The 55,675-nt window shown below is 61.0% G+C and carries 57 protein-coding genes and 4 pseudogenes (2 of these 61 only partly in view); 28 read left to right on the top strand and 33 right to left on the bottom strand.

The genetic code is table 11. The annotated features are described in order from the left end of the window. The 4 genes from FHT75_RS18420 to FHT75_RS18405 all read right to left on the bottom strand — a co-directional run. A protein-coding gene (locus FHT75_RS18420) for a sugar phosphate isomerase/epimerase family protein (RefSeq protein ID WP_183845113.1) crosses the window boundary here: on the bottom strand, positions 1-232 show its 5' end (the start). Its footprint begins 674 nt before the window's first position; only the first 232 of its 906 coding nucleotides appear in the window; the start codon lies at positions 230-232; its stop codon lies beyond the left edge, outside the window. Between the two features lie 92 nt (positions 233-324). Further along, positions 325-1,137 (bottom strand): ATP-binding cassette domain-containing protein, encoded by an 813-nt coding sequence (locus tag FHT75_RS18415; RefSeq protein ID WP_028755778.1) that lies wholly within the window; start codon positions 1,135-1,137, stop codon positions 325-327. A 10-nt stretch (positions 1,138-1,147) separates the two neighbouring features. Beyond that, on the bottom strand, positions 1,148-2,134 hold the full coding sequence (locus FHT75_RS18410) for an ABC transporter permease (protein ID WP_183845112.1): 987 nt from the start codon (positions 2,132-2,134) through the stop codon (positions 1,148-1,150). 112 nt (positions 2,135-2,246) lie between these two features. Beyond that, entirely contained in the window at positions 2,247-3,221 is a 975-nt protein-coding gene (locus tag FHT75_RS18405) for a substrate-binding domain-containing protein (protein WP_028755776.1), read from the bottom strand. A 166-nt stretch (positions 3,222-3,387) separates the two neighbouring features. On the opposite strand from FHT75_RS18405, the gene FHT75_RS18400 reads away from it, so the two are divergent. Then, the gene (locus FHT75_RS18400; protein ID WP_210299091.1) at positions 3,388-4,422 is read left to right on the top strand and encodes a LacI family DNA-binding transcriptional regulator; all 1,035 of its coding nucleotides are present in this window, start codon (positions 3,388-3,390) and stop codon (positions 4,420-4,422) included. An 86-nt stretch (positions 4,423-4,508) separates the two neighbouring features. Here the strand turns inward: FHT75_RS18400 and FHT75_RS18395 are convergent, their stop codons facing one another. The 6 genes from FHT75_RS18395 to FHT75_RS18370 form a co-directional block, all read right to left on the bottom strand. Continuing rightward, positions 4,509-5,183: a 4-carboxy-4-hydroxy-2-oxoadipate aldolase/oxaloacetate decarboxylase gene (locus FHT75_RS18395; protein ID WP_183845111.1), complete on the bottom strand. Its 675-nt coding sequence runs from the start codon at positions 5,181-5,183 to the stop codon at positions 4,509-4,511. A gap of 84 nt (positions 5,184-5,267) precedes the next feature. Further along, positions 5,268-6,104: an ABC transporter substrate-binding protein gene (locus tag FHT75_RS18390; RefSeq protein WP_028755773.1), complete on the bottom strand. Its 837-nt coding sequence runs from the start codon at positions 6,102-6,104 to the stop codon at positions 5,268-5,270. Positions 6,105-6,135: 31 nt separating this feature from the next. Continuing rightward, positions 6,136-6,900 carry an amino acid ABC transporter ATP-binding protein gene (locus tag FHT75_RS18385; RefSeq protein ID WP_028755772.1) on the bottom strand — a complete coding sequence of 255 codons (765 nt, stop codon included), beginning with the start codon at positions 6,898-6,900 and terminating at the stop codon, positions 6,136-6,138. Then, a complete protein-coding gene (locus tag FHT75_RS18380) occupies positions 6,897-7,655 on the bottom strand; it encodes an amino acid ABC transporter permease (protein ID WP_028755771.1) in 759 nt (252 codons plus the stop codon). The genes FHT75_RS18385 and FHT75_RS18380 overlap by 4 nt, the downstream gene beginning before the upstream one ends. Beyond that, complete coding sequence (locus tag FHT75_RS18375; RefSeq protein ID WP_097542529.1) at positions 7,652-8,359, bottom strand: amino acid ABC transporter permease; 708 nt, start codon at positions 8,357-8,359, stop codon at positions 7,652-7,654. The genes FHT75_RS18380 and FHT75_RS18375 overlap by 4 nt, the downstream gene beginning before the upstream one ends. Then, positions 8,356-9,135, bottom strand: coding sequence for an SDR family oxidoreductase (locus FHT75_RS18370; protein ID WP_097542528.1), 780 nt, complete (start codon positions 9,133-9,135; stop codon positions 8,356-8,358). Before FHT75_RS18370 ends, FHT75_RS18375 begins: the two co-directional genes overlap by 4 nt. Positions 9,136-9,317: 182 nt before the next feature. On the opposite strand from FHT75_RS18370, the gene nac reads away from it, so the two are divergent. Next, positions 9,318-10,277 (top strand): nitrogen assimilation transcriptional regulator NAC, encoded by a 960-nt coding sequence (nac, locus tag FHT75_RS18365; protein WP_028759096.1) that lies wholly within the window; start codon positions 9,318-9,320, stop codon positions 10,275-10,277. An 11-nt stretch (positions 10,278-10,288) separates the two neighbouring features. Here nac and FHT75_RS18360 read toward each other — a convergent pair whose 3' ends face one another. The 8 genes from FHT75_RS18360 to FHT75_RS18325 form a co-directional block, all read right to left on the bottom strand. Continuing rightward, on the bottom strand, positions 10,289-11,491 hold the full coding sequence (locus FHT75_RS18360) for a pyridoxal phosphate-dependent aminotransferase (protein WP_097542663.1): 1,203 nt from the start codon (positions 11,489-11,491) through the stop codon (positions 10,289-10,291). Positions 11,492-11,552: 61 nt separating this feature from the next. Further along, positions 11,553-12,320 (bottom strand): 5-oxoprolinase subunit PxpA, encoded by a 768-nt coding sequence (locus FHT75_RS18355; protein WP_097542527.1) that lies wholly within the window; start codon positions 12,318-12,320, stop codon positions 11,553-11,555. A gap of 37 nt (positions 12,321-12,357) precedes the next feature. After that, entirely contained in the window at positions 12,358-13,353 is a 996-nt protein-coding gene (locus FHT75_RS18350; protein WP_097542526.1) for a biotin-dependent carboxyltransferase family protein, read from the bottom strand. Next, a complete protein-coding gene (gene pxpB / locus FHT75_RS18345) occupies positions 13,350-14,057 on the bottom strand; it encodes a 5-oxoprolinase subunit PxpB (protein ID WP_097542525.1) in 708 nt (235 codons plus the stop codon). The genes FHT75_RS18350 and pxpB overlap by 4 nt, the downstream gene beginning before the upstream one ends. Next, complete coding sequence (locus tag FHT75_RS18340; protein ID WP_028758234.1) at positions 14,054-14,479, bottom strand: acetyl-CoA carboxylase biotin carboxyl carrier protein; 426 nt, start codon at positions 14,477-14,479, stop codon at positions 14,054-14,056. The genes pxpB and FHT75_RS18340 overlap by 4 nt, the downstream gene beginning before the upstream one ends. Further along, positions 14,476-15,861 (bottom strand): acetyl/propionyl/methylcrotonyl-CoA carboxylase subunit alpha, encoded by a 1,386-nt coding sequence (locus FHT75_RS18335; RefSeq protein ID WP_028758235.1) that lies wholly within the window; start codon positions 15,859-15,861, stop codon positions 14,476-14,478. The genes FHT75_RS18340 and FHT75_RS18335 overlap by 4 nt, the downstream gene beginning before the upstream one ends. Continuing rightward, positions 15,861-16,292 carry an acetyl-CoA carboxylase biotin carboxyl carrier protein gene (locus FHT75_RS18330; protein ID WP_097542524.1) on the bottom strand — a complete coding sequence of 144 codons (432 nt, stop codon included), beginning with the start codon at positions 16,290-16,292 and terminating at the stop codon, positions 15,861-15,863. The genes FHT75_RS18335 and FHT75_RS18330 overlap by 1 nt, the downstream gene beginning before the upstream one ends. Positions 16,293-16,463: 171 nt before the next feature. Continuing rightward, positions 16,464-17,534, bottom strand: a complete 1,071-nt coding sequence (locus FHT75_RS18325) for a LacI family DNA-binding transcriptional regulator (RefSeq protein ID WP_028756037.1) — start codon at positions 17,532-17,534, stop codon at positions 16,464-16,466. Between the two features lie 222 nt (positions 17,535-17,756). On the opposite strand from FHT75_RS18325, the gene FHT75_RS18320 reads away from it, so the two are divergent. From FHT75_RS18320 to ppk2, 7 genes are all read left to right on the top strand, one after another. Beyond that, a complete protein-coding gene (locus FHT75_RS18320) occupies positions 17,757-18,710 on the top strand; it encodes a sugar phosphate isomerase/epimerase family protein (protein ID WP_028756038.1) in 954 nt (317 codons plus the stop codon). Between the two features lie 58 nt (positions 18,711-18,768). Then, positions 18,769-20,001 carry an ABC transporter substrate-binding protein gene (locus FHT75_RS18315; RefSeq protein WP_183845110.1) on the top strand — a complete coding sequence of 411 codons (1,233 nt, stop codon included), beginning with the start codon at positions 18,769-18,771 and terminating at the stop codon, positions 19,999-20,001. Positions 20,002-20,103: 102 nt separating this feature from the next. Next, on the top strand, positions 20,104-20,991 hold the full coding sequence (locus tag FHT75_RS18310; RefSeq protein WP_028756035.1) for a carbohydrate ABC transporter permease: 888 nt from the start codon (positions 20,104-20,106) through the stop codon (positions 20,989-20,991). After that, on the top strand, positions 20,991-21,875 hold the full coding sequence (locus tag FHT75_RS18305; protein ID WP_028756034.1) for a carbohydrate ABC transporter permease: 885 nt from the start codon (positions 20,991-20,993) through the stop codon (positions 21,873-21,875). The genes FHT75_RS18310 and FHT75_RS18305 overlap by 1 nt, the downstream gene beginning before the upstream one ends. A 7-nt stretch (positions 21,876-21,882) precedes the next feature. Then, complete coding sequence (locus FHT75_RS18300) at positions 21,883-22,965, top strand: ABC transporter ATP-binding protein (protein WP_028756033.1); 1,083 nt, start codon at positions 21,883-21,885, stop codon at positions 22,963-22,965. Between the two features lie 84 nt (positions 22,966-23,049). Continuing rightward, the gene (locus tag FHT75_RS18295) at positions 23,050-24,702 is read left to right on the top strand and encodes a GMC oxidoreductase (protein WP_028756032.1); all 1,653 of its coding nucleotides are present in this window, start codon (positions 23,050-23,052) and stop codon (positions 24,700-24,702) included. A 142-nt stretch (positions 24,703-24,844) separates the two neighbouring features. Further along, positions 24,845-25,759 (top strand): polyphosphate kinase 2, encoded by a 915-nt coding sequence (ppk2, locus tag FHT75_RS18290; RefSeq protein ID WP_028756039.1) that lies wholly within the window; start codon positions 24,845-24,847, stop codon positions 25,757-25,759. Positions 25,760-25,854: 95 nt separating this feature from the next. Here ppk2 and FHT75_RS18285 read toward each other — a convergent pair whose 3' ends face one another. Beyond that, complete coding sequence (locus FHT75_RS18285; protein WP_028755954.1) at positions 25,855-26,730, bottom strand: aldo/keto reductase family oxidoreductase; 876 nt, start codon at positions 26,728-26,730, stop codon at positions 25,855-25,857. Positions 26,731-26,826: 96 nt separating this feature from the next. Here FHT75_RS18285 and FHT75_RS18280 point away from each other — a divergent pair, with 96 nt between their 5' ends. Then, positions 26,827-27,738: a LysR family transcriptional regulator gene (locus FHT75_RS18280; protein ID WP_028757537.1), complete on the top strand. Its 912-nt coding sequence runs from the start codon at positions 26,827-26,829 to the stop codon at positions 27,736-27,738. A 30-nt stretch (positions 27,739-27,768) separates the two neighbouring features. Here the strand turns inward: FHT75_RS18280 and FHT75_RS18275 are convergent, their stop codons facing one another. From FHT75_RS18275 to FHT75_RS18260, 4 genes are all read right to left on the bottom strand, one after another. Next, positions 27,769-28,248 (bottom strand): pyridoxamine 5'-phosphate oxidase family protein, encoded by a 480-nt coding sequence (locus FHT75_RS18275; RefSeq protein ID WP_028755952.1) that lies wholly within the window; start codon positions 28,246-28,248, stop codon positions 27,769-27,771. Positions 28,249-28,343: 95 nt separating this feature from the next. After that, a complete protein-coding gene (locus tag FHT75_RS18270) occupies positions 28,344-28,538 on the bottom strand; it encodes a hypothetical protein (RefSeq protein WP_028755951.1) in 195 nt (64 codons plus the stop codon). A 52-nt stretch (positions 28,539-28,590) separates the two neighbouring features. Then, on the bottom strand, positions 28,591-28,827 hold the full coding sequence (gene rpsU / locus FHT75_RS18265; protein WP_028755950.1) for a 30S ribosomal protein S21: 237 nt from the start codon (positions 28,825-28,827) through the stop codon (positions 28,591-28,593). Positions 28,828-28,865: 38 nt separating this feature from the next. Then, entirely contained in the window at positions 28,866-29,018 is a 153-nt protein-coding gene (locus FHT75_RS18260; RefSeq protein ID WP_164735882.1) for a hypothetical protein, read from the bottom strand. 448 nt (positions 29,019-29,466) lie between these two features. On the opposite strand from FHT75_RS18260, the gene FHT75_RS18255 reads away from it, so the two are divergent. The 3 genes and pseudogenes from FHT75_RS18255 to FHT75_RS36505 form a co-directional block, all read left to right on the top strand. After that, entirely contained in the window at positions 29,467-30,183 is a 717-nt protein-coding gene (locus FHT75_RS18255) for an Ig-like domain-containing protein (RefSeq protein ID WP_028755949.1), read from the top strand. Positions 30,184-30,341: 158 nt separating this feature from the next. Then, positions 30,342-30,530 (top strand): hypothetical protein, encoded by a 189-nt coding sequence (locus FHT75_RS18250; protein ID WP_028757536.1) that lies wholly within the window; start codon positions 30,342-30,344, stop codon positions 30,528-30,530. A gap of 80 nt (positions 30,531-30,610) precedes the next feature. Further along, positions 30,611-30,841 (top strand): annotated as a pseudogene (locus FHT75_RS36505) (ATP-binding protein); the annotation flags it as partial. A 72-nt stretch (positions 30,842-30,913) separates the two neighbouring features. Here the strand turns inward: FHT75_RS36505 and FHT75_RS18240 are convergent. The 7 genes from FHT75_RS18240 to otsB form a co-directional block, all read right to left on the bottom strand. Further along, complete coding sequence (locus FHT75_RS18240) at positions 30,914-31,678, bottom strand: SDR family NAD(P)-dependent oxidoreductase (protein ID WP_028755947.1); 765 nt, start codon at positions 31,676-31,678, stop codon at positions 30,914-30,916. A gap of 35 nt (positions 31,679-31,713) precedes the next feature. Next, positions 31,714-32,442, bottom strand: coding sequence for an SDR family oxidoreductase (locus tag FHT75_RS18235; RefSeq protein WP_028755946.1), 729 nt, complete (start codon positions 32,440-32,442; stop codon positions 31,714-31,716). Between the two features lie 128 nt (positions 32,443-32,570). Beyond that, entirely contained in the window at positions 32,571-33,827 is a 1,257-nt protein-coding gene (locus FHT75_RS18230; RefSeq protein WP_049810866.1) for a sugar ABC transporter permease, read from the bottom strand. Then, entirely contained in the window at positions 33,827-34,648 is an 822-nt protein-coding gene (locus tag FHT75_RS18225) for an ATP-binding cassette domain-containing protein (protein WP_028755944.1), read from the bottom strand. The genes FHT75_RS18230 and FHT75_RS18225 overlap by 1 nt, the downstream gene beginning before the upstream one ends. A gap of 68 nt (positions 34,649-34,716) precedes the next feature. After that, a complete protein-coding gene (locus FHT75_RS18220) occupies positions 34,717-35,790 on the bottom strand; it encodes a sugar ABC transporter substrate-binding protein (RefSeq protein ID WP_028757411.1) in 1,074 nt (357 codons plus the stop codon). A gap of 217 nt (positions 35,791-36,007) precedes the next feature. Then, the gene (locus FHT75_RS18215; RefSeq protein ID WP_028755942.1) at positions 36,008-36,892 is read right to left on the bottom strand and encodes a helix-turn-helix domain-containing protein; all 885 of its coding nucleotides are present in this window, start codon (positions 36,890-36,892) and stop codon (positions 36,008-36,010) included. Positions 36,893-37,091: 199 nt separating this feature from the next. Beyond that, positions 37,092-37,871, bottom strand: coding sequence for a trehalose-phosphatase (gene otsB, locus FHT75_RS18210; protein ID WP_028755941.1), 780 nt, complete (start codon positions 37,869-37,871; stop codon positions 37,092-37,094). Positions 37,872-37,995: 124 nt separating this feature from the next. Here otsB and FHT75_RS18205 point away from each other — a divergent pair, with 124 nt between their 5' ends. From FHT75_RS18205 to repC, 5 genes are all read left to right on the top strand, one after another. Then, positions 37,996-39,081, top strand: a complete 1,086-nt coding sequence (locus FHT75_RS18205; protein WP_028755940.1) for an ROK family protein — start codon at positions 37,996-37,998, stop codon at positions 39,079-39,081. Between the two features lie 812 nt (positions 39,082-39,893). Beyond that, on the top strand, positions 39,894-40,070 hold the full coding sequence (locus FHT75_RS18200; protein WP_164735883.1) for a hypothetical protein: 177 nt from the start codon (positions 39,894-39,896) through the stop codon (positions 40,068-40,070). A 293-nt stretch (positions 40,071-40,363) separates the two neighbouring features. After that, positions 40,364-41,581, top strand: a complete 1,218-nt coding sequence (gene repA / locus FHT75_RS18195) for a plasmid partitioning protein RepA (RefSeq protein ID WP_028755939.1) — start codon at positions 40,364-40,366, stop codon at positions 41,579-41,581. Next, on the top strand, positions 41,578-42,567 hold the full coding sequence (gene repB / locus FHT75_RS18190) for a plasmid partitioning protein RepB (protein WP_028755938.1): 990 nt from the start codon (positions 41,578-41,580) through the stop codon (positions 42,565-42,567). The genes repA and repB overlap by 4 nt, the downstream gene beginning before the upstream one ends. 200 nt (positions 42,568-42,767) lie before the next feature. After that, entirely contained in the window at positions 42,768-44,072 is a 1,305-nt protein-coding gene (gene repC / locus FHT75_RS18185; protein ID WP_028755937.1) for a plasmid replication protein RepC, read from the top strand. A gap of 197 nt (positions 44,073-44,269) precedes the next feature. Here the strand turns inward: repC and FHT75_RS36500 are convergent. The 3 pseudogenes from FHT75_RS36500 to FHT75_RS18180 form a co-directional block, all read right to left on the bottom strand. Continuing rightward, positions 44,270-44,422: pseudogene (locus FHT75_RS36500) on the bottom strand (type II toxin-antitoxin system Phd/YefM family antitoxin); the annotation flags it as partial. A 172-nt stretch (positions 44,423-44,594) separates the two neighbouring features. Beyond that, positions 44,595-44,809, bottom strand: a pseudogene (locus tag FHT75_RS35910) (hypothetical protein); the annotation flags it as partial. A gap of 68 nt (positions 44,810-44,877) precedes the next feature. Beyond that, a pseudogene (locus FHT75_RS18180) lies at positions 44,878-45,140 on the bottom strand (type II toxin-antitoxin system Phd/YefM family antitoxin). A gap of 221 nt (positions 45,141-45,361) precedes the next feature. On the opposite strand from FHT75_RS18180, the gene FHT75_RS18175 reads away from it, so the two are divergent. From FHT75_RS18175 to FHT75_RS18130, 10 genes are all read left to right on the top strand, one after another. After that, positions 45,362-46,354, top strand: coding sequence for an LLM class flavin-dependent oxidoreductase (locus tag FHT75_RS18175; protein ID WP_183845109.1), 993 nt, complete (start codon positions 45,362-45,364; stop codon positions 46,352-46,354). A 24-nt stretch (positions 46,355-46,378) separates the two neighbouring features. Continuing rightward, the gene (locus FHT75_RS18170; protein ID WP_183845108.1) at positions 46,379-47,728 is read left to right on the top strand and encodes an LLM class flavin-dependent oxidoreductase; all 1,350 of its coding nucleotides are present in this window, start codon (positions 46,379-46,381) and stop codon (positions 47,726-47,728) included. A 17-nt stretch (positions 47,729-47,745) separates the two neighbouring features. Continuing rightward, on the top strand, positions 47,746-48,945 hold the full coding sequence (locus tag FHT75_RS18165; RefSeq protein ID WP_183845107.1) for a M20 aminoacylase family protein: 1,200 nt from the start codon (positions 47,746-47,748) through the stop codon (positions 48,943-48,945). Then, a complete protein-coding gene (locus FHT75_RS18160) occupies positions 48,942-49,499 on the top strand; it encodes a GNAT family N-acetyltransferase (protein ID WP_028756190.1) in 558 nt (185 codons plus the stop codon). The genes FHT75_RS18165 and FHT75_RS18160 overlap by 4 nt, the downstream gene beginning before the upstream one ends. 37 nt (positions 49,500-49,536) lie before the next feature. Beyond that, positions 49,537-51,309, top strand: coding sequence for an amino acid ABC transporter permease/ATP-binding protein (locus FHT75_RS36275; RefSeq protein ID WP_183845106.1), 1,773 nt, complete (start codon positions 49,537-49,539; stop codon positions 51,307-51,309). A 43-nt stretch (positions 51,310-51,352) separates the two neighbouring features. After that, entirely contained in the window at positions 51,353-52,264 is a 912-nt protein-coding gene (locus FHT75_RS18150) for an ABC transporter substrate-binding protein (protein ID WP_183845174.1), read from the top strand. 80 nt (positions 52,265-52,344) lie between these two features. Beyond that, complete coding sequence (locus FHT75_RS18145; RefSeq protein WP_047613413.1) at positions 52,345-53,283, top strand: ABC transporter substrate-binding protein; 939 nt, start codon at positions 52,345-52,347, stop codon at positions 53,281-53,283. A gap of 4 nt (positions 53,284-53,287) precedes the next feature. Next, positions 53,288-54,325, top strand: coding sequence for an LLM class flavin-dependent oxidoreductase (locus tag FHT75_RS18140; RefSeq protein WP_183845105.1), 1,038 nt, complete (start codon positions 53,288-53,290; stop codon positions 54,323-54,325). A 52-nt stretch (positions 54,326-54,377) separates the two neighbouring features. After that, positions 54,378-54,974, top strand: coding sequence for a 2-hydroxychromene-2-carboxylate isomerase (locus FHT75_RS18135; RefSeq protein ID WP_047612301.1), 597 nt, complete (start codon positions 54,378-54,380; stop codon positions 54,972-54,974). A gap of 100 nt (positions 54,975-55,074) precedes the next feature. Further along, positions 55,075-55,675, top strand: the 5' portion of a protein-coding gene (locus FHT75_RS18130) for a fatty acid desaturase (RefSeq protein WP_183845104.1). Its footprint extends 323 nt past the window's final position; the window shows 601 of its 924 coding nt (coding positions 1-601); the start codon lies at positions 55,075-55,077; its stop codon lies beyond the right edge, outside the window.

The raw sequence follows: 55,675 nt of genomic DNA, 5'->3' as shown, positions 1-55,675 counted from the left end.
TCGAGGCCCACCGGTACATCGGCAAGATCGAGGCAATGCCGACATTGGCGTCGGAAAGTGCTTTCTTGAATGCTTTGGCGCGGGCCGGAAACACGCGCGGAGCCTTGAACCACTCGAGAAAATCGGCCCGCGGGCTGAGTTCTATCCACTCGTATCCGAGTTCGGCCACTTTCAAGGGCAATTCTTCGAGTGAGAGGTGGCGATGCATAAAGGGGTCGATTGCTATCTTCATGGCTGTTACCTGTCCGATGATTGTGCTGGGCCATCCCGCCGGCGTAGGCGAGCTCATTAGAGTTTCTGGAGTTCATCCGTTGCGGCGGTCGCTCAGACCGGCGGGGGATGTCCGCTGTGCGCCGTCGAATACGCTTCGATTTCGGCTTCGAGTTCGGCCATGGCCTCGCCTCCTGCCATCAGGTCGGTGATCTCTTCGCGTGTCTTTTCGCCCTTGCGGAAATCTGCCGCCTTCGCACCCTTGATGAGCACCGCGAAGTGGTCTCCCACCGTCATGGCGTGAATGACGTTGTGGGTGATGAAAATGACGGCGAGGCCGCGACGGCGCGCTTCCAGGACAATGCGCAGCACATGCGCCGCCTCCTTGACGCCGAGAGCCGCGGTCGGCTCGTCGAGGATCAGCACTCGGGCGCCGAAGTGGACGGCTCGGGCGATTGCCAGGGATTGCCGCTCCCCGCCCGACAGACCGCCGATCAGGCGATCGCCATCGTCGATACGGGTGATGCCGAACTCGCGCACGGCCTTGACGGCGATTTCATTTGCGGCTTTGCGGTCGTAGATCTTGAACGGGCCGAAGCCCTTGGTCAGCTCCCGCCCCACGAAGAACGAACGGCCGATGCTCATCAGCGGAAAGGTGCCGCCGAACTGATGCACCGTTGCGATGCCGAGGTCTGCAGCTTCGCGCGGATTCTGGAAGACGATCGGCCGGCCTTCGAACTTCACCGTGCCGCTCGTCGGCTTGTAGACACCGGCAAACGTCTTGATCAGGGTGGACTTTCCCGCGCCGTTGTCACCCAGCAGGCAAAGCACTTCACCGGGATGAACGCTCAATGTGATGTCGTAGAGCACATCGATCGGGCCGAAGGACTTGTTGACGTTTTCAAGTTCAAGAATTGGGCCAGCCATGTCTCAGCTCTCACTTCTTCTTCTTCAGCGCCATCTGGCGGAACGTATTGTTCATCAGGACGGCCACGAGCAGCATCACGCCGATGATCAGGCTCGACCAATTGCGGTCGAAGGTCGTGAAATAGATGCCTTGGTTGACGACGGCAAAGGTGATCGTGCCGAAGAAGATCCCGATCACGGACCCGAAGCCTCCGGTCAGCAGCACACCTCCGACGACGACCGAGATGATCGAGTTGAAGATGAATGTCATCCCGCCCGAAACCTGCGCGGAATTGAACAGGATGGCTTGGCACATGCCGACGAAGGACGCGCTCATCGCCGAGAGGACGAAGAGAACCATCGTCAGGCGGGTCGTCGGAATGCCGGCGTTGCGGGCACTGACCTTGTCGCCGCCCATCGCGAAAATCCAGTTTCCGTAAGGCGAGAAGTGAATGAAGAAGATGAAGATCGCGGTGATGGCCACCCACCACAGAATGATCACCTGAAACGATCCGCCCAGGAATTGCCCGAAAAGGAACTTTGCCCAAGGGTCGGCCGTCAGTGCCACGCTCGTCGTGCCGGTGACGAGAACCGAGGTGCCAAGCATCAGGCCCTGTACCGCAAAGAGGGTGCCGAGCGTAACGATCAGCGAAGGCACGGCCGTGTGCACGACGAGGTAGCCGTTGACCAGCCCGACGATGAGGCCGAAGGCAAGCGCACCGAACATTCCGACCCATATGGGAAGATCGTAGTAGCCCGAGAGGACCGCGACGGTCATGGAGCCGGCGGGGATCATCGCGCCGATCGAAATGTCGAGATCGCCTGCGATCATCAAAAGTCCGATGGGAAGAGCGATAATGCCGAGATTGGCGGCGACGTTGAGCCAACTTGCGGCGCCGGCGGGCTCCAGGAATTTGGTGCTGCCGAACACGACGAAGAACAGGAGGACGCCGACAAGTCCGAGGAATGCACCCGCCTCGGGACGGCGCAACAGGTTGCCGAATGAAAGATTGTTCATATGCCTATCCCAGTTTGGGCGTGAATCTCCAGGCGTGCGGACGCGGTGGTCCGCACGCCCGATAGACTTCGACCCGCGTATTTTTCCGCGGGTCGGAGCCCGTTTCGAACGATCAGCGAGCGCCTTCCTTGACGCCGGCCAGGGTGGCGTCGATGTTCGACGTATCGACGATGCCCGGGCCGGTCAGCACCGGTGCGGTCGGCAGGTTGGTGCCGTAGTCGATATGCGCGGCGAGAAGCGAAACCCCCAGCAGCGACTGCAGGTAAGGCTGCTGGTCGATCGCAAAGGTCTGCGAACCGTCCTTGATGCGGGCAAGGCCCGAGGCATTGAGGTCGAAGGTGCCATGCGCGACCTTGCCGACTTTGTTCGCCTGAGCGATCCCGCTCGCAGCCGCATCAGCGTCGGAAGCCCCAACATTGAGGACGCCGTCGATGGTGTCGTCCTGGAGCAGTGTCGCCTTGACGGCCTCGGCGATCGCCGTCTGATCGCCGAAGCTGGTCGCCGGCAACGGCAGCTGCTTGCCAGTGCCGCCCTTTCCGGTGATGCCGTCGATGACACCCTTGCAACGGGCCTCCTGGTTTGCCGCACCCGGGAGCGTATTGACGCAAATGACATTTTTCGCACCCTTGGACGCGAAATATTCGCCGCCTGCCTTGCCGGCGGTGTATTCATCCGAGCCGACATAGTTGATCGCGCCAAGCTCGCGAGCCTTGTCGATGTTGCCGGCATTCATGAGGATGACTTTGATGCCCGCAGCGACGGCAGCCTTGATGGCCTCGTCTTCCGCCTCGGGCACCCAGTCGGGCACCACGATGCCGGTCACGCCCTGGCTGATGGCCGTGCGGACGAGCTGTGCGGCGTCAGGCCCGAGATTGTCGTAGGTCTGCAGCTGCAGATAGCTGACGGAGCCACCGTTCTTCTCGACGACGAGCCGGGCGTCGTCGACGCCCTTCTTGATGCGGCTCCAGAATTCGTCGTCGGTCTTGCCGCCGACGACGGCAATATTCGCGGCCAGGACAGAAGAAGCGCCAAGAACGAAAACAGCGCCAGCCAGCAGCCCGCGTACGGCGCGCATTGAAAAACTCATGTGATTTCCTCCCAAAAAGGCGGTCGAGAGTAACAATTCCTCAAAGCAAGGCTCCCAACTCGCTGGAATATTTGTATCAACTGACATCTGGAAATGGAATGTCTATTGCGTTTCTGTGAAATTAATATATCATTTCGTTTCATCCAAGAATGGAACAAAATATATCATGAAGAGACCGACCATTGCCGATCTTGCCCAGGCCTCCGGCGTCAGCATCGCCACGGTCAACCGCATCCTCGGAGGTGCCGGCGCAGTGCGTGCGGAAACGATCGAGAGGGTGCAAAATGCCGCGGAAGAGATTGGATTTTATGGCTGCGGCGTGATCGAGGACCGCCGGCAGCGGCTCCTGCCGAATTATCGTTTCGGCTTTCTTCTCCAGCAGTCAAGCCGCGAGCTTTACCGGCTGTTCGGCTCCAAGATCACGGAAGCCGCCGCGAGACGCCAGCACGAGAAAATCGTGGCTGTGGTCGATTTCGTCGATGTCCTCGAGCCACAAAATATTGCAGATCGGCTCGAAGCGCTCGGAAAACGCTGTGATGCAGTTGCTGTCATTGCGGGTGACCACCCGTTAATCGGGCAGACCATCCAATCCCTCAAGGAGAGGGGAAAGCCGGTTGTTGCCTATATAACCGATCAGTCCGCCAGGGATCGCGCCGGCTTCGTCGGCACCGACAATTGGAAACTCGGGCGGACCGCTGCATGGTTTCTGGCTCAGACCACGCCGATGCCCGGCCGGATCGCCGTGTTCATCGGCAATCATCGTTATCAGTGCCAGGATGTCTCCGATGCGAGCTTTCGATCCTATATGCGCGAGCACGCGCCCCATCTTCAGGTCGATGACAGCAGACCGACACATGAGGAGCCGCAGGAAGCCTACCGGATCGTGAGCCAGCTGCTTTCCGAACTCGATGACCTCAGAGGCATTTTCATCGTTGGAGGGGGAATTTCCGGGGTGCTGCGTGCTCTTCGCGAAGCCCCTGCCGAAAAACGGGATCAGGTCAGGGTCGTCTGCCGCGACATCGGCCCGGAAACGCGCAAGGGCCTGACGGAAGGCCTGATCATGGCGGCCTTGTGCCATCCCTTGGATCAGATATCAGACGAATTGATTGGCACGATGATCGCAGCGCTCGAACACCGCGACAGTACAACCATCCTTCAGCGCGTGGTTCCCTTTGAAACGATCACGCCCGAAAGTGTTTGAACCGTTCTAGTTTTGCATAAGGCGGCTGGCCGAAAAGACCAGCCGCCCTATAAGGTGGCAGGGCTGATAGCTATTGCGCTGTCGCGTCAGATGTCGACGACGAGGCCCTTGGCTTTCAGCACCGGTTCGAGATTGCTGACCTCGATAACCGATTTACCCTGCTTATATGCCGCGATATAGCCGGCCTCGGCATCTTCGCGGGCCTGTGACAGCCTGGCGACTTCCTGCGCTTCCTGGCGACGCACGATCACCAGACCGTCGGCATCGCCGGCGATGATGTCGCCGGGATGGATGATTTCGCCGCCGACGATGATCGTGTCGTTCACCGCCGCGATGGTTTCCTTCACTGTTCCCTTGATGCAGACGCTGAGTGAGAACACCGGGAAGCCAAGTTCCCTCAGCTGAAGCGTGTCGCGTACGCCGGTGTCGGTCACGAGACCGCCGATGCCCTTTGCCAGGCAGGCGTTGGCGAGGACATCGCCGAAGGATCCGGCCTCTTCGTATTCGCCCGCCGAGACGACGATGATATCGCCCGGCTTTGCGTAGTTGATGGCAAGCTGCAGCATGATGTTGTCACGCGGCGCGCATTTTGCCGTAAAGGCTGGACCGCAGAGTTTCATGCGGTAGTCGACGGGCTTCAGGCGGGAGGAAAGGGCTCCGCGGCGTCCTTGGGCTTCGTGGATCGTTGCGGGCGAAAATTTGGAAACGGCGTCGATATCGGCTTTGCTTGGCCGTTCGGCAATATCTTTAATATGGATCATGTGTGCCTCCCATCGTTGGCCGACGGCGGGCATGTCCCGCCGTCTGATTTCGTTTGGATATCGTCATCGGACGATGCCGAGGTCTTAAGGGATCGGGTCGAACTTCAGTTCGGAGAGCGATACGACCTTGTCGGTGCGCTTCATCTTGTATTCGGTATCCGGGCCGAGCCATTTGTCCCAGATCTTGTTGATCTCGCCCGATGTGTCGAGCTTGCGGAGGATCTCGTTGATCTTGGCGGTCAGCGCCGGCTGATCCTTGGCCATGCCGATGCCGATCGGCTGGTAGAGCATCGGCTCCTCGATCATCCGCATCGGCTTGCCCTTGCTCTTCGATTCATTGACGAATTTGGTCGTCGTCATGGTGTTGGCCACCATGCCGCGGGCCTTGCCCTGCTGGACGGCGAGATAGGCAGAGGCGGTATCCTGGAAGGTCAGCGGGTCGGATTTGTTGAGCTTGATCGACATTTCCGACGTCGAGCCCTTGGTCGAAGCGATGCGCTGGCCTGCGAAATCGGCCTTCGTCTTGCCGGCGTCGTCCGCCGGCACGATCAGCATTTCCTTGGCGAGATAATAGGGATCGCTGAACTGGATCTGCTCGGCGCGGCTGAGCGTATAGGCAAGGTTGGCAACGGTGATGTCGACGCGGCCGAGCTTGACCTCGGGCACACGCGCCTCGACCGAAACCGGCTTGATTTCAGCCTTGACGCCCAGTTCCTTGGCGATGGCGCCGCAGAGGTCGACGTCGAAACCGGCCATTTCGCGGGTCTTCGGATCGGGCGAGGCGAAGGGAGGAACGTCGGCGAATGTCGCGCAGCGCAGGGTTTTCGCCGAGATGATGTTGTCGAGCTGATCGGCTTTCGCGGGCACGGCGGCCGCCATGCCGGCAAATGCGACGGTGAGGGTTAGGCATTTCCAGTTCATTGCTGTTCTCCGTTGTTTTTGGTGGTTGGTATCAATGCCGGAGATCAGCGAGAAAACGCTGAGCCCGGGGATGGCGTGGATTGTTGAAGAATTCTTCGGGTGTCGCCATTTCGATGATCTGGCCGGCATCGATGAACCAGATCCGATCCGCGACGTCGCGCGCGAAACCCATTTCATGGGTGACGCAGAGCATGGTCATGCCTTCGGACGCCAGGCTCTTCATGACGGCGAGCACTTCGCCGACCATTTCGGGATCGAGTGCGCTGGTCGGCTCGTCGAACAGCATGACCGGCGGTTCCATGGCAAGGGCGCGGGCGATCGCCACCCGCTGCTGCTGGCCGCCTGACAGCTGACCGGGATAGGCCCGGGCCTTGTCGGCAAGACCGACCCGATCGAGAAGCTTGAGCGCCTTCTCCTCGGCGACGTCGGGCGCCACGCCTTTCACCCGGATCGGCGACATCGACACGTTTTCGACCACCGAAAGATGCGGAAACAGGTTGAAGTTCTGAAACACAAAGCCGATCCGGCTGCGCAGCGCGTTGAGTTCCTTTGCCCGCATGGCGGCGTGAATGTTTTGCCCGTCGAGCGTGATCGAGCCGCTGTTGATCTCTTCGAGGCGATTGATCGTGCGGATCAGCGTCGATTTCCCCGAGCCGGACGGTCCGCAGATGACCACGACCTCGCCACGCGCCACCTGCGCATCGATATCCTTGAGGACCGGATAGTCGCCGTAGCTCTTGCAGACCTGGGAAAGCCGGATCGTCTGCTGTTCCTGTGCTGGGACTGTCATGGTCATAGCTGCTCCGAGATGATTTTCGATGGCGCGACCAGAGAGGCGGCGGGAAGGCCGGAAAGTCCCGCACGCCGCCGCGTGATGCGCCGCTCGAGGCGATTTGCGAAGTGGGTGAGCGTCCAGCAGATGGCGAAGTAGACGATCGCCAGGATGAGGAAGACCTGGAAAGGCTGCGTCAGCAGCTGGTTGTTGACCTGGCTTGCGGCAAAGGTCAGGTCCGGCACGTTGATCACGTAGCCGAGCGTCGTGTCCTTGATCGTCGAGACGAAGGTGGAGATGATGCTCGGGATCATGTTGTAGAGCGCCTGCGGCAGGATGATGAAGCGCATTGCACCGATATAGCTGTGGCCAAGCGCACGCCCCGCATCCATCTGGCCCGGTCCGAGCGCGACGATGCCGGCACGGACCACTTCGCTCAGGAACGCGCTTTGATAGACAACGAGCGTCGTCAACATCGTGACGAAGCTCGGCACATCGGCGCCGGTCATGAGCGGAACCAGGAAATAGCTCCACAGGATGAGCATCAACAGCGGCACGCCCCGGGTGAAATAGACGAGTGCCGTGACCGGCCAGCGCAGCAGCGCCGACTTGGAGAGCCGCGCCAATGCGAAGAGGATGCTGACCGGAAAGGCGAGAGCGATGCTGAGCGCCGACAGGATCAGCGTGTTGGCGAGCCCGCCGAGCGGTCCGTTCGGATATTGGCCGATCAAGAGCAGCAGCCAGTAGTCCCGGACGATGGCGATCATGTCGTGGATCATGCGCGCGCACTCCTGGCAGGATCGGTGCGCATCGATACATAGGCGCCGATGCTCATGATCACGAGCGAGAAGAAAAGGTAGAGAACCGTGCCGATCAGGTAGATCTCGAAGGTCCGGAAGCTGAGGTTCTCGATTTCCTTGACGGCATGCGTCAGTTCCGAGGCCCCGATGACGACGGCCAGACTGCTGTTCTTGAACAGGGAAACGCTGTGATTGATGAGCGGCGGCAATGCGTTGCGCACGCCCTGCGGCATGATGACGAAACGCATCGCCGAGATATAACCGTGGCCGAGGGCGCGGGCCGCCTGCATCTGGCCGGGGCTGACCGAGCGCACGCCCGACCGAAGATCCTCGCTGAAATAAGCCGCCTGGCAGAGGCCGAGCCCGATCACCGCGAAAATGGCCTCGGCATTATGGATGGCGAGCCACGACGACACCCCGCTTGGCATCAGGGTGAAAATCCCGAAATACCACAGCATCAGCTGAACCAGGGTGGGGACGTTGCGGTGATAGGAGACGTAAGCGGCGACTAACGGATCGCCAAAGCGAAAGGGCGACAAACGCAAAGCCAGCAGCAGAAGCGCCAGCACCATCGCCATCGACCAGGAACCGGCATAGATGATGAAGGTCATCTCGATGCCATGCAGCAGCATGGCGGTATATTCCGGATTTGCCAGGATTGCCGAAAGGTCGAAACCGCTCACGGATTTGGCTCCCCGGATTGAGCCGTCTTTGCCGGAGTCTGGGGCTTTGCCGTCTGCAGGCCACCCATGACCTGCAGTGTCGGCGTGATCTCCATGTGTCCGATGTTGACGGCGACGGGGGCTGCGATGGCGAAGGCAATCGCGTCTGCTATATCGGCTGCCTGCGGCAGTTCGAAGCCGTCGATGAACCGTTCGCGGATGCTCGGGTCATCGCCGTGGACGTGATTGAAAATATCCGTGGCGACCCGGCCGGGGCAGATTTCCGTGACCCGCACCCGCTTGCCGAAGGCGTCGATGCGCAGCTGGTTGGACAGCATGCTCACCCCTGCCTTGGTGGCGTGATAGGACGAGTTGCCACCGAAATTATAGGCGCCGGCGATCGACGAGATGTTGATGACATGCCCGCGATCCCGCGCCACCATGCCGGGCACGACCAGGCGGCAGAGATGCAGGACTGCGCGGAGATTGACGTCGACGATGAGATCGATATCGCCCTCTTCGGCTTCCAGGAACTTCTTCGGCCGATCGACGCCGGCATTGTTGACGAGAATATCGAACTCCACCCGGCGGGTGAGCTCGGCCATGGCCTGACGGTCGGTCACATCGGTGACATGGGCGATGCAGCCCGTGCGTGCGGCCAGCTGCTGCAGCGCGTCGGCGCTGCGGGCAATGGCATGGACCTCGATGTTCTCCCGGCGGAGCCGCTCAACCACGGCTGCGCCGATACCGGAGGATGCGCCGGTCACCAGTGCGGTCTTGTAGTCGGAGAATGGCATTGTCGTTCCCTTGTTGTTGATCGAGACAGTAGCGAAGCTTTAACCCCTTGCCTAAGACCGATTATCTCTGGAGCAATAAGCAACGGTTATGGAGGCGAGACGGCTGCCGAAGAAGAGAAACAGGTGATGTCGGCATCACCGGTCCCTCGGGCTGTCAGAGACCGTGTCGCGTTGCAAAAGCATTGCGCGTCTGCAAACATGTAAGCCACGCACATCAGAACGGTACCCCGATCCTCATGGACATCAGACGCCTCAAATCTTTCATCGTGATCGTCGACAGCGGCAGCATCACGCGAGCGGCGGATCTTTTGCACATTGCCCAACCCGCCCTCAGCCAGCAGCTTGCGGCACTGGAGGAACATTTCGGCCACAAGCTGCTGATCCGCAGCCAGCAGGGCGTCAGCATGACCGATGCGGGGCATGCGGTGTATCGCCATGCGCAGATCATCCTTCGGCAGATGGAGCAGGCGCAAGCGGATGCGTCGGCAGCCGGCAATTCGCTTGCCGGGCGCGTCTCGGTCGGTCTCGTGCCGTTCAGCAGTGCCGCCACGCTATCGGTCGACCTCCTGGCGGAGACCCGTAAACGCCATCCCGGCATCCTGCTGCATCTGACCGAAAGCGTCGGGCAGACCTATAGCCAGATGATCATGAACGGCCGGCTGGAGATGGCGCTTCTCCACGGAACCGGACCGATCAAGGGCGTCCGGTTCGAACCGATCCTCAGCGAAGAGTTTTTTCTTGTCGCGCATCGCGACTTTGCGATCGAAGCGGATGCGAAACCCGTTCCGGTCAATGCGCTCGACGGAATACCGCTGCTGTTGCCGCCGGCCTATAATTTCGTCCGCCGCGCAGTCGACACCGCCTTCACGCGCACCCGCACCAATCTGAAGGTCGTGGCCGAAGTCGAAATCGTCCGCACGCTGGCCCGCGCGGTCGGCAGCGGCCTCGGCGCGACGATCATGCCGAAAGCCATTGCCGATCGTATCGTGTCGGAATCGAGCGAGCCGCTGATCTGCCGGCTCGTCTCACCACGGATCGAGGAAACTCTGTCGCTATGCGTTTCCGACCAGAATCCCCTGTCGGAACCGGCCCTTGCCGTCCGCGACATCCTTCTCGAGCTGACGGCACGGCTGAAAGTCTGAGGGGGCTACGCTCAGCGCATATCCCTGCAGAACTGAGCTATGCGCGCGCAGCCTTCGCCGAGCTTTTCCATGCTGGTCGCATAGGAAATACGGAAGAAGGGGCTCATTCCGTAAGCCGCCCCTTGCACGGTCGCGACATGATGCTCTTCGACGAGTGCCATGACGAAATCGACGTCGGTCTCGATCTTTCGCCCGCCCTTGCTGGTCTTGCCGATCAGCCCGGAGATATTGGGGTAGATGTAGAAGGCGCCTTCGGGCCGATGGCACCGCAGCCCTTCCACCTCAGACAATCTGTCGAGGACGAAGTCGCGTCTTTCCTTGTAGATCGCGGCACGCTCCTTCAAGAGATCCTGAGGACCATCAAGCGCCGCGGTCGCCGCAGCCTGCGTCAGCGTCGCGATACCGCCGCCATTCTGGCCGTTGACGTTGCTGACGGCGGAGATCAGGTCTTTCGGCCCGGCGCAGAAGCCGAGCCGCCAGCCTGTCATCGCGTAAGCCTTGGAGACGCCGTTCATCGTTAAAACGCGCTCATAGAGCCTGGGCTCGACTTCGGCGATCGTGCAGAACTGGAAGTCGTCATAGACCAGGTGTTCGTAGATGTCGTCGGTCATGATCCAGACGTTGGGATGGCGCAGCATGACCTCGGCGATGGCGGCCATCTCCGCCCGGGAGCAGGCCGCGCCGGTGGGATTGTTCGGGAAATTCAGGAAGAGCCATTTGGTGCGCGGCGTGATCGCCGCCTCCAGATCCTCCGGACGCAGCTTGAAGCCGGCCTGCTCGTAGCAGGGGACCGGAACCGGGACGCCGCCGGCGAATTTGACGATATCGGCATAGCTGACCCAGGAGGGCGTGGGAATAACGACCTCGTCGCCCGGATTGCAGGTGGCCAGCATGGCATTGAAGATCACCTGCTTGCCGCCGCCGGAGACGACGATCTGGCTGGCATCGTAGTCGAGATTATTGTCGCGTTTGAACTTCCGGATGATGGCGGCCTTCAGCGCCGGCGTGCCGTCCATCGGCGGATATTTCGTATCGCCGGCAAGAGCTGCCGCATGGGCCGCTTCGATTGCGTGCGCCGGGGTGGGGAAATCCGGCTCGCCGGATGACAGGCTGACGACCTTGATGCCCTTGGCGGCAAGTTCCCTGGCGCGCTGGGTCATGGCGGCGGATGCGGAGATGGAGACGTTTTTCAGGCGGTCAGCGATGACGGACATCGACATGGTCCTTCGATGAGAGATGGGAACGGGAGACCGCCCGCAGGCGATCGGGATTGCGTCAGTCGGCGAGTTCGGCGGCGGGCGCGAGCGCGGCACCCGTGGCTTCGATCTCGCCGCGCACGATGCCGGCAAGTTCCAGGGCGCCCGGCGTGTCGCTGTGGACGAGAATGGAGCGGGCCGGCATGGCGATTACGGCTCCGTCGATCGTCTGAACGGTTCCGTCGAGCAGGAATTGTCGGACACGCGCACGTACGGCGGCTTCATCCTTAATGACGGCCCCAGGCAGCCCGCGCGCGACGAGTTTCCCGCCGGCGTCATAGGCCCGGTCGGCGAGGAAAAGCGCCAGCGTCTTCAAACGCGCGCGTTTCGCCGCCTGCTGAATCTCGCTGCCATGGGTGACGAAGACGACGAGACCGGCATCGACCGTGGCGATTGCATCCATCATCAGGTCGGCTAGCACAGGATCGCGATTGACCATATTGCCCATCGCCGCGTGGAAGCTGATATGGGAGACAGTGACACCCTCGGCTTTGGCGATCGCCATCAGTGCGCCGAGCTGATAGAGCATCTGCTGGCGAAGCTCGTCTGCCGGAAACGGTATTTCGCGCCGGCCGAAGCCGAGCCGATCAGGCAGGCCGGGATGCGCGCCGATGCCGACGCCGTTCAGCTTCGCGAGCCGGACCATGCGCCCCATGATCTCGGGGTCGCCGCCGTGGAAACCGCAGGCGATGTTGGCCGACGAGACGAGTTTCATCATCGCTTCGTCGTCGCACAGCCGGTAGGGGCCAAATCCTTCGCCCATGTCGGAATTCAGATCGATCTTCATCGGTTCCTCCTTTTGACGGCCTTTTGGGAGACACCCATTAGGCCATCGCCTTCAGGGCGCGCTTGACCATCCGGCATGTCTGCCTGACGTCGCCGACATAGCGGGCGACTGCCTGTTCCACCGCGCGGGCCTCCGCATGCGTCGAGCGAACGAAGCGCAGGCGGGCGCCGATGCGGGCTTGGCCGAGCCGCCACAGGTCGCATTCGATCACGCCAGCGATCTTCGGATAGCCGCCGGCGGTGTTCGCATCGCTCATCTGCACGATCGGTTCGCCACCGGGCGGAACCTGGATCACGCCGGGCACGACGCCGTGGGAGCGCATCTCGATGGACGCCGTCGGCTTGATCGGTTCGCCGGACAGGCGATAGCCCGTCCGGTCGCTGCGGGAGGAAATCCTCCAGGTCTGGCTCCAGAAGGCTTCGCCATCTCCGGCGAAAAGATCATGCTCGCCGGCCGGCAGCGCGCGGATCGTCAATGCGCCGTCGACAGGTGCGGGGAAGACATCGCGCAGTGCCACGGCCGGTTCGACGACGGCGAGACCCGAGGCCGGCAGCATGGCGATCTCGGCGTCCTCGCCGACCGCGATCCGATCGCCCTTCGCCAGAGGCCGGCCGGCATTGCCACCGAAACCACCGCGCAGCGACGTGCTGCGCGAACCCATGACAACGGGAATATCCAGCCCGCCTCCGAGCGAAATATAGGCACGTGCGAGCCGCGGCGGCTGCTTCAGTTCGAGAACCTCTCCGGGCTCTGCCGTATAGGCGCACCAGGCAAGCAGTTCCGATCCGTTGAGATGAGGATTGCCGTCGGCGCCGGTCACGGCAAAGACCACACGCTGCTCGAAACGCAGGCTGAACGGGAAGGTCTGCACCTCGATCACAGCCGCATTGTCGTCATTGCCGACGAGAATGTTGCCGATCCGGACCGCCAGCGGATCCATGGCGCCGCTCGCCGACACGCCGATGTCGCGATAGCCGGGGCGGCCAAGATCCTGCACCGTGTTGAACGGGCCGCTTTCCAAAATCTCGATCATAATTCGATCCTCGCCGGCAGGAAGCGCACCGTATCGCCCGGCGCCATCATGGCAGGGCTCGGCGAGGTGGGGTCGAACATCTCAAGCGTGGCAAAGCCGATGGAATTCCAGCCATTCGGACCCGTGAGCATGGCGACGCCGGTCTGCATGCCGCCGATGGTCACGCAGCCCTTCGGCATCTTCAACGAGGGAACGGTCTTTCGCGGCATGTAGATACGCGGATCGAGGCCATGCAGATAACCGAAACCGGGAGCGCTGCCCAAGGCGAAGACACGGTAGGTCGCTTCATGATGGATGCGCACGACCTCGCGGTCGCTGAGCCCCGAGAGATCGCAAAGGGCTGCAAGATCGGTCGCATGTTCGCCGCCGTAATGGACGGGGATCTCGATGGTCTTGCCGTTGAGATCGATGCTGCGCGCATTCTCCCATGCCTCCAGCAGCCGGGCGACCATCGTATCGGGAACTTCGGGCGTCTCCTTGAAGATCACCAGCAGGTTGGTCATGCCGGGAATGTTTTCCGCAAGGTCCGGCCAGCTCTTCACCGTCTGGGACAGAGCCCAGATCCGCCGCTGCGCAACGAGGTCGAAATCGCCTGGTGCCTCGAGCAGGAAGGATCTGGCGCCGATCGAGGAAACTCGCGCCCGGCTGTTGGTGGCCGGAACGATCTCACGTTGCGATGCATGTCTGTTCGTCGTGACGATCATGGCTGGAGCTCGATTTCGAACAGAGGATCACCGAAGCCGACCGGCGCGCCGGGTTCTGCGAGCAGCCTGGTCAAAACACCGGAGCGGCCGGCGCGAAGGGGAAGCAGGATATGCCCTACCCCGATGAAGCCGACGATATCCGCATCGGATACGGAGCGCGGCAGTTTTTGCGGCGCGGCGGAGTCGGCCGGATGCTCGACACAGAAGCGGCCCGCCATCGGCGCCTTTACGACGGCGGATGCTGAGCCGGGAGCGCGTGGCGTCGCTTCGCTCGAGCTGACACGGGCGCCGCTTTTTCCGGCGACGACGATACGAAGCTGTCCGCCCGGCCGGGAGATTTCAAGGCCGTCCACGCCGGCGGCCGTCAGCGCCTCGGTGAGCAATGCGATGGTCGCCGGATCGCTGAAATCGATCGCGCTCATGCCGCCCTCCGCAGCTTCAGCCATTGTTCGAGATAGTGAATGTCGGTCTCACCGCGCGCGAATGCGTCGTCCTCGAATAAAACGCGCAGGAAGGGGATATTGGTGGAAATCCCTTCGACCTCGGTGCCGGCAAGCGCTTCGCGCATTCTTGCCATCGCTTCGGTCCGCGTCGGCGCATGGACGATCAGCTTGGCGATCAGCGAATCGTAATAGGGCGAAACCTTGTAGCCGGCATGAATATGCGTATCGACACGGATGCCTGGTCCCTCGGGCAAGGCCAGACGGGTGACGACACCCGCCGACGGCAGGAAGGTTTCCGGATCCTCGGCGTTGATGCGGCATTCGAAGGAATGGCCTCCGCATGTCACATCGCCTTGGATGAGATCCAGAACGTGACCCTGAGCCGCCCTGATTTGAGCCTGGACGATATCGACACCGCTCGTCATCTCGGTGACGGGATGTTCGACCTGAAGTCGGGTGTTCATCTCGATGAAATAGAAGGCGCCGTCCTCATAGAGAAATTCGAAAGTTCCGACCCCCCGGTAGCCGATCTGAAGGCAGGCCTGCACGCAGGCCATGCCGACCGGCTGGATGATGTCGGGTGCGATCCCCGGCGCCGGCGCCTCCTCAACCACTTTCTGATGGCGGCGCTGCATCGAGCAATCCCGGTGTCCGAGCCACACGGCATTGCCGTGATCGTCGCAAATGACCTGGATCTCGATGTGGCGCGGATGCTCTAAGAATTTCTCCATGTAGAGGGCGGGGGAGCCGAAGGCCTTGCGAGCCTCTTCCCGCGTCAACGCGATTGCTTCATGCAACATATCGGCCTTTGGCACGACGCGCATGCCGCGTCCGCCGCCACCGCCGGCTGCCTTGATGATAACGGGATATCCGATCTCCAGCGCTGTGCGCTCGATGGTGGCAGGGTCGTCGGGCAGCGCCGTGTCCGGGCCGGGAACGCAGGGTACGCCGGCCGCCATCATCGCCCGCTTTGCCGAGATCTTATCGCCCATGATCGCAATCGATGACGCGGTCGGACCGATGAAAATCAGCCCGGCCTTGTCGACGGCGTCGGCGAAGGCGGCGTTTTCCGACAGAAAACCGTAACCCGGATGGATGGCGCCCGCACCGGCAAGACGCGCCGCCAGAAGGATGGCGTCCTGATTGAGATAGCTCTTGGCGGCGCTCGACGGGCCGATGCAGAGAAAGCTGTCGGCGGTACTGCCGTAAGGCGCTTGCCTATCCGCCTCGGAACAGATGGCGACCGTCTTGAGGCCGAGCTCGCGGCAGGCGCGCTGGATCCGGGCGGCGATCTCGCCGCGATTGGCGATCAGAACGGTATCGAAGCGGCCGGCCGCAGATTGTTCAGGCGTTTCCGGCATCAGCCAATCTCCGCGAGCAGGTCGCCGGTCTCGACCTCGCCATTGTCGATATGGGTTAGGTGCGTGATGCGCCCGGACCGCGGCGCGGCGATCGTGTTGAAGACCTTCATCGCTTCGATGATGAAGAGCGTCTGCCCCTCCTCCACCGCGTCACCGATCGCGACAAATGGCGGCTCCCCGGGCGCCGGGGCCTTGTGCAGAACGCCGAAGACGGGCGCCTTTACCGCATAGGAGGTTTTCTTGACGCTCGAAGGCGCTTGGGAGACGGGATTTGTCGTCGATTCCGGCTCCTTCGAGGGCTCGGCAACAGCCTCCTGACCCGGCGACGTGCGGAAAATCCGCACCGTCACGTCCTTTTCAGTCACGGTCAGCTCGCTAATGTTCGATCGTCCGACAAAGTCGATCAGCGTCTTGATCTTCGAGAGGTCCATGTGCGTGCTCGGAATTTCAGAATTCCACCGCGCGGACCTGACATCGCAAGTCGCTCGGTGTTGTGATTTTTCGTAGCACGACGTGCAGACTGATGGGGTCAGACGAAGTTTTGATGGAGTGCAATCAGCGCCCGATAGGGCATCTCGCCAGCGAGGCCGGTTTCGTCATCATCAGCTCTTCGGGGCGGCGACGCTCTCCCGCAGGATAAGCCTGCTGCGGATGACGGTGCGGACCTCCGCCGTCTTTTGCCGCTGGTCAATGGCGTCGAGCAGCAGATCGACCGCCGCGCGTCCCATCTCTTCCACCGGCTGCTCGATCGTCGAGAGCGGCGGTGAGGAGAATTCGCAGACGGGCGAGCCGTCGAAGGAGACGACGGACAGATCATCGGGAATGCGCAAGCCCCCCCGCTGGATGCAGCTGACAAATGAGATGGCCATGTCGTCGCTGGTGGCGATCACCGCTGTCGGCTTCTCGGTCAGTTGCGCGAAATCGTCCGCTGCCTGCACTCCAATATCGAAGCCGTGTTGATAATCAAGATGACCACCCGAGCGGCGCACCAGCTCGTCGGACAGGCCAGCCGCCTCGAGCGCCTCGAGCACGCCGGCATAACGCTCGACATCGTGATAATTGCCTTCAGGCCCGGCGAGATAGAAGAACCGTCGATGGCCCAGCCGGATCAGTTCGGCCGTGACGTCGCGCACTGCCTCGCGGTCGTTGGTGACCACGCTCTGCAGGCCGGCATCGCTCATGTCGAGCAGCATCGACACGATCGGCAGGCCGGAATTCGCCAGCGAACGCCCGTCCACCTCTGGAAGCTTCGACGACAGGATGATGGCGCCGCGCACGCTGCCGCCGAATGCCAGGTCGAGAATATGCCGTTCGGAAATCTCGTCGCGATCGAGGTTGGCGATCATCAGGTTATAGCCGCCCTGGATCAGCGACTTGTTGATGCTCTGCAGCACCTGCGGAATGATCTGCGAGACGCCGTAATAGAGCGATCCCGGCAGGATGATCATGATGATGTTGGATTTGCCGACCCTGAGGCCGCGCGCCATCGCATTCGGGGTGTAGCCGAGTTGCCTGGCTGCGGCATTGATCTTGGCGCGCGTCTTCTCGTTGACCCGTCCGGGATTGGCGAGCGCCCGGCTGACCGTCGATATCGCCACACCGGCGAGCCTGGCAACATCGGCCATCAAAGCGCCCGATGGTTCCTCTCCGGCCACATCCTTGTTTTTGTTCATGTTTATTTCATTCTCCCGGATGCTTCGATTTGCAACTCTAGGACAGGCGACGGTTTTTAGCAAACGTTTGCCAAAAACCGCTTGCTTAAAAAACCGGCTTGGCTATTATCTAGTCATGGCAAACGATTGCCATTTCTTAATGCGTTGAAAATCCATGGCTTATTGGATGCGGAACTCTCCTTCCGCACGCGGGTAGGTCATGCCTCGAGAAATGGATAGGTTATGGCTTCTGGCGATAGGCTGCGCTTCGGCGTCGATCTCGTGACATTCTTCCATCCCGGCTTCTGGGGCGTCGACAGCCACGATGCGATCGTCGACCATGCACGCGCCGAGCCGCGGGCCTTCTGGGACAAGATCCTCGACAGTGTCCAGGCCTCCGGCGTTACCGGCGTCGAGCTGACCTTTTCTCCCTTCAACTGGCAGGACGCGATCAAGACCTATGGTTCCGTCGATGCTTTCGCAGCCGAGCTGTCAACACGCGGTCTGACGCTGTGCAGCGGTTTCTTTGCGGAACTTGAGGCGGCCGGCGACTTCGCCGAGCCCGCGGCCCAGCGCGCGCTGATCGACAAGGCGGAACGCTATGCCGACTTCCTGAAAGCCTGCGGCAGCGACATCATGGTGATCGGCGCGCCCTTACGCCAGACGCTCGGCGCCCAGCCGGTGCAGTTCCATGATTTCGACCGCGCCAAGGTGATCGCCGATTTTCTGAACCGGCTCGGCGCGACCCTCCATGCCAGGGGCGTACGGCTGGCGCTGCACACCGAGGCGCACTCGATCTTTGCCGCCGCGCGCGACGTCGATCTGATGATGCTTTTGACCGACCCGGCCTATGTGCACATGTGTCCGGACACCGCCCACATCATCGTTGCCGGCTCCGATCCCGTCCAACTCGTCGATCGCCATCACGAGCGCATGATCATCGCCCACTGGAAGGATGCGATCGGCCCGATGCCCGCCGACACGCCGATCGACAAGCATATCCATGAACGCCACCAGCCCTATTTCTGCAGCTTCGGCCTCGGACGGGTCGACTGGCCGGCCTGGATCCGGCTGCTGCGCGACCGGGCCTATGAAGGCTGGGCGATCCTCGAACTCGATGCCGCGCCGGATCCCGTCCGCGACATCGCCAACGGGCTCACGCTCGTCCGGCAGGCGCTCCTGCCGATCTATCGCTGACAACAATTCCGACGACAACAAACGCCCCGCAAAGAGGGCATTTTCAAGAGGTGGAACTATGAAGACCATGATGAAGCTTTTTCTTGCCGGCGTGGCATTCGCCGGTCTCATGACCTCGGCGCATGCCGAGGACAAGCCGACGATGGAGATCATGTCGTCCTGGACGTCGGGCGGCGAAGCGGCGGCCCTCAACGTCATCAAGACCGAGTTCGAAAAACGCGGCGGCGTCTGGAAGGATTCCTCGATCGCCGGCTTCGGCGCCGCCGATGCCGCCTTCCAGAACCGCATCGTCGCCGGTGACGCGCCCGGCGCCAAGCAGGGCGTCATCGGGCTGGCTGCCGCCGATTTCATCAACCAGGGCCTGTTCAATCCGATCGACGACGTGGCCGCCGGCGGCAAATGGGCCGACGCCCTGCCGAAATCGATCCATGATCTCATCTCCTATGACGGCAAGGTCTACCTTGCGCCGACCGGTGCCCATGGCGAAAGCTGGCTCTTTTATTCCAAGGAAGCCTTCGGCAAGGCCGGCATCGCGCAAGAGCCCAAGACTTGGGACGAGCTCTTTGCCGATCTCGACAAGCTGAAGGCTGCCGGTATGGTTCCGGTCGCCTGGGGCGGCCAGCCCTGGCAGCAGACCAAGGTCTTCAACATGATCCTGCTCTCGCAGGTCGGCATCGACGGATTCCTGAAGATCTATGTCGACAAGGACAAGAGCCCGGCATCGGTCGAGGGCGTGAAAAAGACACTTGCAGTCCTCGGTAAGCTGCGCGGCTATGTCGACGCGGGTGCCGCCGGCCGCAACTGGAACGATGCGACCGCCATGCTGATCACCGCCAAAGCCGGCGTGCAGTTCATGGGCGACTGGGCCAAAGGCGAATTCACCGTCGCCGGCAAGGAGCCGGGCAAGGACTACGGCTGCATGATCGTTCCGGAGTCGAAGGGCATGGTCTACATCGCCGACGCCCTCTGGTTCCCCAAAACAGGCAAGGCCGAAACCGACAAGGCCCAGAAACTGCTCGCCGAAGTCGTCATGGACCCGACCATCCAGGTCGAATTTGCTCTCAAGAAGGGCTCGGTTCCGATGCGCGCCGACGTCGACAAGTCGAAGCTGGACGCCTGCGCCCAGAAGGGCGTCGAGCTGATGAGCGCCGGCGCCATCGTGCCGGATCAGGCGATCGTACTCACGCCCCAGCAGGTCGGTGCGCTCGACGATTTCGTCGACGAATATTGGAGCGGCGGCTCGAACGATGCAGGCGCTGCGGCCGAAAACTTCTTCGCCATCTTCGAGTAGGATAGTGACTGTGGCGTCGGTCTGACCCGACGCCACAGCTGCCGGGCGCCGCCTCGCGCGGCGGCGCCAGCCCTGCTTTCCATTCCGTCAACGAGCTGGCCGATGTCCGTCAAACGCAAGCCCAATCTTTCCGCCACCATCGCGCTGCTGCCGACATGGTTCGTTGCGGTCGTGGTCTTCATCGGCACCATGGCCTGGTCGATCCGGCTGTCCTTTACCAATTCGACGCTCTTTCCGTCCTCGAGCTATGTCGGCTTCGCCCAATATTCGAAGCTCTTCTCTTCCGCCAAATGGCTGGCATCGCTGCAAAACGTGTTGATCTTCGGCGTCCTTTACGTCGCAGGCTGTCTGCTGCTCGGCTTCCTGCTGGCCGCAGCACTGGACCGCAAGATCCGTTTCGAAAGCGCCTTCAGGACCATATTCCTCTATCCCTACGCCATGTCCTTCGTGGTGACGGGACTGATCTGGCAATGGATGCTCAATCCGACGCTCGGCATCCAGGCAAGCGTGCGCTCGCTCGGCTGGGAAAGCTTCGTCCTCGACTGGGTGGTCAACCGCGACATGGCGATCTATGCGCTGGTGCTTGCCGGCGTCTGGCAGGGCGCGGGGCTGGTCATGGTCATTGCGCTCGCCGGCATGCGCGGCATCGAGGCCGAGCAGTGGAAGGCGGCGCGGATCGACGGCATTCCCGTCTGGCGGATCTATGTCTCGATCATCCTGCCGCAGCTCGGGCCGGCGCTGGCCGCCGCCGGCATGCTGCTCGCCATGGGCGTGATCAAGACCTATGACATAGTCGTCGCCATGACCAATGGCGGCCCCGGCAATGCGACCGAGGTGCCTGCGAAATTCATCATGGACAATCTGTTCGGACGCCAGAACCTCGGCCTCGCCACAGCCGGCGCGACGGTGCTTGTCCTCGGCGTGATCATCGCCGTCGCCCCATTCCGCTACATCATGCACATGCGCGACAAAGCGAAGGGAGCCGCGTGATGGCCGATCCTCATCCGAACGGGCCGAAACCGGCACGGATCACCGCCGGGCGCATCGGCCTCTATGCCTTCCTCGTCGTCGCCGCACTGTTCTTCCTTCTGCCGCTCTATACCATGGTCGTCACCTCCTTGAAGTCCATGGACGAAATCCGGCTCGGGCAGATCTTTTCCCTGCCGGCGACGCTCGATTTCTCTGCCTGGATGACCGCCTGGTCGGGCGCCTGCATGGGAACCGTCTGCGTCGGCATTCGCAGCGGCTTCTGGAATTCGGTGGCGATCACCCTTCCCTCGGTCGCGCTCTCGGTCTTCATCGGCGCCGTCAACGGTTATGCGCTGTCGCTTTGGCGGCCGCGCGGGGCAAACCTGCTCTTCGGTCTGCTGATGGCCGGCGGCCTCATCCCCTACCAGATCTTCCTCTATCCGATGGTCCGGGCGATGGCGAATATCGATCTCTACAATTCGTTGGCGGGTATCATCCTCGTGCATGTCATCTTCGGCCTGCCGTTGGTGACGCTGCTCTTCCGCAACTATTTCGTCAGCGTGCCGGAAGAGCTCTGCAAGGCGGCGCGCGTCGACGGCGCGGGCTTCTGGCGCATCTTTTTCGAGATCATGCTGCCGATTGCCGTACCGATGGTCGTCGTGGTCTCCATGCTGCAGTTCACCGGCATCTGGAACGACTTCCTGCTCGGTCTCGTCTTTGCCGGGCGCGACAACCTGCCGATGACCGTGCAGCTCAACAATATCGTCAACACCACGATGGGCGAGCGCACCTACAACGTGAACATGGCGGCGACCATCCTCACCGCCATTGTTCCGCTCGCCATCTATTTCCTGTCCGGCCGCTGGTTCGTGCGCGGCATCGCGGCCGGCGCCGTCAAGGGGTAACGCTTCCATGCAATCTGCCGTCTCCGTCAAGGATCTGAAGATCGCCTATGGCGACCATACGGTGATCGAGAAGATGTCGATCGACATCGCGCCACGAGAGTTCCTGGTGCTGCTCGGCCCTTCCGGCTGCGGCAAGTCCACGCTTCTGAACGCCATTGCCGGCCTTCAGGAGATTACATCAGGTGAGGTCTGGATCTCCGGCAAGAACGTCAGCTGGGAGGAGCCGAAGGATCGCGGCATCGGCATGGTCTTCCAGTCCTACGCGCTCTATCCCCGCATGTCGGTGCGCAAAAACCTCTCCTTCGGACTTCGCGTCGCCGGCCTGCCGAAATCCGAGATCGAGGCGCGTGTTGCCCGCACCGCCGCCCTTCTCCACCTCGACAAGCTGCTCGACCGGCGCCCGGCCGCGCTTTCGGGCGGCCAGCGCCAGCGCGTCGCCATCGGCCGGGCGCTGGTGCGCGAAGTCGATGTTTTCCTGTTCGACGAACCGCTGTCGAACCTCGACGCCAAACTGCGCAACGAATTGCGCGTCGAAATCAAGAAGCTGCATCAGCGCCTCGGCAATACGATGATCTATGTCACCCATGACCAGGTCGAGGCCCTGACGCTTGCCGACCGCATCGCCATCATGCGCGATGGCGTGATCCAGCAGCTCGCCTCCCCGGCCGAGATCTACCGCCGCCCGGCCAATCTGTTCGTTGCCGGTTTCATCGGCGCTCCGGCGATGAATTTTATCGAGGGCCGGATCGAGCGCAGCGTCGGGGCGCCGGTCTTCCGGGGTAACGGGCTGACCATCGATCTTTCCGGTTATTCTTTCCGTGCCGTTGCGGCGGACGGCCCGGCTACACTCGGCTTTCGCCCGGAACACCTTGTGCTCGATGGGTTCACCAGTGGCCTGCCCACCATTCCCGGCCGCGTTTCTGTGGTCGAGCCGATGGGCCCGGATGCTGTTGTCTGGTTCGACTGGGCAGACCAAAGCCTCTCGCTCCGGCTGATGGGCGACGTGACCCTTGAGCCCGGTGATGCTCTGGCTCCCGGGCTCGATATCGCCAAGGCGTCCCTCTTCGGCGCCGATGGATCGCGGCTGTGATGTGCCGTCCCTTTGTTTTCCCGCAATTCCGGGCGCGTTTCGCGCCGTTTTGAGGATTGCCTCCAGGACAGGATTTGAAAAGACATGGCTGAGATCGTCTATGATGCGCTGGTGATCGGCTCCGGCGCCGCGGGTTCATTTGCGGTCAAAGAACTGACGGCCCAAGGACTGTCGGTGCTGCTGCTCGAGGCCGGTCCCGCCGTCGGGCCGAAGGATTTCGATCCCGCCCGCAAGAAGGCGCCGGCAAGCAGCATCAATATCTGGGAGCGCGCGCGCGCCACTCTCAAGGGCCAGCCGATCCAGGCGCGTGCGGCGTTTTTCACCGAGCGTTTCAGCCATTTCTTCGTCAACGACCGCAAGAACCCCTATACGACGCCGAAGGGCGCGCCCTTCCTGTGGATCCGCGGCCGCCAGGGCGGCGGGCGCCTCCACAGTTTCGGCCGGGTGCTGCTGCGCTGGACCGACGACGATTTCAAGCTCCGCTCGCGCACGGGAAAGGGCATCGACTGGCCGGTCTCCTATGAAGAGCTGACGCCTTTCTACGACGAGGTTGAGGGCTATCTCGGGCTCTACGGCAACAAGGACAATGTGGCGACACTGCCGGACGGCGTCTATGCGAAGCCGGCCAGCCTGACGCCGGCCGAACAGACCTTTAAGCAGGCGGTGGAAAGCCGCTGGCCGGAGCGGAACGTCGTCTCCTGGCGTTATATCGCGCCCGATGCCGACCGCATGCCGCGACCGCTGCGCGAAGCAAAGGCGACCGGCCAGCTGAGCGTCCGCTACGACGCCGTCGTTCGTCGCATCACCACGGATGAGAAGACGGGCCGCGCCACCGGCGCGGAGTTCATCGATCGCAATACGGGCGAAGTATCGACCGCGCGGGCTGCGATGGTTGTGCTTTCGGCCTCGCCGATAGAGAGCGTGCGATTGCTGTTGAATTCGGCTTCGGCGAAACATCCGGGCGGGCTTGGCAACGGTTCGGGCGCCCTCGGCCGCTATTTCATGGATCAGCTTCCGTGTCTCGCGTTCGGCTCCTTTTCGAAGGCCAAGGGTTGGGCGACGGACGAGTCCGCGCCGACCGACCCGTTCTACAATCCGTCGGGCGGGATCTTCATTCCCCGCTTCGGCGAGGGCGACGCCGCCCGCGGCGATTTCGACTACCAGGGAAGCGTCGGCCGGGCGCCGGTCTCCGCGGACGCAGATGCGCGTCTCGCCTTCTTTGGTTTCGGCCGAATGCTGCCCTATGCCGACAATCGCATCACGCTCGACGCCAAGCGCAGGGATGCCTGGAACATTCCCGTGCCGCATATCCGCTGCGTCATGCAGGAGGAGGAGCAGGCGCTGCTCAAAAGGCAGGAAGAAACGCTGATTGCCATGATCAAGGAGGTCGGCGGCGACCTCGAATTCATTGGTTCGCCCACCGGCCTCAAGGAGATGGGCAAAGGCGCCTTTCCCGAAGCCGATGCCTTCAGCCGTTTCATGTTCCGCACATGGTTCCGCAAGACCATGTGCATGGGCGCGGCCATTCATGAGACGGGCGGCGCGCGCATGGGCGAAACCCCGGAGGCTTCGGTGCTCAATCCCTACAACCAGGTGTGGGATGCGCCGAACCTGATCGTCACCGATGCCAGCGCCTTTCCCGGCAGCGGCATCGCCGGCACGACGCTCACCGTCATGGCCCTGACGATCCGCGCCTGCCGGAACCTTGTCGACCAGTACCGAGCAGGGCAGCTGTAGACGCACTGATCCCACTCGGCACCTGTTTCTGTCGAGTGCGTGGAACGAGAGAGGCAAGTAGCCGTTTTGGTCTTCGCGAAGTGGTCGTCACACAAACTTCGCACTGACATGCTCCTGTCAAAAGAAGCAAAAGGAAAAGGCCATGTCGCAATCACATCAGGACCAGCTCAACCGGATCAAGGCCGAAATCGCCGACAGCTTCGATGAGGAGCTGGAAATGCAGATGGAGGAAGACCGGCTGGACGATCTGGTCGCCAAAGGAATGTCGGAACCGGCGGAGCAGACGCTCGAGCGAAAGATCTACTTCCGGGAGCTTTTCCGGCTTCAGCATGAACTGGTGCGGCTGCAGGACTGGGTTCAGCATAAGAAGCTGAAAGTGGTGGTACTGTTTGAAGGTCGGGATTCGGCCGGCAAGGGAGGCGCGATCAAGCGCGTGACCCAGCGGCTTAATCCTCGCGTATGCCGGACGGTCGCGCTGCCCGCCCCGACCGAGCGGGAGCGGCATCAATGGTATTTCCAGCGTTATGTCCCGCATCTTCCGACAGCCGGTGAAATGGTGCTCTTCGACCGAAGCTGGTACAATCGCGCCGGTGTCGAGCGCGTCATGGGGTTCTGCACCCCTGATGAACTCGAGGAATTCTTCCGCTCGGTGCCTGAATTCGAGCGGATGCTGGTCCGTTCCGGGATCGTGCTGATCAAGTACTGGTTTTCGATCACCGACGAAGAGCAGGAATTCCGCTTCAAGATGCGCATCCACGATCCGCTGAAGCAGTGGAAGCTCTCGCCGATGGATATGGAGAGCCGTGTCCATTGGGAGGAATATACCAAGGCCAAGGAAGAGATGCTGGCGCGCACGCACACCAAGGATGCACCCTGGTGGGTGGTGCAGGCCGTGGATAAGAAACGGGCGCGGTTGAACTGCATCGCCCATCTTCTCGAGCAGATCCCTTACGAGGATGTTCCGAAACCGGAGATCCAGTTGCCGGACCGCATCCGTCACGCCGATTACAATAGGGCGCCGGTTCCGGCTGAAATGCTCGTGCCGGAGCGCTATTGAAGTGGGACCGCAATCGGCGGCCCAGAATTGTGCCGCTACGCCATGCAATAGCGTGGCGTAGCGATCGGGGATCAGCTGCGATCTTGCGATAACCGTCAGGCGGCGATATCAGCCATGCGGTTCAATTCCCAGACGGCGTCATCCGGCAGTGCGAGGCTGGCGGTGGCGAGGTTCTCCCTGAGATGGCCGACGGACGAGGTGCCCGGGATCAGCAGGATGTTTTCCGCGCGACGCAGCAGCCAGGCGAGCGCCACCTGCATGGGCGTGGCATCAAGGCGGGCGGCGACATCGGACAGGGTGGACGACTGCAGCGGGGTGAACCCGCCGAGCGGGAAGAACGGCACGTAGGCGGTGCCTTCGCGGGCGAGATCGTCGATCAGCTCGTCGTCGGCCCGATACGCCAGATTGTATTGGTTCTGCACGCAGACGATCTCGGTGATCCGGCGGCCCTCGGCGATCTGCCTCGATGTGGCGTTGCTCAGCCCGACGTGACGAACCAGACCTTGCCGCTGCAGGTCGGCGAGGACCGTCAGCGGTGCTTCGATCGACCCTTCGGCTGGGCCGTGCACGTCGAACATGATCCTGAGATTGACGACATCAAGCACATCGAGGCCGAGATTGCGGAGATTGTCGTGGACTGCCTGCGTCAGTTCCTCCCGCGAGAAGGCCGGAATCCATGATCCGTCCGTGCCGCGGCGGGCGCCGATCTTGGTGACGATGACGAGATCGTCGCGATAGGGATGGAGCGCTTCACGGATGATCTGGTTGGTGACGTGCGGGCCATAGAAGTCGCTGGTGTCGATGTGATTGACGCCGCTTTCCACCGCCTCGCGCAGCACGGCCAGGGCCGCGCCATGATTCCTGGGCGGGCCGAACACGCCGGGGCCGGCAAGCTGCATGGCGCCGTAGCCGAGCCGCTTCACGCTGCGACCGCCGAGATTGAAACTGCCGGCCTGATCGATAATGGACATGGTCTCACTCCTTTCAAGAGATGACACCAAGATAGGCGCTGTCGACGCGTGGGATAATCAGGTACAAACCGCACGGGTTGTGCGGAGTGGCGAACAATGAAAGTCGACCTGGGTGATCTGAATGCGTTCGTTGCCGTGGCGCGGGCCGGCGGTTTTCGCGAGGGCGCGCGCGCCAGCGGCGGCAGCGCCTCCTTCCTCAGCGAAGCGGTGCGACGCCTGGAGGCCGAGCTCGGTGTTCGGCTGCTCAACCGCACGACGCGCAGCGTCGTCCCCACCGAAGCGGGCAAGGGTCTATTGGATCGGCTGGGCCCTGCCTTGAGCGAGGTGGAGTCTGCCCTCGACGTGGTCAACGGATTTCGGGACAGGCCGGCTGGTGCGTTGCGCCTCAACGTGCCGGTCAGCGCGGCGCGGCTGGTGCTGCCGGCCATCATTCCACCGTTCCTCGCCGCCTATCCCGACATTCGGCTGGAAGTCGTTGCAGAGGAGAGCTTCGTCGACGTGCTGGCTGCCGGCTGCGATGCAGGCATCCGTTATGACGAGCGGCTGGAGCAGGATATGATCGCAGTGCCGATCGGGCCACGCATCCAGCGTTTTGCCACTGCGGCTTCGCCCGACTACCTCGATCGCCGTGGCCGGCCGCAACACCCTCGCGAGTTGCTCGGCCATGCCTGTCTGCTGGGTCGTTTTGCCAGCGGTGCGCTGACGTCCCCATGGGAATTCGAGCGAGACGACGAGGTGGTACGGGTCGAACCGACCGGACCATTGATCGTGAGGGTCGGCGGGGCAATGGATCTTGCCGTCGACGCCGCAATATCGGGCACGGGGATCATCTCCGTTTTCGAGGACTGGCTGCGCCCGCATCTTGACAGCGGTGCGCTCGAACCCATCCTCGAACCGTGGTGGCAGAGCTTTTCCGGGCCGTTCCTCTATTATCCCGGTCGGCGCCTGGTGCCCGCACCGCTGCGGGCCTTCATCGACTTCGTCAAGGCATCGGCAAACCAGGCCTAAGGCCCGTCGTCTGCAAAACGTATCTCAGCGTCAGAGTTTGACCTCGGCATTGTCGCCCATATCGGGTTTGCTGTTCGAGACCGCGGCGGCCGCCATCTTGATATAGCTGATGATGGTGCCCGGGCTGTCCCAATATTCTGCCGAAGAAGGGGTAATCTTGAGGATGCGGATGGAGGGGTCAGCAGGATTGTCCCACCACGCCTTTGCCGGCGTCGCCCATAATTCCCTGATCTTGTCGCGGTCGTTCTGCACTTCGGCTGTGCCTGACACGGAAACATATTTTTGTCCCTTGGTGTCGGCAAAGGCCAGGCACACATTTGGCCAGCGAACGATCTCATCGTCCTTGTGGCTGCTGACATCCGTCAGAAAATAGATCGCGTTCTCGATTTGCGCGGTATAGGCGGACATCGGGCGGGCTCTGAGATCGTCGCTGCTGCGCGTTGTCAGCATGCAAAACCCGATCTTGTCGATCAGCTCCCATACCCGCATCGCATCGTCATGCTCGGCCATCATCATCTCCATCTGTCAAGGAGACGGAGTAACCATCTGCCGCGACCGATGTTCCGCGCCGGCAGCCACGCTCTGATAGCCACTGCGCCCGCGCCTCAATGGACGCTTGGGGTTTTCATGACCATTGCGAAGTCTTCCGCGACCAGTTCGCTGACGGCGATGAGGATTTCTTCACGGGAAAAGCCCGATGTCAAAGCACTCTGGATCAGATCCTGCAGATCCGGCTCCACGACATCGCGGCAATCCTCGAGGCGTTCTTCCGAAACGGTGAGGCTATTGAGTTCGTCCATTGTCTGTTCCTTTCAGGGAATGTAACCGCCGAAACCCGGTCGGAATGGGTCGCTAACGGGCGGCCACCGCCCGTTTTGGCGCGGCGATCAGACCTTCACGCTGCATCTTCTTGCGTGCGGCCTTGCGGTGCCGGCTGATCGCCTGCGCCTTTTCCCTGACACGCCGTTCGGACGGCTTCTCATAAGCGCGCCGTTCCTTCATTTCACGAAACAGCCCTTCGCGCTGCATTTTCTTTTTCAAGACCCTGAGTGCTTGATCGACATTATTGTCTCTGACGAGTACCTGCATTTCGAGTTCTCCTTGTTTGGATGGTGCGCCAATCGCGCTCAGCCGAGCTGCTCGGCGATCAAAGCCTGCAATTCACGGCGGGTGAGCAGGCAGGGAGACGGCTTCCAAGTCTTGGCAGCGCTACGGACAGCTTCGTCATCCTCACGCGGGCTCGCCGCCGCAACGGCGGTGGCTGTATGTATGTCGTTCAAAATGAAATCCTTCGTCGGCCGTGGCCGCGTCATCGATTGTTTGTGGGATTGCGCATCACCTGGCCCTAGGCGCACCGATGCATAAAGCGCCTCAATCAGGCCAGAAGCGGGCTTCGATTTTGCTTGGATCGGGCACATCCGCAACATAGGTATCGGCGGCTGCGATTGCAACGGATGGCCCAGATAGCACGACGTCGGCATCGCCAGTCGCCTTCAGATATACTTCATACGATTTTATTCAAGTTATCCGGGTGTAGTTCGGGCCGAAATTTCTAAGATTCGGCTCGAATGTGACATTATTTCGCCGGAATGGAAGCAACGTGGAGACCATCAGCCAAATTAACCTTCCGTTAAATAGGCCATTGACTTGTAGTATTAATAGGTTGTTAAAGGAGCGGCTCGCAGAGGTCGAAATTGACCCGATGATAAACAATTTTAGGAGAGAGCGATGGCTTCGCCGATACACGCAACTGATGATAGTGCAACTTTTCTTGAAACTGACGTAATTTCCGGAAATCTTCTTTCCAACGATTCATCCGATAACGGCCACTTGTTCCTGCGTGCCTTCGACGGCGCGAGCGTTGGCGCCAAGAGCGGCAACAGCCAGGTCACCGAGATCCAGGGCGACTACGGCACCTTCTTCGTCAAGCCGGACGGCAGCTACACCTATGTCCTGAGCGACGCTGCCAAGATCGGCTTCGCCAATGGTGAATCCTACCAGGAGAAGGTTTCCTACAAGATCTCCGACGGCAGCGGTCATACCGACGTCGGTCTGTTCACCCTGAACATCCAGGGCGTCACTCAGGTCAAGCCGATCGCGGTCGACGATACTTTCCACTTCACCGAAGGCAGCGCCATCGCTGGTAACGTTCTGGACAACGACATTGCCGGCGATAACGGCAAGATGTTCCTCCGCCAGTTCCTGAGCACCAAGGTCGATGCCAATAATGACGCCGTTACCGACGTCGCCGGCACGTATGGCACGTTCCATGTCAAGTCGAACGGCGAATTCACCTACGAACTGACGAGCGATCTGAATGCGGGCCAGACCTACACGGAAGTTCTGCGCTACTACAAGATCTCCGACGGCGAAGGCCACACGGACACCGCCAAGGTGACGCTCAACATCACCGGCACGGATTTTGATTCTTCCCATATCGCTTGAGCGACAACGGTAGATCAGTAAGACACGACGCCCGCCGCGCAATTGGCGGGCGTTTTCATTTCCGCTTGTCAGAAGGTCTGCAAAACGGCATAGTTCTTTTTAGCTAGTTCTTATAAACGCCGGAGAGCGGTAGGCTCGATGTATCGGAGGATACGCCGTTGACCGAACATATCGAACCCAGCCAAATCGAAACGGACGATCTGACCAAAGTCTGGTCCGTTACCGAGTTCTGCGCGCGACACCGTATAGACGCCGAGCAACAAGCGCTGTTGCTCAAACTTTTTGGGCCGTTCGCGACCGCCTGCGAACTGCTTCACAATGCCAAACGTGCGCCAAGGTTCCGATGAGGCGTCCTGGCATTTTTCAACGATCCGCTCACAAATCTCGGCAAGCCAGTCAACTGATTGGGTGATGTTCGCTGCGTCCCCTTGCCGAAAACGCTTTTCGGTACGGCGCCAGCCTGTTGGAACTCAGCGTATCGGCCAGCGACCGAACAGCCGTTCTTCTCCACCCGCCGCGAGCAGGGCGGCACGGTATGGGTCTCGGCATCGTCCGCGCCATGCTGAGCTCCCATGGCGGTACGATCCGGCCGCTGCAGACGACCGGCGACGGCGCCGAGTTTGAAATCACCATCCCGGTTCAGTTCTCAAAGGGCTGAGGAGAGATTGCTGAATTGCGCCTCAGACGTGGGCGGCACCGAACCGAGCTCCCCGACCCCGAGGCCTGCGTCTCACCGCGTTGTATAACCGCCGTCGATGACAAGCACTTCGCCGGTGACATAACTTGCCGCGGCCGAGCAGAGAAACAGTGCAGCGCCGGCCACCTCCTCAGGCTGCCCGACGCGTCCCATGGGGGTCATGCTGCGCCAGGTCGGGAACCAGTCGGGATTGTCGATGCCGCCGCGTGACAGATCGGTCTCGATATAGCCGGGTGCGATGGCGTTGACGCGGATGTTTTCGGCGGCAACCTCGCTGGCGATGCTCTTGGTCATCATGTGGACGGCCGCCTTGGAGGTGTTATAGGCGACCTGGTTTTGCGGAATATTGGACACGATGCCCGACATCGAACCGATATTGAGGATCACGCCACCGCGCTGGCGTCGCATGGGGGCGAGCGCGGCGCGGCAGGCGCGGAAGACGGCGTCGAGGTTGATGGTCATGATCTCGCGCCAGATGGCATCGGAGAATTCGCCGCTGTCGCCGTGAATGGCGATGCCGGCATTGTTGACGAGGATGTCGAGCCGGCCCGCGCGCGAAAGGGTTTCGGTGACGAGCTCGTCGGCAGCACTTTCCTTCCTCAGATCGGCGGCGATGAAATCGCATTCGACGCCGGCCTTGGAGAGCCGATCTTCCGCCGCCGCATTGCGGGCCCGGCCCGTAATGATGACTTTGGCGCCCGCCTCGCCGAGCGCCTCGGCGATGGCAAGCCCGATGCCGCGCGTGCCGCCGGTCACCAGCGCCACCTGTCCGTTCAGGCGAAATCTGTCGAAGATCATGTTCGGTTCCTCTTACGTGGGCGTTCGCACTTTCGTCAGATGTCGGCGCTCTGCGGCAGGATGACGAGATCGCGGATGGTGATGTTGCGTGGGCGCGTCAGCATGAAGAGCACCGCTTCGGCCACTTCGTTCGCTTCCATCAGGCCGCCTGCGGCGAGCGCCTCATCCAGCTTCTCCTGCGGCCAATCACTGAGAAGAGCGGTGACCACGGGGCCTGGAGCGACGGCGCCGACGCGCAATCCATGTTTGGCCACCTGCCGCCTCAACGTATGGACGAATGCCTGGACCGCGTGTTTGGACGCCGTGTAAATCGGCTCCCAGACGACAGGGATCATGCCAGCAACGGAACTCGTCAGGATGATATCCCCGGTCTTGCGCTCGACCATATGCGGCAGAACGGCATGCACCGAACGGAAGGCAGCATTGACGTTCAGATTGAGCATCCGATCCCAGGCATCAGGATCGCCACCCAGCACCTCACCGCCGATATAGGAGCCTGCATTGGCGTGGAAGATATCCAGCTGGCCGGCTCTTTCCAGGATCTGCGGCATCATCCGTTCGACGCTTTTCGGATCGGTGAGTTCGATGACCAGTGGAATGGCATTGGCGCCCAGTTTCGAGCAAATTTCCCGCAACGCTTCCTCATTGCGGTCGACCAGCACGACCCGAGCGCCCGCGGCAAGCAAAGCCTTGGCGCATTCAAGTCCGATACCCGACGCCGCCCCGGTGACGGCCGCGACTTTTCCAGACAGATCCTGTCCCATTTTCTTCCTCTGTTTTCCCAGTTGGTGAGAGCATTTCCGTTCTTCTTCGAATCACGGAAGCGCTCTATCTCTTTGTCTTCACGCAATTCCGGACGGCAAAACCGCTGCGCACTTTTGCTGAAATTGCTCTAAGCTCGGCCGTGCGAGATCCGCGATCGGCGTGCCAGCGAGTCGACAATGACGGCGACGGCAAGGACAGCACCGGTGATCATGTATCGAAGCGACGACGACAGATCGAGAAGCGTCAGCCCGCTGGCGATCGACTGGATGACGATGATGCCGAGAAGGGCTGAGTAGGCACTGCCGCGCCCACCGAACAGGCTCGTGCCGCCGATGACGGCTGCCGCAATGGCGTTGAGATTGACGTCGCCGGTGCCGGCCTGCTGGCTTGCCGTCGCCAGCCGTGCGGCCGACAGCACGCCGCCGGCTGCCGCCAGCAGCGCGCACATGACGAAGGCGCTCGTATAGATGCGCGAGACGTTGATGCCGGAGCGGCGGGCCGCTTCCCTGTTGCCGCCGACGGCATGCATGGAGCGCCCCCATTTCGTGCGCGTCAGCGCATAGTTCATTGCGGCGACGAGTCCGACGAAAAGGCCGAACATCCACGGAATGCCGCGCGACTGGTTGAGATAGAATGCGACGGCTTCCAGGGCGAGCGTGATGATGACGGCGCGCAGCAGCAGCCCGCCGGTCGATTTTGCCGACAGGCCGGCTGCCCGCCGGCGTGTCGCCGTACGGTAGCCGGAAAAGAAAAAGGCAATGCCGGCAAGTAACACCAGCGCATAGGCGATCGGATCCGGCATGACCATGATCTGGCCGAAACTGACGAGCCAGGAACCGTAGGGGAGATTGATCGAACCGGTCGCTCCCAGGATATAGAGCTGGAGGCCGAGAACCGCGAGTAGCCCGGACAGGGTGGACACGAAACTCGGCATGCCGAAGCGGTTGAAGACAAACGCGTAAAGCGAGCCGATGAGGGCGCCGACAATCATGGCGGCGAGGATTGCCAGGACCACTGGCCAACCCTGGTTGACCCAGAAGACGCCGACCAGCGCCGAGGCGAAGCCGCTGACGGAGCCGACGGAGAGGTCGATCTCACCCACCATCAGGATGCAGACGATACCGAGCGAGATGACCCCGACCGTCGAGCAGTCGAACAGCATGTTGACGAGGTTGCTGCTGGAGAGAAACACCGGATTGAGCGCCTGGAACACCGTCCAGATGATCGCCAGGCCGACAATGACCGGCAGGGAACCGAGATCGCCGGAGCGGATGCGATCCCAAAAGGCCTGGATCGAGCCTCCCAGACTGTCATCGTGGCGCACTCTCTCGTCACGCCGGTCGAGCAGCGCCGGCGCCGCCGGGTCATTCTGGATGGTCTTCATTATGGCCTGCCCTCCTCGTTCTCTCGGCTTTGCGCCTGGCGGCGCGACGCGCGGCGGGAGACGGAATTGTTGGCGGCGCCGGTGATGGCGCTGACCAGCTGTTCGTTGGACGCGTCGGGCGGCATGGTGCCATTGTTGCGGCCGAGACGAAGGACGACGATGCGATCGGCAACGGCGCGCACATCCTCCATATTGTGGCTGATCATGATGACGGCGAGGCCGCGTTCCCGCACGCGCTCGATGAGGTCAAGCACTTCGGCGGTCTGAGCAACGCCAAGCGCTGCTGTGGGTTCATCGAGCATGATCAGTTTCGGCTCAAGCAGCAACGATCGGGCGATCGCCACGGTCTGGCGCTGCCCTCCGGAGAGTGAGGCGACCGGCTCGCGCACACTTGGAATGCGAGCCGAAAGCTCGTTCAAGAGCTGCCAGGCGCGGATCTCCATGGCGACCTCATCGAGCTGAAACGGACTGAGTTCCTTGCCGAGAAAGATATTGGCGACGACGTCGAGATTTTCGCAAAGTGCCAAATCCTGGAATACCGTTGCAATGCCGAGCCCGAGAGCAGCACTTGGGCTCGGCAGGTTCACCGGTTTGCCCTCGAACAGGATCGTGCCCGAGCTTGGCTGGTGCACACCGGCCAGGATCTTGACCAATGTCGACTTGCCGGCGCCGTTGTCGCCAACCAGCGCCACAACCTCGCCGGCATGCACGTCGAGTTCGATATCGGTGAGCGCCGACACAGCCCCGAAGTTCTTCGATATTCCGCGCAGGCTGAGGACAGGCTGACGGTAGGGGTGAAGGGTATGGGAGGTTTCAGACATCGCCTGGCCTTTCAGGAAAGCGAAGCGGGAAGCACAGCCGGCGAACCGGTCGCGCTTCCCGTTGCGGATTACTTCGTGATGCCGAGCTTCTTGCAGCCGTCAGCATAGCGGCCGGTGCACAGCTCCTCGGCGGTGTTGATCTTCTTGTCGATGATCTCAGCCTTGAGGTTTTCGGCAGTGACGACCGCAGGGACGAAAAGTTGCGCCGGCGTGTCGTACAGCGTCATTTCGGCCTTCGGCGTTTCTCCGGCCAGGAGCTTCACGGCGACGTCGGCAGCGGCAGCGGCAACGATTTCGCTCGGCTTGGAGATCGTATTGTACTGATCCCCTGAGATGATCAGCTGTAGTGCCGCGATCGTCGCGTCATTGCCGGTCACCGGCGGCACGGGATCGACGCCCGCTGCCTTGAAAGCTGCAATTGCGCCGCCGCCGGTACCGTCATTGGCGGCGACCACGCCAACGATCTGCTTGCCGAAACGGGTGATCTGGCCGGCTGCCCATTGCTGCGCATTCGAGGGCTGCCAGTTGGGTGTGTCGAATTCGGCAAGCGTCTTATATCCGCCGCTCGCCAGCCCCTCGTGAATGCCGTCCTTGATCAGCCCGGCAGCCGCATCGGTCGGCGAACCGTTGATCTGCAGGATGCCACCGCCATCGGTCGGCACATTCTGAGCCTTGAGATGCTGAACGAGCGATTCCGCAATTGCCTTGCCGATCGCTTTGTTGTCGAAGGAGACGTAGAAATCGGCCTTGCCTTTTGGAATCGGACGGTCATAGGCAATGACCTTCACGCCCTGGCTCTGTGCGAGCTGGACGAGCGATGCGGCCGCTGCCGAATCCACCGGGTCGAGCACGATGACCTTGGCGCCTTGGGTGATCGCCGAATTGAACTGTTGCTGCTGTTTTGCGATATCGGCATCGGCGTTCTGATAAAGAACCTTGCATGACGCGCAAAGCTTCTTCATCTCCGCGACGAAACCCGGATGGTCGTGCTCCTCATAGCGGGTCGAGCCCTGGTCGGGCATGAGGAATGCAACTGTCGCATCCGAAACGGCTGCTTGCGCAAAGGCGGAAGTACCGCCCAGCAAGGACAGAACGAAGACCGCGGCGCCTGCCGACTTTGTCGAGAATTTCATCATTTCCATCTCCTCCCATTGGTAAAATTGTGTAGGTTCGCGATTGCACTGTTCTGCTCTGGCCGTTCGGCTGAATGAACGGTCGCGCCTGTCCCTGCGGTTTGACGTTTTGAGGACAAGCATCTCCGATCGCGAGCGCGCTCATCGCGCGCCCACGTTCAAGTCAGTGTCAGTTTTGGTTCCTCCTCTTTGTCCTCCCTCGGGCTGTGCCCTTTCGACTCCTCCTCTAGGCCGCCTTTGCCACGTTGATATTGTCACCCAGCAATCGCCGGAAACGAGAAGGCGTCATGCCTTTTTCCGCGAGAAACTGCCGGTTGAAGTTGGACAGATTGTTGAAGCCGACCTCGAAGCAGATATCGGTGATCGATGCATGGTCATCGCTCATCAAAATCTGGCAGGCAAGATTGATGCGCAGGCGTTTCACATACTGTACCAGCGACATGCCGGTATGGCGTCGGAAGGCGCGCGAAAAGGCGCCTGTCGACTGATCGGCAATCGCTGCGAGATCGGCTTCGTCGAAGGACTTCGTCAGATTTTCCCTGATATAGGCGAGCGCCTTGTTGATGCCGGCCGACATGTATCCCGATGGATCGGGCAGATAGCTCGGGCTGGCGAGAAGTTGGGAATCCTGCGCCCGGCTGAGCAGGCCGACGATCATCATGAACAGTTCGATGCGACGCACGCCGTGCGCCTGCTGCACCTCGTTCATCAGGGGAGCAACCTCGCGGCTGGTGTCGGCTCCGAAGAGCACGCCGCGGCGGGAGGCTTCGAGAACCGCATCGAAGGGACCGAGTTCGGCGAACACCTTCATCGTGTCGCTGATGAAATTCTCGCTAAACTGGATGAGCTGGCAGCGAAGCGGAATACTCGATCCTTTCGGGACATCGCTGATCCAGTTGTGAGGAAGGTTAGGCCCCGCCAGCACGAGATTGCCAGGCTCGAACTCGCCGATGAAATCGCCGACGAAATACCGTCCTGTCGTCGCCACGACCAGATGAAGTTCGTATTCGGGGTGAAAATGCCAGCGAACCGTATGGTAGGGATAGCCGTGCGCCTTCGTTGCGAAAGATTCGCCCGGCCTGATCTGAATGACTTCCAAGTCAGGTTCCATTGTTTCCTCCTCCGAGGACGGCTCCACGCCAGCCCGCCAAATTCCCTTTTTGGCTTTATTGTTAAGGGGAGTGTAGTGGTCTCGTTTCACGCCCGCCACCACGATTCCCAGTCAAAACCGATACTTTTTTGACAATTGACGCTGCGGAGCGGACGGAAAGACGGCAACAATCCGCATGCATATCGTCCGAGGACGCAGTTCAGGCTGCCAAGGCGGCAATGACGTTTCTGACCAGTGCAGAGGAGGACAGCCGGCTCGTGGCGCAGCTCGGGGTGCCGATCGCGCCGACACGCACGGAAACGCCGCCGCGGGCATTGGCGATCGCAAACATCGACTCGTCGGTCAGGTCATCGCCGATCGTAATCGGGCAGCGGTTCCTGAAGGGATCGGACTGGAAAAATCGCTCCAGTGCATCGCCCTTGCTCGACCGTGCCGGCCGCAATTCAAATACCCTCTTGCCGAGTTGCAATGCCCAGTTCGGTCCGGCGAGCTCGGCATAGTATTGCATGCGGTCTTCAAGCACCTTTTCATATTCGGGTGCGAGACGGTAATGGGCGGCAACGGCCGCGCCCTTGTCTTCGATCAAGACACCGGGATAGTGCTCGGCTTCCGCGGTCAGCGCATGTTTCAGTGCCTGAAACTCAGGTGTCGCCTCGACCGTCTGCATGCCGGTGGCGCTTCTGATCTCGGCACCGTGCAGGCCGGCTGTCGGAAATTCAAAGGGTTTGAACAGCTCGTCGGCATAAGAAAGTGATCGTCCGGTGACCAGCGCCAGGGCACCGCCGAGCTTGTTCGACAGGCGATGAAGTTGTCCGGGAAGCGCTTCTGGGACCTCGATCGCATCCGGTGTGGGCGCAAGATTGAGCAGCGTCCCGTCGATATCGAGAAACATCGCCCAATGGTCCGGCTCTTCCAAGACCAGTGAAAGCATTTCCTGGGTAGCGGTGTCGTCCTGCACGGTATTCTCCAAACTCTGCAATGATTGAAGCTAGGTCGCCGGCCAACAAGGACAAGGTGGCTTTTCAGACTCCGGAACATCCTGAGGCTAGTCCGCGTTGTATCTCGCCGCCCGTTCGAGCACTCGCGCCGTAGAAGGTACATTGATGGCCAAAAGCAGTTCTGATCCCCGTGATGAGGTCAACGCCCCGCTGGCACATGGCGCTTTAAATCTGCCATTGGTGACGATCGACGACTACAACAACGAACTGCGTGACAAGGATGGTTTCGTTGGCGACAACGCCAACAAGAAGACTTTCCAACAGAAGCTCGACGACTGGAGAAAGCGCATCCGCAAGGTCGGAGATGACCCGATCGGCAAGACCGCGACGGCGAAGCTTTCCAAGAAGAAGATCGATGCCTTTCTGAAAGGCGACGATATGGAGGCGGCGGCATTGGTCATGGGGGCGGTGGAGGACTTTTCCCAGGACTTTGCCGACGTGATCGGAAAGTTCCTCAAAGACAAGCGCTGGGGCAGGACGGAACGCATCGTCGTCGGCGGTGGCTTCCGGCAGAGCCGTTTTGGCGAGCTGGCGATCGCCAGGACCATGGTTCTTCTCAAGGTGGCGGGCATTGATGTCGAGGTGGTGCCGATCGTTCACCATCCCGATGAGGCCGGACTGATCGGCGCGGTTCACCTGATGCCGCCGTGGATTTTCAAAGGCCACGAGGCGATGCTCGCCGTCGACATCGGCGGGACAAATGTTCGCGCCGGCGTCGTTAAATTCGGAAAGAACGACGTACCGAATTTTAAAGATGCGAGCGTCTGGGAATCAGCCATCTGGCGCCACGCCGACGACGAGCCAAGCCGTACCGCAACCATCGAGAGATTGGCCGCGATGTTGCAGGATCTGATTGGCAAGGCTGAGAAAGCCAATCTCAAACCCGCGCCCATCATCGGGATCGCATGCCCCGGAATCATCAAAGCCGATGGCTCCATCGAACGCGGCGGACAGAACCTGCCGGGCGGAAACTGGGAGAGCGACAGCTTCAACCTTCCCGGCGCGCTGATGAAGGCCATTCCCGAGATCGGCGACGACAGCACATTCGTGATGATGCACAACGATGCCGTCGTGCAGGGATTGTCGCAGATCCCTTATATGAACGACGTGTCGAGATGGGCCGTGCTGACCATCGGTACAGGTTTGGGCAACGCGCATTTTACCAATCGCGAGGCAACGAAGGCGCGATAGGCTCACCCCCTTCCTCACGTAGCACCAAATGACAAAGGCGCGCGGATGGGCGGCGATGCGGGCTTGGCGGTGATCGGGGGCGTTATGGTAAACATGCGGTAAACAAAGAAGAATTCCGTATACGGAAGCAAACTCATCAATCAGTTCCTCTAGGAAGGATCGTGGTTTTGCGGAGCGTATAGGTGGGGGACTGGCTCGGGAGCTGAACGATACTGCGTGAACCCGCTGGCCTGCCGATCATATCGGCTGATGCCTGATTCGCCTAGCGCGCTATTGCGATCTTCGACGTGGAGGCCGCGTCGTCCCGGCATGATTACAGCTATGACCCCGTTCTGACGCCGGCACAGGACTAGGACTGTGATCGCTTGGCCATTGACAGGATCCTGACGCAACCGAAGCCCCACCCCTCTGATACCAGCTGCTCGCCGACTTAGATTGGGGCGGAGAAGACCAAGGCCGAATGTCCCCTCACCCCGATAGGCTGCGCAGCAAAGCGCTTCTGCAGGAAGACCTCCACCGCGATGAAGCACGATCAGCGGCAGTGCCGGCTCGCCCTTGCTATCAAAGATGGGCCGCCTTCCTTTCACGCCCGGCCTGTGTCTGCGAGGCTCCTTTCCAACTTGGTAAGCAGAGTGATCCGAAATCCCCATCGTGGCCGCCGGTCGCTGCATTTTTAAACCACCTGAAAGATGGAGGCCCTCCCCTTCCCGGCCCCAGGAAAAGATGGTGATAACGCTGCCTGGCGGTTATCGGCGGGTTCGAATTACGCTTATCTCTGCGGCTTCACGCAATCTATGACGAAGGATGTGTCAATGAACTTCAAGGGAATAAGCGCTCCGCTCAATGCGGGCCGTCTCGAACAAATGCTGGCCCTTGCAGCGTCACGCCGCGATGCCGAAACCCAGGACGCAAATGACAAGCCTTCCGGCAATGAACCCGTCCGCGGGCTGGAAGCCGAAAACCTGTACCGTTCGTCCGCCTACAAATGAGAAATCGAACAACCTGATCGGTCTATGCCAGGCGTCCGAAGGTGCGCTTGGATGGAGCGCTAGCGACGCTGAGTCGTATCGATTATGTGCCGCGATACTTTGAGGCTGGCTTTCATCGACCCGGAGCAGGCCGTCGTTGTCAGCTGACAATGGTGCTAAGATTCCGGAATTCCACATGATTTTTTTGCAGAATCCATTTTATAATAGATTGGCCATCCAAGAAACCGCTTGACGGAATCAGCAGACTCACGATCATTTGCGCAAAATCACTCGATTTATCAGGATTTGCGTGAATGCCGACCAAGGTCGCGATTGTTGAGAAAGCCAAGAGAGCGAGTCCAGTCTCGATCGACGAGACGATTGCGCAGGACTCGACGATGCTCGGCAGCCAGCTGCAGGTGCTGTTCGAGCGATTGTTTTCACCCAATGCCCGCAAATCGTTGCGGCGGTTCAGCAGCACCGAGGCAGCCAAGCTGCTCGGCGTCACCGACAGCTATGTTCGTCATCTCGCCGCCCAGGTCGAGAGCATCAGTCCGGAAAAGACGGCGGCTGGCCGTCGGGTATTCTCGCTCGAGGAAATCCATGCGATGCGCCAGCACCTCGGGCGCACCAAACCCTCCTATTTGCCGATGCGCCGACCGGGCGACCATCTCCAGGTGATCGCCGTGACCAATTTCAAGGGCGGCTCCGGCAAGACGACGACATCAGTCCACCTGGCGCAGTTCCTGGCTCTGCGTGGCTACCGCGTGCTCGCCGTCGACCTCGATCCGCAGGCGTCGATGTCGGCGATGCTCGGATATCAGCCCGAATTCGATGTCGGCGAAAACGAGACACTTTACGGCGCCATTAAATATGACGAGACGCGCCGCGATGTTAGCGACATCGTCCGTCAGACCTATTTCCCTGGGCTCGATCTCATTCCCGGCAATCTCGAACTGCACGAGTTCGAACACGATACGCCAAAGGCGCTTGCCGACACCAACCGCGACGACAAGGACATGTTCTTCATGCGGGTTGGTAATGCGCTGCATTCGCTGGAGCAGAACTACGACGTCGTCATCATCGATTGCCCACCGACCCTGGGCTTCCTGACGCTGTCTGCCCTCTGCGCCGCAACCTCCGTCCTGATCACCGTCCATCCGCAGATGCTCGACGTGGCGTCGATGAACCAGTTCCTAACGATGACCTCCGACCTGCTGGCCGTAGTCAAACAGGCAGGCGGCAATTTGGATTACGACTGGATGCGTTATCTCATCACCCGCTATGAGCCCAATGATGGGCCGCAGGCGCAGATCGTCGCCTTCTTGCGCAGTCTGTTCGGCGAGCGCGTGCTGACGGCGATGATGGTCAAGTCGACGGCTGTCTCGGATGCGGGACTCTCTAAGCAGACAATCTACGAGGCAGGACGCGAGACGATGCATCGTCAGACCTATGACCGCGGGGTGGAATCCGTCGACAGCGTCAATGCCGAGGTCGAGCAACTCATCCGCAGCGCATGGAGCAGGACATGAGCCCAAAGGGACGCGACATCCTGAAAAGCATGGTCGGCGCCGTCGAGCCGACACGGCCGGAGGCGCCAATCGCGCAGCCGCCGCACCGCCCATCGGGAGCGGTCAAGGCGATGAATTTGTCGCTTGGCCGGTTGGGAGAGGAAGCGGCTGCCGCCAAGGCGCTGCGTGAATCGCTGGCCTCCGGCGACAAGGTACTGGAGATCGATCCGGCTGCCGTCGAAATGTCCTTTATCCGCGACCGTATCCCGGTCGATAGGGATGCAGAGTTCGAGCGATTGAAGCAATCGATCCGGGACAGCGGCCAGCAGGTTCCGATCCTGGTACGGCCGGACCCGGTAAGGGCTGGGCACTACCAGGCCGCCTATGGCCACAGGCGCCTGCGAGCCGCGGCAGAGATCGGGGTTCCCGTCAAGGCCGTCGTGCGAAAGCTCACGGATGAAGAGCTGATCCTCGCACAGGGCCAGGAAAACGGCCCCCGAGTCGACTTGAGTTTTATCGAGCGGGCACTGTTTGCGCGCCGCCTGGATGAGCATGGATTCAGCCGCGAGATGATCGCCACGGCGCTGACAACCGACAAGCCGGAAACCTCACGGCTCCTGCAGGTGGCTCAGACCATCGACCCCGAGATTATTCTCGCCATTGGGCCGGCTCCCAAGGTTGGACGCCCGCGCTGGCTGGCGTTTGCCGAAAAATTCAGGGAGACGGGCGGGCAGAAGAAGGCCCAGGCCGCAATCGGAGCCCGCGGCTTCCTGGCGTTGGACACCAACAGCCGCTTTGATGTCATCTGGAAAGCGCTGGAGGAGAAGACCCCACCGCAGCGGGCCGAGCAGACCCTCCGGGCCCAGGGTGGCGCTCCGCTTGCTTTGGTGGCCCGCTCCGGCAAAACCTTTCGCATCACCGTCAAATCGGCGGCGTTTTCGGAATTCCTGGCTCAGCGGTTGGTAAGCCTCGCCGCCGAGTTCGAAGAGGAGAATGAGGGAAAATGAGGCAGTCAGACCGGATTGTCAGCTGACAATCCGGATAGGAGATAACGCGCAAAAGAAAAAAGCCCCCGAACGTCACCGTCACGGAAGCTTTCCTCGTAGTCTTGAACACCTCCGAGAATCGCACTTCCGAGAATCGCTGTCAAGAGTTTTTGGCGCCGTTTTGGCGAGCGGATTTCTTTTGCCTCGTTGAGGTGGAAGATATGGAAACCGGGAATGTGACGACGCCCTTCGGGCGGCGGTTAATGACGCTTGGCATGCTCACAAGCCAGGTAATGGCACGCGAGATCAAGACTGATCAGTCCGTCGACAAGTGGAGATTGTTTCGCGCGCTCTGCGAAGCAAAGCCGCTTCTCGGCATCAGCGATCGAGCGCTTGCCGTACTCAACGCTCTTTTGAGCTTTTATCCGAAGAACGAGCTGGCGCAGGAAAACGGTTTGATCGTATTCCCATCAAACATCCAGCTTTCGCTCAGAACGCACGGCATGGCCGAGCAGACCGTCCGGCGTCATCTCGCCGCGCTCGTCCAGGCAGGTCTGCTGTTGCGCAAGGACAGCCCCAACGGCAAGCGTTATGTCCGCAGGAACAGGGCAGGGGAGGTCAACGAGGCGTTCGGCTTCTCGCTTGCGCCACTGCTTGCCCGTGCTAGCGAGATCGAACAACTCGCAGCCGAAGTGATGGCCGAGCGGCTGCATGTCCAGCGTCTGCGCGAACGCATCACTCTCTGCCGTCGCGACATCGCAAAATTGATCGAAGCAGCCGTCGAGGAACAGATCCCTGGCGACTGGCAAGGCCTGTACTGCGAGTTCCGAGACCTGATCGAAGGCCTGCCCCGATCCCCGACGGCGTCGCAGCTCGAACTGTTGCTGGATGAATTGACGACTCTGCGGGCAGATGTCCTTAACCGGTTGGAAATTCGGATTGAATCAATAAAAGAGCGCGGCAATGCCAATTATATTGAGCGCCACATACAGAATTCGAATCCCGAATCTAATTCTGAACTTGAACCAGACTTCGACACGAAGCAGGGCGCGATGCCGGAGCAAGACAACGGGCGACGGGCCGCGACGTCAGAAGAGGGTAGAGCTGAGGCAGCCCATTCGAGTCGGTGCGAGAAAGAGCACAGTCTACGGACAGGCGGCCGCAATGATGGTGACCGACTGAAATCCTTCCCGCTCGGCTTGGTTCTGCAAGCCTGCCCGGAAATTCTCGCCTATGGTCCGGGCGGTATCATCCGCAACTGGCGCGATCTGATGACCGCGGCGGTCACGGTTCGCTCGATGCTCGGCGTCAGTCCGTCGGCCTACGAAGAGGCCGCCAATGTGATGGGTCCGGAAAACGCGGCAACCGTCATGGCATGCATCCTGGAGCGCGGTGGCCACATTAATTCGGCTGGTGGCTATCTTCGTGGCCTGACACGACGAAGCGAAAAGGGAGAATTCGCGATCGGCCCGATGCTGATGGCTCTTCTGCGGGCAAATGCGTCGGCCGGACGGAAATTTGGATAGGTCTTCGGCTCCGTGTGGGCGGCGGCGGTGGCTAAGCTCGGGCAAAAGTCTCTGCAGGCTGCTATGAAGAGCTCCATCCCCAAAGCCTTCGAAAGAGCTCTTTGGTTTTGCGGATCGTATGGATGAGAGGTGCCACCAATGCAAAGAGGTCCAAGCTTTGCAACGGGCGTGCAGCAGGCCCTTTTCGACAATGTCGTATCGGCTGGACCGATGCGGGCATAGACGGTGTCGGCGCGCATGATGGTAATTTCCTCGCCCTGGTCGGCGCGTTCGAAGAGGTCGGCAAAATTCTTGCGAGCCTCGCTGTTTGTGGCTGGTCTACTGCGTGGTGTCGGCCCCCGCGAAAGAATGTCGCGGCGCGGTGCCACGATCTATGGGAACGTAAGGACACCTTGAAGACCTCACTTCGATAACGAATCCTTCTCGGAAGTGAGGGAGAAATGCACAAGTCCATCCCGTGCGGCGGAAGTAATAGGCGATATCACTTCTGGTTAACGGCACGTTTGCTGTGGCATCAATGGGTTATGAGATACGGGCGGTTAGGGCGGCTTTGTCCTCAGGCAGGAATCGGCCATGGTACTGCCGGATCGTGTCTGGGGGCTGGATCGTATAGCTTGCCTGCTCGTAGAAGCCGGTCAGCTTCAAGATATGGGACAAGGACGTCGCGCACATAATGCACGCCTATGCGGTAAGACGCCCCTGATGGCGGCCAGGCTGGTGTACGGGTTGGGAAATCCCTCAGGCTCGGTGCATGGGCTCTCGATGTCGCGTTCCGCGTCCTCAGCGAAAAGAACACCATAATGAATTAGGATTGGCTGTCGGCCAGACGTTTGCTGATCCGTGCGAAGGATTCCGCAGCGGGGCGCAGTTTGCCGTCCTCGACCTGCCGGTTGGTGAGCGCGAGCGTCTCCTGTGTTCTTCATATTGGCCGACGTCCTGAAGGACAGCTTTCGCTTCTCCGTGAAGCGTAATGACGACCGGCTGCGAATGATCCTTAAGTGTCCGAAGGATCGTCGGCTCATGCGTCTTGAGGTCGCTGATCGGCTTTAGCTGTTTTGACAGCTTCATTCACTTACGCCCTTTCGACCGGAAAATTGATCCTTGAGTGGTCGATTGAAAGAAGCCCTCCGCTGCCGGTGAGACCCAGTTCTGGCAGGCGATTTCCATCTTATGTGCGGCCATCTTTTTTTCACTCAGCGTGTTCGAAAGAGAATGTCATTTCTTATAATGATGTTTGTCTACTGATTTTATAGACTACGCTTTGCAACCAGGGATCGGATCGTGGCGTCATGACCTACCTCCTCAGTCTTCTCGACAAAAGCCCGATCGAACAGGGTTTAACCGCCGCAGATGCGCTGCGGGCGACGGTCAAGATTGCTGCCCGGGCCGAGGAACTTGGTTATCACCGTTTCTGGGTCGCCGAGCATCATAACATGTCCAATCTGGCGAGCTCTGCGCCAGAAGCGCTGATAGCTTACCTTCTCGCAAAGACGTCGAAAATCCGCATCGGCTCCGGTGGCGTCATGCTGCAGCATTACAGCGCATATAAGGTTGCGGAGACCTTCAATCTTCTGGCTTCGCTTGCGCCCGGCCGCGTCGATCTCGGTGTCGGCAAGGCGCCGGGCGGCTTTCCGCTGTCGACGCGCGCTCTCCAGCTAGCCGTCGATCCATCCAGGAAGCCCGATTTTGCCAACCAGCTTGCCGATCTCAACACTTATCTCGCCGCCGACCCGAATTACGATGGTGCGCAGGCGACCCCTTTCCCGCCGACGGCTCCCGAACGTTTCCTGCTCGGCGCCAGCGTCGAAAGCGCCGAGCTGGCCGCCGAGAAGGGTTGGGAACTTGTCTTTGCCGGTCACCTGAACGGCGATCCGGACAATTTGCGCAGGACCTTCGAGGCCTATGAGCGGGTATCCGGCGGCAAGCGTCCGATCCTGGCGCTCGCAGCCTTTGCCGCCGAAAGCGAGGACTACGCCCGCGAGCGGGTCGGCAAACTGCGCATCGTCAAGGTGTTCCTGCCGAACGGCCAGACCGTGAATGTCGGCAGCGAGGAGCAGGCGGCCGAATTCGCCCGCCAAGCCGGCGTCACCGATTACCGCACTGAGGAAAAGGTGCCGAGCGTGCTGCATGGCACGCCGAAGCAGATCCGCAAGGAGCTGGACGAGCTTCACCGCAGCTACGGGGTCAAGGAGTTCGTGCTCGACACGCCGGCGCTTTCGGTCGCCGAGCGTCTTGCCTCCATCGAACTACTCGCCGCGGAGCGGCTTTCCCTCGTCGCCTGACCGTTTTTAAGAAGGATTGATCCCATGGCTCAGAAACACGTCACGTTCGGCATCATGCTGCAAGGTCCCGGCGGCCACATGAATGCCTGGAAACATCCAAGCGGACCGGCCGATGCCAGCGTCAATTTCGACTTCTTCGTCAAGACGGCGCGTAAGGCGGAGGCGGCCGGCATCGCCTTCGCCTTCGTTGCCGACGGACTTTATATCAACGAGCAGTCGATCCCGCATTTCCTCAATCGGTTCGAGCCGATCGCCATCCTCTCGGCGCTTGCCGCCTCGACCTCGAAAATCGGCCTCGTTGGCACGGTCTCGACCTCCTACAGCGATCCCTTCACCATTGCCCGCCAGTTCGCCTCGATCGATCTCATCAGCGGCGGCCGGGCAGGGTGGAATGCGGTGACCTCGCCGCTAGAGGGTTCGGGGCGCAATTACAGCCGCGAACATCCCGAACACGAACTGCGCTACGAGATCGCCGAGGACTATATCGATGCGATCAAGGGTCTATGGGATTCCTGGGACGATGACGCCTTCGTTCGCAATCGCGAGACCGGCGTCTATGCCGACAAGACGAAGATGCATCGCCTCAATCACAAGGGCCGGTTCTTCCGTATCGAGGGACCGCTCAATATCGGCCGTTCCAAGCAGGGCCAGCCGGTCGTGTTCCAGGCGGGCGCCTCGGATTCCGGCATCAGGCTCGCCGGCAAGCATGCCGATGCCGTCTTCACCAATGGCGGGCCGTTCGAGGAGGCGCAGGCCTTTTATCGCCAGTTGAAGGACAGCGTCATCGCTCATGGGCGTCCGGCGGCGGAAGTCGGCATCTATCCGGGTATCGGGCCGATCGTCGGGGCGACGCAGGAAGAGGCGGAAGCCAAGTACCAGGCGATCCGCAACCTCGTCACGATAGAGGAGGCGCTGCTCTATCTCGGCCGCTTCTTCGATCATCATGATTTCAGTGTTTATCCGTTGGACGAGCCGTTCCCCGAACTCGGCGATATCGGCAGGAACAATTTCCGCGCCACCACCGACCGCATCAAACGGACGGCGCGGGAGAAGGGCTTGACGCTCCGCCAGGTCGCGCTCGATTCGGCAACGCCGCGCACCGCCTTCATCGGCACCGCCGAGCATATCGCCGACGAAATCATTCGCTGGGTGGATCAGGGCGCGGCCGACGGCTTCATTCTCGGCTTTCCCGTCATCGCCGAGGGTTTCGACGATTTCTCCAGATACGTTCTGCCGATCCTCACAGAGCGCGGTTATTTCGATCCGGTCCTGAAGGGTGAGACGCTGCGCGACCATCTCGGCCTACCCTTCCGCGAGAGCCGCTATGCGGCGGATGCGGAGCAGCTCGAACGCGGAAAGGCCGTCGGCGCCTGAAGCGCCGGCGAACCGTCATGGATATCATCGCTCAAAACCCGCGCAGCAACGATCCGGTCGAGAAGGGCATCGCCACCTACCTCGATGAAATCATCGCGCTTCGCCACGATCTCCACCAATATCCGGAGCTTGCCTTCCAGGAGCTCAGAACCAGCAAGCTTGTGGCATCTCACCTTTCCGCCTGGGGCTACGAGGTGGTGACGGGCATTGCCGGCACCGGCGTCGTCGCCACCCTCCCGCGCGGCGACGGCAAGAAGCGGATCGGTATTCGCGCCGACATGGATGCGCTGCCGATCGAGGAGGCGACCGGACTGGCCTATGCCAGCAGCAATCCCGGCGTCATGCACGCCTGCGGCCATGACGGACATACCGCGATCCTGCTCGCCGCCGCCCGTTATCTCTCAGAGAACGGCAATTTCAACGGCACGCTGCGGCTGATCTTCCAGCCTGCCGAGGAGATTGGCGCCGGCGCCCGCAAGATGATTTCGGAAGGTCTGTTCGAGCGTTTTCCCGTCGATGCGGTATTCGGGCTGCACAATTGGCCGGGTGTGCCGACGGGCAAATTCGGCTTCGTCGCCGGCCCGGCCATGGCTTCGGTCGACAAGGCGATCATCAAGATCATCGGCAAGGGCGGCCATGGCGCCGAACCGCACCGCACCGTCGATCCGGTGCTCGCTTCGGCCTCCTTCATCACCGCGCTGCAGAGCGTCGTCTCGCGCAATGTCGATCCGCAGGAGATGGCGGTCGTCACCGTCGGCTCGATCCATGCCGGCTCCGCCTCGAACGTCATCCCGGAAAGCGTCGAGATGCAGCTGACCATGCGGGCCTACAGCGAAATCGTCCGTCAACTGTTGCGAGAGCGCATTCCGGCCCTTGCCCATGCCCAGGCCGAAAGCTTCGGCGCCGAGGCCGATGTGAATTATCGCCTCGGCTTTCCGGCGCTGGTCAATCATGCCGGGGAAACCGAATTCGCCAGCCGGGTCGCATACGACGCTCTTGGTCCAGCGGCGATCGAGAAGGATTTCCGACCGAGAACCGCGAGCGAGGATTTCGCCTTCATGCTGCAGGCAAACCCCGGCAACTACCTCTTCGTCGGCAATGGCGACAGCGCCCCTCTCCACAGCGCCCATTACAATTTCAACGATGCGATCATCGCGCCTGCCGCCCGCTACTGGGTGCGGCTCGCCGAAACCTTCCTCACTGATGACAACGGGTGATGAACGATATGAGCGATACGTTTCTCTATACCAGCCCTCTCGACCCCCGCGCCAAGCCGCTGATCGATGAATTGATCTATGAATATGATAGTCGCTACGGCACCTATTTCAATGCCGAAGGTGCGGCCGCCGAGCTCAACCGTTATCCCCCCGAAGCCTTTGCACCGCCGGATGGCAATTTTCTCCTGTTGATCCGCGATGGCGAAACCATCGGCGGCGGCGCCTTCAAGCATTATGACGAGCGCACGGCCGAGTTCAAACGCATCTGGACGCGCTCCGATCTGCGCCGGCAGGGCCTTGCCCGCAAGGTGCTGGTTGAGCTGGAGGCCCAGGCCGCCCGCCAGGGCTATGCCCGCATCTACCTCACGACAGGCTTTCGCCAACCCGAGGCCGTCGGCCTCTATCTCAACTATGGCTACACCGCGCTCTTCGACACGTCAGCCGATCCCGAGATCTACAAAAGCCTGCCTTTCGAAAAGGACATCACCCATCTCGCCGAGCCTGCTCTCGACGATGCCGAGCCGCGCTTGCGCGTGGCCGGCGCAAATTACTGAAAGCGGCAAAGACCGACAATCGTAAAAGGGAAGCACAATGGCACTGACGACGGATTTCGCCGGCATCGACCCCGGCAGCAGGACGGCAGAATCGAAGGACTATTCCCGGTATCGCATCGTGCCGGCGCGCCATCCCGAACGGTTGGCAGGCACGATCTTCGCCGCTTTTGTCATCGTCGCGGTGCTCTATTCCACCTTCACCAATCCGCGCTGGGGTTGGAACGTCTTTGCCGAATGGTTCTTTGCCGAGCCGGTGCTCGTCGGCCTCGGCAGGACGCTGCTCCTGACCGCGCTTGCCGCCATATCCGGTTCCATCCTCGGAACGGCGCTGGCGCTTGCCCGCGTTTCCAAGTCGCCGCTGCTTTCCGGTGTCTCCTGGGGCTATATCTGGCTCCTGCGCTCGATCCCGGTCATCGTGCTGCTGCTGATCCTGAACAATCTCGGCTATCTCTATGAGACGATCAAGATCGGCATCCCCTTCACCGATACCGTCTTCCTCGACTATCCCACCGTGCAATTGCTGACACCCTTTGCCGCCGCCTTTCTCGGCCTCACGCTCAACCAGTCGGCCTTCTTTGCGGAAATCGTGCGCGGCGGTATCCTTTCAGTCGATCATGGTCAGCTGGAAGCCGCCGCCGCACTCGGGCTGCCGCGCCGCCGCCAGGCTTTCCGCATCGTGCTGCCGCAGGCCATGCGCTCGATCCTGCCGACCGGCTTTAACGAGCTGATCGGACTGGCAAAGAGCACATCCATGGTCTATGTGCTGGCGCTGCCGGAGCTCTTCTATACCGTCCAGGTGATCTACCGCCGCAATCTCGAAGTCATTCCGCTGCTGATGGTCGCGACCGTATGGTACTTGATCATCATGACGGTGCTGTCGGTCGCCCAGCACTATATCGAGCGCTATTTCTCAAAGGGCGCCGTACGCAATCCGACACCGCTACCCTTCCAGGCATTCTTCGAACGCTTCCGCCGTCCGCTGCCAGTTCTCGAGACGGCGAGCGAGCGAGTCCGCAAGCTCGGTTTCGATGATGCGGCGGCCCTGCGGACGGGTGGTGCGGTGCGTATCCATGGTATTTCCAAAAGCTTTGGCTCGCTGAAGGTGCTCGATGATGTCGAGCTCAGCCTTCCCGCCGGCAGCGTGACCGCAATCCTCGGCCCGTCCGGCTCCGGCAAGTCGACGCTTCTGCGTGCCATCAACCATCTGGAGCGTGTCGATGAAGGCTTCATCTCGGTCGACGGCGATTTCGTCGGCTACAGCAGGAAGGGCGACACGCTCTACGAGCTCAAGGAAAAGGATATTCTCACCCGCCGCGCCGATATCGGCATGGTCTTCCAGAGCTTCAATCTGTTCCCGCATCTGACGGTGCTCGAAAACCTCATCGAGGCACCGATCCAGGTGCGCGGCGTCAGCCGCGAGGAGGCGGTGCAATTGGCGCAGGAGCTGTTGGCCCGCATCGGCCTCAGCGACAAGATCAACGCCTATCCGCGCCAGCTTTCCGGCGGCCAGCAGCAGCGTGTGGCGATCGCCCGCGCCCTGGCGCTCCGTCCCAAGGTGCTGCTCTTCGACGAGCCGACCTCGGCGCTCGATCCGGAACTCGTCGGCGAAGTGCTCGATGTCATCAAGGAGCTTGCCCGCACCGGTACGACGCTCGTCATCGTCACCCATGAAATCGGGTTTGCCCGCGAAGTCGCCGACACCGTCGTCTTCATGGACGGCGGCCGCATTCTCGAAGCCGGCCCGCCGGCCCGCATCTTCACGCAAGCGGAACATCCCCGAACACGGGAATTCCTCGCCAAGGTTCTCTAGCGCCCGATAGCGCTGGTGAAATGCCGGGCCGCGACGGGCTGCTCTGGGAGCCGTCACCATTGCCGCGATCGGTTTCGGTTCCGCTCAGGCGCAGCAGAAATTCGATCTCAGCCCCGAGCAGCCGAACCGGCTGCGGGTGGAAAAGAACGAGAAGCGCATTGCCGAAGTCAAGGACTTCAAGTTCGTCGAAAACGGCGTCTTCACCGTCGGCATCAGCTCGAGCGGCAATCTGCCGCTGCATGATTATGCCTCCGATTCCAAGACCGTCATCGGTTACGACGTCGATCTGGCGCAGGCGATTGCCGACAGCCTGGGCCTGAAGCTCGAGCTCGTTTCCGTCGCCTGGGCCGATTGGCCGCTGGGACTGACCTCGGGGAAGTTCGATGTGGTGATCTCCAACGTGACCGTCACGGAAGAGCGCAAGGAGAAATTCGACTTCTCGACCTACCGCAAGGATGAACTCGGCTTCCACGTCAAGGCCGACAGCCCGATTGCGGCGATCAAGGAGCCGAAGGATATTGCCGGCCTGAAGGTCATCACCGATGCCGGCACCAACCAGGAGAAGATCCTGCTGGAATGGGACCGCCGGAATGTCGCCGCCGGCCTGAAGCCGATCGAGGTGCAATATTATGACGACGATGCGGTCAAGGATCTCGCCGTCCAGTCCGGCAGAGCCGATGCCGTCTTCAGCGTAAACGCGACGCAGGCCTATTCGGCGGGGATAAACGGCAAGACCAAGCTCGTCGGCACCGTCAGCGGTGGTTGGCCGATCACGGCAGAAATTGCCGTCACCACCCGCAAGGGCAGTGGCCTGGCAGCGCCGTTGACCGATGTCGTCAACGATCTGATCGCCAGTGGCGCCTATCGCAAGATCCTCGATACGTGGAACCTCGGTCCCGAGGCAATCGACAAGGCTCAGACCAACCCGCCCGGCTTGCCGAAGAGCGGTTCGTAATCTTGGTCTGGCGGACCGGCGTTACAGGGTAGCGCGCCGGTCCGTTCCCACTTCTCGACGCAAACGGAGACATATTGAACGTGACGATCCATCCGACATCTCGCACTTTGCTCTTCGCAGCCCTGGTGTCAGTATTGACTGGTTTCGGTTCCGCCCACGCGGCCGAGGATTTTGACCTGAGCCCGGAACAGCCGGGCCGGCTTCATGCCGCCAGGAACGATGCGGCCATCGCTGCCATTCCTAGGGAATTCAAGTTCGTCACACCCGGCAAGTTCACCATCGCCGTCAGCCCCGGCGGCCCGCCGCTTGCCACCTATGCCACGGACGCCAAGTCCGTGGTCGGGGCAGATCCCGACTATGCCTATGCCATTGCCGACAGCCTCGGCCTGACGCTGGAGATCGTGCCCGTCGCCTGGATCGACTGGCCACTCGGCCTGACCTCAGGCAAATATGACGCCGTCATCTCCAATGTCGGCGTCACCGAGCAGCGCAAGGAGAAATTCGATTTCTCCACCTACCGCCAGGGGCTGCATGGTTTCTTCGTGAAATCCGACAGTGCCGTCACCTCGATCAAGGAGCCGAAGGACGCTGCCGGCCTCAGGATCATCGTCGGCGCCGGCACCAACCAGGAGCGTATCCTGGTGAAGTGGAGCCAGGAAGATGTCGCCGCCGGCCTGAAGCCGATCGAGCTGCAATATTACGACGACGAGGCAGCAAGTCTTCTCGCGCTGCGGTCCGGCCGGGCCGATGTCATCGTCCAGCCGCATGCGCAGCTCGTCTTCATTGCCGCGCGCGACAAGAACATCAGGCGTGTCGGCACGCTGAGCGCCGGCTGGCCTGATCGCTCGGATGTTGCGATCACCACCCGCAAGGGGAGCGGGCTGACCGATGCGCTGACTGTCGCCACCAACGGCCTGATCAAGGATGGCACATACGCAAAAATCCTCGACCACTGGCACCTGTCCGAGGAGGCCCTGCCGGCGTCGGAGACCAACCCGCCCGGCCTGCCGAAATATTGATGGGATGGCACGAGTGGGCAATATATCCATCAGCCATATCGGCTTCCTCACTCCCGGCAACTATCCCGACGACGACCCGCTGTCGGGATTGGAGCAGACGCTGCAGCAGCTGCAATATGGCGAGAATCTGGGTTTCGACAGCGCCTGGGTCCGCCAGCGACACCTGGAGCCTGGAATCTCTTCCGCGAGCGCCTTCCTGGCGGCGGCGACACAGCGCACCAGCCGGATCGAGCTCGGAACCGCCGTTATTCCGATCGGTTATGAAAGCCCCTATCGGCTGGCTGAAGATCTCGCCACCGTCGATATTCTATCGCGCGGGCGGCTGAATATCGGCGTCAGCACCGGCCGGCCGCTGCACGCAGACCTGATCGCCCCGCTCGTCTTCGACGGCGACTGGACGGGTCATGATTTTTCCCATGATCGCGTGCTGCGTTTTGCCGACAATCTGCGCGGCACCTATCTCGGCGACGAGCAGACCTTGATCAAGACGCCGTTCGGCCCGCAGCGGCCGCGACTGCAGCCTTATGCCAAGGGCCTGATCGACCGGATCTGGTATGGCGGCGGGTCGCAGCGCTCGGCCGAATGGGCCGGCCGCAACGGCTTCAACCTGTTGACCGGCAATGTGATCACGGGGGAGGGGACGGATGATTTCTTCACCGCGCAATCGCGGTTGATCGAAACCTTTCGCGCCGCCGGCAAGCGGCGCCGCGTCGCGCTGGGCCGCGTCATCGTGCCTTTCGACAGCGCCGATGCGATAACGCGGCGCCGATATCGAGACTATGCCGATGGCCGCCATGAGCGGACCCTTTCGCCGCAGGGCGAGCGGCGCACGCTTTTCGCCCGTGATATCGTCGGCACGTCGGACGAGATTTTGGCGCAGCTTTTTGCCGATCCGATCCTGCCCGAGGTCAGCGAGCTGAGGCTGGAACTCCCTTACGAGTTCGAGCACGCGGAATATCGCCAAATTCTCCACGACTTCGTGACGACAATTGCACCGGAGCTCGGATGGAAAGCGCAATCCGGCATCCGTGCCGCTTCCTGAAAGGCGTCGCCCATACGACGCCGGACCATCACCTCTTAGGGAATATGCATCAGTGACCAAATCGGTAGAATATTTCTTTTCGATCGGCTCGCCCTGGGCCTATATCGGCTTCGACGCCTTTGCCGAACTTGCGGCGAAGAACGATGTCGTCATCACACCCTATCTGACGACAGTGGTCGAGGAAAACGGCGGTATCTTTTCTCGCAATCGCCCGGAGATCCGGCGTGCCTACTGGACGCGGGATCTCAAGCGCTGGGCGCGCGTGCGCGGCAAGGACCTGCGGCTTGAGCATCGCCCGGATTTGAGCGATCCGACGCCTGCATCCCTCTTCGTGATTGCCGCCTATCTCGACGGACAGGATTGGATCGGCGTTTCGCGCGCTCTGCAGCATGCCTTCTGGAGCGAGGCGGAGGATATCGGCAAGCCCGATGTGCGCGAGGCGATCGTGACCTCGGCAGGTTTCGATGGCGCAGCACTTCTTCGGCGACAAGCCGACGAGGATGTCCAGAACAAGTGGTCGGCGGACCGCGTGCATGCCCGCGACAGCGGCGTCTTCGGCTTTCCTACCTATGTCTATGATGGCGAGATCTATTGGGGGCAGGATAATTTGTCCTTCCTCGAACGTCATCTTCACGGCGACAAGCCTTAGAGACGGATTTTTTCACATAAGTCTATAAAATAGATAGACTTTATTCCCTTCTGCCGATGCCCTGCGATAAATTGGTGTGGTTGATGGGGAAATCACACGCATGCTCGACAGGACTTTGCAGGCCGCCGGGACCATTGTTCCCACGCGTTCGACGGAGTGGCCGACGGTCATTCTTGCACTCGTCATTCATGGTGGGTTTCTGGCGCTCACTTGGTGGTGGCAATCATTGCCGCCGCTCGTGGTCATGACCGCAGGAGGTTGGCTGATTGCCTGGCACGGATCACTTCAGCACGAAGTCATTCACGGCCACCCGACGGGAACCCAGGCGATAAACGATGCGATAGGGTCGATACCGCTGTCGCTGTGGCTGCCTTATCCGATCTACAAGGAAAGTCATCTGGAGCATCATCGCGACGAATATCTCACCGATCCGATCGAGGATCCGGAATCGTCCTATTTCACCAAGGCCGCCTGGGAGCAGCTCGGTGCGACCGGGAGGTTGCTGGCGCGGTGGAATACCACCCTGTTCGGCCGATTGACCATCGGTCCTGTGGTGATGCTGTTGAGTTTCCTTGGGCAGGAATGGCGGCTGATACGGGCGGACGAACCGGGACGGCGGCTGATATGGGCAGCGCACGGCATCGGCGTCGTCGCCGTCCTATTCTGGTCGACCGTCGTCTGCGGTATGCCGCTGTGGCTCT

The organism is Rhizobium sp. BK112 (assembly GCF_014193215.1).
Classification (GTDB): domain Bacteria; phylum Pseudomonadota; class Alphaproteobacteria; order Rhizobiales; family Rhizobiaceae; genus Rhizobium; species Rhizobium anhuiense.
This window is presented reverse-complemented; position numbering and strand designations above follow the sequence as displayed.

Bases quoted from the DNA above. Each gene is read 5' to 3' on its own strand.
- FHT75_RS18415 (WP_028755778.1), bottom strand. From the start codon at position 1,137: ATGGCTGGCCCAATTCTTGAACTTGAAAACGTCAACAAGTCCTTCGGC.
- FHT75_RS18410 (WP_183845112.1), bottom strand. From the start codon at position 2,134: ATGAACAATCTTTCATTCGGCAACCTGTTGCGCCGTCCCGAGGCGGGT.
- FHT75_RS18405 (WP_028755776.1), bottom strand. From the start codon at position 3,221: ATGAGTTTTTCAATGCGCGCCGTACGCGGGCTGCTGGCTGGCGCTGTT.
- FHT75_RS18400 (WP_210299091.1), top strand. From the start codon at position 3,388: ATGAAGAGACCGACCATTGCCGATCTTGCCCAGGCCTCCGGCGTCAGC.
- FHT75_RS18395 (WP_183845111.1), bottom strand. From the start codon at position 5,183: ATGATCCATATTAAAGATATTGCCGAACGGCCAAGCAAAGCCGATATC.
- FHT75_RS18390 (WP_028755773.1), bottom strand. From the start codon at position 6,104: ATGAACTGGAAATGCCTAACCCTCACCGTCGCATTTGCCGGCATGGCG.
- FHT75_RS18385 (WP_028755772.1), bottom strand. From the start codon at position 6,900: ATGACCATGACAGTCCCAGCACAGGAACAGCAGACGATCCGGCTTTCC.
- FHT75_RS18380 (WP_028755771.1), bottom strand. From the start codon at position 7,655: ATGATCCACGACATGATCGCCATCGTCCGGGACTACTGGCTGCTGCTC.
- FHT75_RS18370 (WP_097542528.1), bottom strand. From the start codon at position 9,135: ATGCCATTCTCCGACTACAAGACCGCACTGGTGACCGGCGCATCCTCC.
- FHT75_RS18360 (WP_097542663.1), bottom strand. From the start codon at position 11,491: ATGTCCGTCATCGCTGACCGCCTGAAAAACGTCTCCATCTCCGCATCC.
- FHT75_RS18355 (WP_097542527.1), bottom strand. From the start codon at position 12,320: ATGAAGATCGATCTGAATTCCGACATGGGCGAAGGATTTGGCCCCTAC.
- FHT75_RS18350 (WP_097542526.1), bottom strand. From the start codon at position 13,353: ATGATCGAGATTTTGGAAAGCGGCCCGTTCAACACGGTGCAGGATCTT.
- pxpB (WP_097542525.1), bottom strand. From the start codon at position 14,057: ATGATCGTCACGACGAACAGACATGCATCGCAACGTGAGATCGTTCCG.
- FHT75_RS18340 (WP_028758234.1), bottom strand. From the start codon at position 14,479: ATGAGCGCGATCGATTTCAGCGATCCGGCGACCATCGCATTGCTCACC.
- FHT75_RS18335 (WP_028758235.1), bottom strand. From the start codon at position 15,861: ATGCCGGAAACGCCTGAACAATCTGCGGCCGGCCGCTTCGATACCGTT.
- FHT75_RS18330 (WP_097542524.1), bottom strand. From the start codon at position 16,292: ATGGACCTCTCGAAGATCAAGACGCTGATCGACTTTGTCGGACGATCG.
- FHT75_RS18325 (WP_028756037.1), bottom strand. From the start codon at position 17,534: ATGAACAAAAACAAGGATGTGGCCGGAGAGGAACCATCGGGCGCTTTG.
- FHT75_RS18320 (WP_028756038.1), top strand. From the start codon at position 17,757: ATGGCTTCTGGCGATAGGCTGCGCTTCGGCGTCGATCTCGTGACATTC.
- FHT75_RS18315 (WP_183845110.1), top strand. From the start codon at position 18,769: ATGAAGACCATGATGAAGCTTTTTCTTGCCGGCGTGGCATTCGCCGGT.
- FHT75_RS18310 (WP_028756035.1), top strand. From the start codon at position 20,104: ATGTCCGTCAAACGCAAGCCCAATCTTTCCGCCACCATCGCGCTGCTG.
- FHT75_RS18305 (WP_028756034.1), top strand. From the start codon at position 20,991: ATGGCCGATCCTCATCCGAACGGGCCGAAACCGGCACGGATCACCGCC.
- FHT75_RS18300 (WP_028756033.1), top strand. From the start codon at position 21,883: ATGCAATCTGCCGTCTCCGTCAAGGATCTGAAGATCGCCTATGGCGAC.
- FHT75_RS18295 (WP_028756032.1), top strand. From the start codon at position 23,050: ATGGCTGAGATCGTCTATGATGCGCTGGTGATCGGCTCCGGCGCCGCG.
- ppk2 (WP_028756039.1), top strand. From the start codon at position 24,845: ATGTCGCAATCACATCAGGACCAGCTCAACCGGATCAAGGCCGAAATC.
- FHT75_RS18285 (WP_028755954.1), bottom strand. From the start codon at position 26,730: ATGTCCATTATCGATCAGGCCGGCAGTTTCAATCTCGGCGGTCGCAGC.
- FHT75_RS18280 (WP_028757537.1), top strand. From the start codon at position 26,827: ATGAAAGTCGACCTGGGTGATCTGAATGCGTTCGTTGCCGTGGCGCGG.
- FHT75_RS18275 (WP_028755952.1), bottom strand. From the start codon at position 28,248: ATGGCCGAGCATGACGATGCGATGCGGGTATGGGAGCTGATCGACAAG.
- FHT75_RS18270 (WP_028755951.1), bottom strand. From the start codon at position 28,538: ATGGACGAACTCAATAGCCTCACCGTTTCGGAAGAACGCCTCGAGGAT.
- rpsU (WP_028755950.1), bottom strand. From the start codon at position 28,827: ATGCAGGTACTCGTCAGAGACAATAATGTCGATCAAGCACTCAGGGTC.
- FHT75_RS18255 (WP_028755949.1), top strand. From the start codon at position 29,467: ATGGCTTCGCCGATACACGCAACTGATGATAGTGCAACTTTTCTTGAA.
- FHT75_RS18240 (WP_028755947.1), bottom strand. From the start codon at position 31,678: ATGATCTTCGACAGATTTCGCCTGAACGGACAGGTGGCGCTGGTGACC.
- FHT75_RS18235 (WP_028755946.1), bottom strand. From the start codon at position 32,442: ATGGGACAGGATCTGTCTGGAAAAGTCGCGGCCGTCACCGGGGCGGCG.
- FHT75_RS18230 (WP_049810866.1), bottom strand. From the start codon at position 33,827: ATGAAGACCATCCAGAATGACCCGGCGGCGCCGGCGCTGCTCGACCGG.
- FHT75_RS18225 (WP_028755944.1), bottom strand. From the start codon at position 34,648: ATGTCTGAAACCTCCCATACCCTTCACCCCTACCGTCAGCCTGTCCTC.
- FHT75_RS18220 (WP_028757411.1), bottom strand. From the start codon at position 35,790: ATGGAAATGATGAAATTCTCGACAAAGTCGGCAGGCGCCGCGGTCTTC.
- FHT75_RS18215 (WP_028755942.1), bottom strand. From the start codon at position 36,892: ATGGAACCTGACTTGGAAGTCATTCAGATCAGGCCGGGCGAATCTTTC.
- FHT75_RS18205 (WP_028755940.1), top strand. From the start codon at position 37,996: ATGGCCAAAAGCAGTTCTGATCCCCGTGATGAGGTCAACGCCCCGCTG.
- FHT75_RS18200 (WP_164735883.1), top strand. From the start codon at position 39,894: ATGAACTTCAAGGGAATAAGCGCTCCGCTCAATGCGGGCCGTCTCGAA.
- repA (WP_028755939.1), top strand. From the start codon at position 40,364: ATGCCGACCAAGGTCGCGATTGTTGAGAAAGCCAAGAGAGCGAGTCCA.
- repB (WP_028755938.1), top strand. From the start codon at position 41,578: ATGAGCCCAAAGGGACGCGACATCCTGAAAAGCATGGTCGGCGCCGTC.
- repC (WP_028755937.1), top strand. From the start codon at position 42,768: ATGGAAACCGGGAATGTGACGACGCCCTTCGGGCGGCGGTTAATGACG.
- FHT75_RS18175 (WP_183845109.1), top strand. From the start codon at position 45,362: ATGACCTACCTCCTCAGTCTTCTCGACAAAAGCCCGATCGAACAGGGT.
- FHT75_RS18170 (WP_183845108.1), top strand. From the start codon at position 46,379: ATGGCTCAGAAACACGTCACGTTCGGCATCATGCTGCAAGGTCCCGGC.
- FHT75_RS18165 (WP_183845107.1), top strand. From the start codon at position 47,746: ATGGATATCATCGCTCAAAACCCGCGCAGCAACGATCCGGTCGAGAAG.
- FHT75_RS36275 (WP_183845106.1), top strand. From the start codon at position 49,537: ATGGCACTGACGACGGATTTCGCCGGCATCGACCCCGGCAGCAGGACG.
- FHT75_RS18140 (WP_183845105.1), top strand. From the start codon at position 53,288: ATGGCACGAGTGGGCAATATATCCATCAGCCATATCGGCTTCCTCACT.